This is a genomic window from Pandoraea pneumonica, from assembly GCF_902459645.1.
GTDB classification, from domain to species: Bacteria; Pseudomonadota; Gammaproteobacteria; order Burkholderiales; family Burkholderiaceae; genus Pandoraea; species Pandoraea pneumonica.
The window spans coordinates 114,001-171,173 of the sequence record NZ_CABPSK010000004.1 but is presented as its reverse complement, the minus strand read 5'-3'; the positions used below and the strand labels follow the sequence as shown (position 1 = coordinate 171,173).

The window sequence follows — 57,173 nt, the reverse complement described above, 5'->3', positions numbered from 1 at the left end:
GCGACAAGGCGTTGAAGGTCGTCGAAACCCCGGCGTTCATGACGGCATTCGTCGCGATCAATACGCAGCACAAGCCGCTCGACGACAAGCGCGTGCGTCAGGCGCTGAACATGGCGTTCGACAAGCCGAGCTACGTCAAGCAAGTTTTCGAAGGCACGGCGACACCGGCGGTGAATGTCTATCCGCCGAATACGTGGAGCTACGCCAAGAACGTCGCGGACTATCCGCACAACATCGAGAAGGCGAAGCAGTTGTTGGCCGAAGCGGGTTTCCCGAACGGCTTCGACACGACGATTTGGACGCGTCCGGCTGGCAGTTTGCTCAATCCGAACCCGAAGGTCGGCGCTGAGATGTTGCAGGCCGATCTGGCGAAGATCGGTGTGCGTGCGCAGATTCGTACGGTGGAGTGGGGCGAGCTGATTCGCCGTGGCAAGGCGGGCGAACACGACTTGCTGTTCATGGGCTGGTCGGGCGACAACGGCGACCCGGACAACTTCCTGACGCCGCAATTTAGCTGTGCCGCAGTGACGTCGGGCACGAACTTCGCGCGCTTCTGCGACAGCAATCTCGATAAGTTGATCGCCGACGGCAAGCGCACGCCCGACATTGCCGCGCGTACGACCAAGTATCAGGCCGCACAGAAGGTGATCAAGGACGATGCGCTGTGGATTCCGCTGGCGCATCCGAACGCCGCCGTCATCACGCGCGCGGGCGTCACGGGCTATCAAGTCAGCCCGTTCGGCCGCCAGTACTTCGCCACAGTCGAGGCGAAGTAAGTCGAAGAAAGCTGTCAGCGCCGTCTGCGCTGATTGACGCTTGCGCCGCGCCGATTCGAATTCCCTCGAATCGGCGCGGCGCAAGTCATTTCAGGCAGCGATCACATCAACGCGCACATTACTTGGCGGCCTGACTCTCTTCTTCACCGATCCGGAAGATTTGCGACAGATCGGCGTCGGCCATGCCGCGATCCGCAGCGTCTTGCAGCAGGCGGCGAACTTCGGGCAGTACCCGCTGCACCGTCGCACTCGTCTCGGCCAACTCGGCAATCGCATTCAAATCTTTGAGCATCACCCGCACTGTGCCTGTCGCATGTTCGGGCGGCGTGACCATGCGCGGCCACAGCGTTTGCATCAGAACCGAGTCGGCCCAGCCGCCGAACAATGCCGAAGGCACCGCGCCGGTATCGATGCCGCTGCGCTTGGCGAGGACAAATGCTTCGGCCAGCCCCGCCAGTGTCGTCGCAACGATGGCCTGATTGGCGAGCTTGGTGGTTTGCCCCGCGCCCACATCACCCATGCGCGTGACGCGCGCTGAGAACGCACGCAGCACCGGTGTCACGGCGTCGATGGCAGCGGCTTCACCGCCCGCCATGATCGCCAACGTGCCCGCTTCGGCGCCACCTGTGCCACCGGAGACGGGGGCATCGATCCAGACGTTCCCCGTGGCTTCCGTCCAGCGCGCTGCCAGCGAGCGTGTGAGCGCGGGCGACAGCGTCGAGTGATCGACGAGATAGCGCGGCGGGTTTGCGGCATGCACGAGGCCATGCTCGCCAAACACCACGTCTTCCACGGCATACCCGTCGCCGAGACACAGCAGCGCAATGTCAACGCGCTCGCCGAGCGCCTGCGGCGTGTCGCTGGCGTGCGCGCCTGCCGTGGTGAGGGCCGCTAGCTTCGATGCGGAGCGATTCCAGATCGCGACGTCGTGCCCGGCGGCGAGCAGCCGCTGCACCATCGGTTCGCCCATGCGGCCGATGCCGCAAAACCCGACTCGGAGGGGAGATTTCGATTCCATGCGTTATTCCTTGGCGTGGGTTGGCGTCTCCCCGATCGACGCTTCGTAAGGCCAGTCCACCGCGCCCGAGTGCGTCACCGCACCGAGCTTTGCCGGACGCACGAGGGCTTCGTACTTTTCGAGCACACCGCCTAGGCGGCCGCGCACGAACGGCTTGGTGGTGGCCGCCCGTGCGGCCAACTCGTCGTCGGAGAGTTCGACGTCGAGCTTACCCTTGATCGCGTCGATGTGGATGCGGTCGCCATCGCGCAGCAAACGGATCGGTCCACCCGCCGCCGCTTCCGGGCCGACATAGCCGATACACATGCCGCGCGTCGCGCCCGAGAAGCGTCCGTCGGTGAGCAGCGCCACCTTCTCGCCCATGCCTTGACCGTAAATGGCCGCCGTCACGCTCAACATCTCGCGCATGCCGGGGCCACCCTTCGGCCCTTCGTTGCGAATCACCAGCACGTCGCCTTCGCGGTACGTGCCCGCCGCCACGACGGCCATGCAGTCTTCTTCCGTTTCGAAGACGCGCGCGGTGCCCGAGAACACCAACTGTTTGAGCCCGGCGGTCTTCAGTGCAGCGCCATCGGGGGCGAGATTGCCGCGCAGCACGACCAGCCCGGCGTTCGGCGAGAGCGGTTCGGTATGCGGTTTGACCACGCGGCCATCCGGGCCGGGGAACGCGCGCAAGGCGTCTGCCAACGTCTCGCCGCTTTGCGTGAGCGTATCGCCATGAATGTGGCCGCCCGCGAGCAGCGCATTAAGCACCGCAGGCACGCCGCCGACGTGATGCAAATCCACGGCCAGATAACGGCCACCGGGTTGCATATCGCCGATGAGCGGCGTGCGGGCCAGCACTTCGGAAACATCGTCGAGCGTGAATTCAATACCGGCTTCATGCGCAATCGCCGGAATATGCAGCATTGCGTTGGTCGAGCCACCCGTCGCCGCGACCGCGGCACAGGCATTCTCGAGGCTCTTGCGCGTGACCAGATCGCGCGGCAGCGGACCGCCGTTGCGCAGAGCGCGCATCACGTTTTCGCCCGCGCGGCGTGCAATGGCAATGCGTTCGCTGTAGACGGCAGGCACCATGGCCGAGCCGAGCGGGGCGAGCCCCAGCACTTCGGCCACCATCGCCATGGTGTTCGCCGTGAACTGCCCCGGACACGAACCCGCCGTGGGCGTGCAGCGCTTCTCGATGCCCTGCAAAGTGTCGAGCGACATATCGCCGCGTTGGGCTGCGCCGACCGCTTCGATGGCGGTGAGAATCGTGGCCTGCGACCCGTCGGGTGCCACGCCCGGCAGCATCGCGCCGCCGAACAGGAACACGCCGGGCACGTTCACGCGCACCATGCCCATCAGAATGCCGGGCAGTGTCTTGTCGCAACCCGCCACACCGACGAGCGCGTCGTAGCAATGCGCACGCACGAACAATTCCACGCTGTCGGCAATGGTCTCGCGCGAGACCAGCGAGAAGCGCATGCCGGAATGGTTCATCGACGTGCCGTCCGAGACCGAGATCGCGGAGCCGCGAATGGGCACGCCGCCGCCTGCGGCGACGCCTAGACGCACGTTGTCGGAAATCTGGCCGAGCGACATCGAGCAGGGGGTGTTCTCGCCGAAAGTGTCGACGATGGCGACGAACGGTTTGGCGATGGCTTCGTCGTCGAGGCCGGTGGCGCGCAGGAAGGCACGGTGCGGGGTGCGCGTAATACCTTCGGTGACCGTGCGCGAGCGGTGTTTGTGCAGATCAGTCATGGGAATCCTGTAGTTCTGTGGGGGCGGCGCTCGTGTGGCGTTATGTGTTGAGCAGTAGCCCGTTCTCGATCGCCAGTACCTGCCCGGTCATCGCAGGCGCGTGTGCCGCGAGGAACCACGCCAGTTCGGCAATTTCGGCCGGTTGCGACACACGTTTGAGCGGCGCGTTCTCGCGCATGCTCTCGACCACGCGCCCGTAGGCCTCGTCGCCAAGCACGCGGCGCAGCAGGCCATCGTCGACCATGCCCGGGGCAATCGCGTTCACCCGCACCAGCGGTGCGAGGTTGCGTGCGAGCGACAACGTTAGCGAATTGACCGCGCCTTTCGACGCCGCGTAAGCAATCGAAGACCCGGTGCCGTTGAGCGACGCGAGCGACGAAATGTTGATGACGGATGCCGATTGGCCCGGACGCGAACTCTCACGCAGCAGCGGCGTTGCCGCGCGGGTCATCTGAAACATGCCGATGAGATTCACGCGATAGATCCGCTCGAACTCGTCGGCGTCGATGGCCTCTAGATCGCTATGCGGAATGACGCGCGTCGTCCCTGCGCTGTTGACCAGCGCATCGAGTCGGCCCCACTGCGCGGCCACCTGCTCCACCATGCCGCGGCACGCGCCGTCGTCGCCGACATCGGCGTCGATGACGAGCGTTTGCGCGCCCGCCTCACGGCATTGGGCAGCCACGCGCTCGGCATCGGCGCGTGTGCCGTCGTCGAAGTTGTTGATCGCCACGCCCCAGCCATCGCGCGCAAAGCGCAGGGCGGTAGCGGCACCGATGCCGGTGGCGGCACCGGTGACGAGACAAACCGGAAAACTCATGCGTGACTCCGTTGCGGCTTGAGCGTCAGCACAAGGATGGCGCCTGCCACCAATGCACACGCCAGCACGATCATGCCCGGCAGCAACTGGCCGGTACTGTCTTTGAGAAAGCCGATGACATACGGGCTCGCGAAGCCCGCAAGGTTGCCGGTCGAATTGATGAGCGCGATGGCCGCCGCAGCGCCTGCGCCGCCCATCATCGCCGTGGGAATGCCCCAGAACACCGGCGCAATCGAGTTGATGCCGATAGCGGCGACCACCAGCGCGGCCATCGACCACCACAGGTGTTGTGCCAGCAGCACCGAGGCGAGCATGCCTGCCGCGCCCAGCAAGCAGCACACGGCCACGTGAATGCGACGCTCGTTGCGGCGGTCGGCATGGCGGGCGATCAGAATCATGGCGACCGCGCTGATGAGCGACGGCACGGCCGAGAGCAGGCCGATATTGCCCACGTTAGCCACCCCGGCGGCGCGAATCATCGTCGGCAGCCAGAACACCAGCCCGTAGTTGCCCATGGCGATGCAGAAGTACAGCAAGCCGAGCATCCACACCTTGCCGCTGCCGAACACTTGCCGCACGCTGTGATGCGCGCGCGTGCGGTCATCGGCGGCCAGGTCGGCCGCGAGCAGACGCTTCTCGTCGGCAGACAGCCACTTCACGGTTTCGATGCGGTCTTGCAGTACGAAGAAGGCCGCGATGCCGACTACGAGCGAGGCGAGGCCTTCGATCAGAAACAGCCACTGCCAGCCGGCCAGACCGTGCATGCCGCCGAACTGCTGCATGATCCAGCCCGACAGCGGGCCGCCAATGGCCCCCGACACCGGAATGGCAACCATGAACAGCGCGATGATCTGCGAGCGCTTGCTCGACGGGAACCACTTCGACAGGTAGAGCACGATGCCCGGGAAGAACCCCGCTTCGGCCACGCCGAGCAAAAAGCGCAGCACATAGAACGACACCGGCCCCTGCGTGAACATCGTCAGGCACGAGATGATCGACCACGTGACCATGATGCGGGCGATCCACATGCGCGCGCCGACCCGATGCATGATCAGGTTGCTCGGCACTTCAAAAATGAAATATCCGAGGAAGAAGACCCCCGCGCCTGCGCCGTAGACCGTCTCCGAGAGCGACAAGTCGGCGAGCATTTGCAGCTTCGCGAAGCTCACGTTCACGCGGTCGATATAGGCCACGATGAACGAGAGAAAGAGGAACGGGATGATGTGTAACGTCAGCTTGCGGTACAACGCGTCGCGTTGCAGCGGGTCGACGGCTGCGCTCGCGCCGCCGGTCAGGGACGTGCTCATGGATGTTGTCTCCGTGGATGCGTGCCGTAGGGCACGTCGAGTTATTCGGCAGCGCGGCGTGAGGGTGTTCGGTTATGCGGGGTAAGGCGGCATTGGTGTGCTGGGCAGCACCCAAGATTTGTTTTTCTTGCTTTGATCCCACCGAACGCTTGCTACGGCAACGTTGCTCGGTCAAAGGGTAATGTCAGGGGCGGCGTTGCCGCAAATCACACTTTCACCCTGCGGCATTACCGTTTGGTTATGATGTCGGCGCTCACCCATCTTATGAGGCCTGTGGCATGGCAACGACCGACAACACCATCGAGCGCTTTTTTCGCAGCGGCCTGAAGCTGGGCCATTTGCGCATTCTTGTGGCGCTGGGTGAGTTGCGGCAGGTCACACGGGTGGCGGCGGCGTTTCATGTCACGCAACCGGCCATCTCCAAGCAGATTGCGGAAGTGGAAGAGGCGCTGGGCGCGCCGGTCGTGCAGCGGGTCGGGAATGCCGTGGAGCTTACGGGGATCGGGCGCGTGCTCGTGGAGCGGGGCACGGAAATCTTGCGGCAGATCGAACTCGCACGGCGCGATGTGAGTGCGCTGACGGCAGGCACCGCCGGGCACGTGCGTTTCGGCGCGGTAGTGACGATTCCGCAGCCGCTCATCGCTCACGCGGTGGAGTTGTTCACGCGCCGCGCGCCCACGGCATCGTTTTCCTTTGTCGAAGCCACCCTCGACCGCTTGCTCAAGATGATGGACGAGGGCAATCTCGATCTGGCGCTGGGGCGTAATCGCGTGACGGGGCATTTGCCGGTGATGCGCCATGAGGCACTGCATCACGAGCCGTTTGTGTTCGTCGTCGGCGCGCGTCACGCGTTGGGCGGCCCCGATACGCCGGTGAGTTGGGAGGATCTGCACGACGTGCGCTGGATTACGCCGATGCGCGGTTCACCGGCGTTCGCGACGATGGTGGAGATTCTGGGCGAACACGGCGTGACGTTGCAGCATCCGGCCATCGAGTCGAGTTCGCTGGCGTTGAATCTGTCGTTGCTACGCGGCGGCGATTTCGTGTCGATTCTGCCGCTCTCGCTCGCCCGGCGTTATGTGCAACGGGGCAGCATGCGGGTATTGCTGCTGCCGCCGTTGGCGCCCTTAGGTGAGGCCATTCTTTACTGGCGCGAAGACACCACGACGCCCGCCGCGCAACTCTTTGCCGCCTGCCTGCGCGAGTCGTCGGCGGAGTTGATCGAGGCGGCTTAGGTCGCCCGAGCCGCCTTAGACGATTAGGCCGCCTTAGCGGACTTCACGCCGTAACGCGCCCCCGGTGTGCCGTTCCCCAACTGTTGTGACAGCTTTTGGCGCGACGCTTCGTGCGCGTTCCATTGCTCACCGTCTTGCAGTGGCGGAATGGTGACGATTTCGCCTTGGTCCAGCCCGGCGAGCGCCGCATCGACCATGTCTTGCGACGACATCAGCCATTCCTGCGGCAACTCCCCGTGCGGCTTGCCCGCCACATCCCAGAACTCGGTGACCGTTGCCCCCGGCAGCACGGCCTGCACGCGCACGCCCTTATCGGCGAGTTCGTGGTGCAGCGACTGCGATAGCGTGAGCACGAACGCCTTGCTCGCGCCGTAGACGCCGTTGAGCAATTCCGGCGCAATGGCCACGATCGACGAAATGTTGATGATCGTGCCGTGCCCGCGAGCGACAAAGCCCGGCACCGCCGCATAGGTCAGGCGGGTGAGGGCGGTGACGTTGAGGTCGATCATGGCATTCATCTGTTCGACGTCGGCTTGGAGCAGCGGCGCCACGGCGCCGAACCCGGCGTTGTTGACGAGCGTGTCGATGCGGGCGTCTTCACGCAGGCGGGCTTCGACTTGTGCCTGTCCTTCGCGAGTGCCGAGGTCGGCGGTGACGATGTCGACGCGGCGGCCGGTCTCGGCCTGAATGCGTTGCGCGACGGCCTGCAAGCGGTCGGTGCTGCGGGCGACGAGAATCAGATCGTGACCGCGACGCGCGAGCCGGTCGGCGTAGATCGCCCCGATACCCGACGACGCGCCGGTAATCAGCGCGGTGCCCGGGGTGTGTGAGGTCGTTTGCACGTGAGCGTGAGTCGAAGTGGAAGACATGGCGAATTTCCTGTTTACGTGAGCAATAAGTGAGCAATACGGTGAATGCGTTGATTCGGTGAGTTGCGGGTCCGGATCAATGGCTTCAGTGTGGACGCGATCGCCGTTGTCTCAAATGACAGGAGAACCACTTTTCAGGACATTCTTGTCCGACGCCCATTCGCGGTGCCGACTAGAATCGAAAGCATCGCAATCTCCGTCGCCGGCGTGTGTCCGGCACCTTTTCAGCCATGGCGTTACGTATCGGGTTGGTGGTGTATCCGGGTTTCCAGATGATTTCGCTCGCCGCGATGTCGGTCTTCGAAATTGCGAGCTTCGGGCGTGACGAACCGCTCTACGACGTGAGCATCGTGTCGGTGGCGGGCGGACTGGTACGCGATTCGGCAGGGATTTCTGTGGCGACGGAGGCCATCGGGCGGCGGCGCTTCGACACGCTGTTGGTTGCGGGCGCGACCGTGGTGATGCCGACCGAGCCAGCATTGGTGACGGCGTTGCGGCGTGTCGCGCCGCGCATGCGCCGCATGGCGAGCATTTGCTCCGGGGCGTTCGTGCTGGCCGAAACGGGGCTGCTCGACGGTCGCCGCGCCACCACGCATTGGGGGCAAGCCCACGCGTTGCAGCAAACCTACCCTGACGTGATCGTCGAAGAAGACCGTATTTTCATCAACGATGGCGAGGTGTGGACGTCGGCGGGCATGACGGCAGGTGTCGATCTGGCACTGGCCTTGGTCGAAGCCGATTATGGCGGCGACGTTGCACGCGAGGCGTCGCGTCAATTGGTGGTGCACTACCGGCGCACGGGCGGGCAGTCGCAGTTCTCCACGCTGTCGACACTGGAGCCGAATTCCGATCGGGTGCGTACCGCGCTCGCTTATGCCCGAGAGCATTTGAGAGAACCGTTATCGGTGGAGCAACTCGCGGCGCATGTGCATTGGAGTGCGCGCCATTTCAGTCGTGAATTCACGTTGCAGACCGGGCTCACCCCGGCGAAGGCCATCGAGAAGCTCAGGCTCGAAGCGGCGCAGGCGTTGCTGGAACACGGCGAAGCCTCGATCGCGCGGGTGGCGGACATTACCGGCTTCGGTGACGAGGAGCGTATGCGCCGTGCCTTCGTGCGCACGCTGGGCAAGCCGCCGCAGGCGCTGTTACGCGAGGCCCGCGAGCGCGTGCGGGCTTGAGCGCGACGTATCGCTTGCTGCGAAGCGGCGCCATCTGGCCGTCATGCGGCGCTAATGCAGTATTCATGCGGATCTCATGCGAAAACATGGCCGCAAAACCCGCCAAATCGGATGGGGTGTCCGTTGTAAGCGTTTCATGAACGATACATTTTCGACACCCCGACCCCCGATGTCTCGCAAATCGAATTATTAGTTCCTTATAAATCAATGGGTTGAGTTCGCTGGCACGGAATTCGCGTACACAAATCGTGTATGGCGAAGCGCCAACCCGGATTTCCGCAGACAGTTGGCAAGGGGTTCCTGTGCATACGTGCCCGGGGCGGCCCACTATTGCCCGCGTTTTTCGACGATGCGCTCACGCCGTAATGCCGGACCTTTTGGCGGGGTCCGGTGTGTTCCGAAGTGAGTCGTGCGCGTGCGCGGGGAGGGGACCATGAACCGGTTCAAGGCGACATTCATAGGTGCGGCAGCGGCATTAATGCTCTGCGGCGTAGCGATCAATGCAACCCAGGCTGCCGGTGGCGGTGGCGGTGGGCGCGGCGGAGGCGGCGGCATCGGTTTCGGCGGCGGCGTCGGCGGCATCGGGAGCGGTGGCTTTGCCGGTCTCGGCGGATTCGGCGGCTCGGGGACTGGCAATGGCGCAGGCACGGGCGTCGGCATTGGCATCGGTGCCGGTTGCGGATGCGGCAGTCATGGCAGTAGCTCCGGCAGTAGTAGCTCTGGGAGCAGTTCCGGTAGCAGTAGCTCCGGAAGTAGCTCGGGCAGCAGCAGTTCTGGGAGCAGTTCCGGCAGTAGCAGTTCGGGCAGTAGCTCGGGAAGCAGCAGTTCGGGAAGTAGCTCCGGCAGCAGTAGCTCAGGCAGCAGTTCCGGTAGCAGCGGTTCGGGCAGCAGCTCGGGCAGTAGTGGATCCGGCAGCAGTTCGGGCAGCAGCGGCTCGGGCAGTAGCTCGGGCAGCAGCGGTTCAGGCAGCAGTTCCGGCTTGGGTGGCAGTAGCTCGGGCGGCAGCAGCTCCGGTTTGGGCGGTAGCAGTTCCGGTGGCAGCAGCTCCGGTCTGGGCGGCTCTAGCGGTGGCAGTTCGAGCGGCGGCAGCTCCAGTGGCGGCATTGGTGCGGCTAGCTCAAGTGGCGGCGGCGGGGTTTCCGGTCCTGGCGGGCGCGGCTTGGGCGGTGCAGCGGGCGGCGGCGGGCTTTCCGCGTTCGGCGGCCCGGGCAATGTCGGCGCAGGCGGTGGATGTTCGATGAATGGCCAGAACGGCGAAGAGCCGTGTCCTTGAGCCAGTGGCGGTGGCTGGCCCGCACGCGCTCGGCACAGCGCGTGCGGGATCTGGCCCCGCATCGGATGGTGCAAATCGATAGCGTGAACGAGTCTCGCAGGTTGTTCGTCGGTTCCTGACGCGACCGGCTGGCGGCGCTGCCGTCAGCCGTGCCACCCCCCCGGCCCGTGATCAGGCTGTTCTCCCGGCGAAGCGCCCCTTCGGTGATCCGAAGGGGCGTTTTTTTATGGGCGAGCGCTGGGCTAATGCCATTTGCGTGGACTATCGAAACTGTCTGGGGGATATCGAAATGCCGATAATGTATTTCGCGTTAACCCCTATCTATGGCAGCATCCGGGGTCTGGGTCGCTGCGGGCTGGCCGCGAACCGCGTGCTGGCAATGGACGGCATCTCGCAGCCGTCATACCGCGCAGACGACCCTTGCGACCCAACAGGTTCCAATAAGTCAAACAAGCATTGAAGGAGAAATCGAACATGCTGTCCCGTCAACTGATCAACGCATTCATCGGCGCAACGTTTGCGCTGGCCTCGCTCGGCGCTTCGGCGCAAACCGCTGACAAGCCGCTCAAAGTCGGCACGATGGCCGGTTCGGATGCGCAGATCTTCGAAGTCGTGAAGAAGGTGGCCCATCAACGCGGCCTCGAAATCAAGATCATCGAATTCAGCGACTACGCTCAGCCGAACGCCGCACTCGACGCCGGTGACCTCGACGCGAACGGCTTCCAACACAAGCCGTTCCTGGACAGCCAGATCAAGGACCGCGGTTACAAGATTGCGAGCGCCGGTCTCACGTACGTCTCGCCGCTGGGCTTCTACTCGAAGAAGTTCAAGTCGTTGAAGGACCTGCCGAACGGCGCGAAGGTCGGGATTCAGAACGACCCGTCGAACGGTAACCGCGCGTTGCTGCTGCTCCAGAAGGAAGGTCTGATCAAGCTGCGCGCCGGTCTGGAAGGCAAGAACGCCACGCCGCTGGACATCGCCGAAAACCCGAAGAAGTTGAAGATCGTCGAACTCGAAGCTGCCCAACTGCCGCGCGCCCTGCCGGATCTGGACGCTGCGTCGATCAACACGAACTTCGCCGCGCAAGCCGGTCTGGTGCCGCAACGTGACGCGATTGCGATCGAAGACCTGAAGGGCCCGTACGCCAACCTGATCGCCGTGCGCACGCAAGACCTGAACAAGCCGTGGGTCAAGCAACTGATCGACGCCTACCACTCGGACGAAGTGAAGGAATTCATCAAGACCCAATTCAAGGGCGCGCTGATCGCGACTTGGTAAATCTTGATGGGGTAGCGGGGGCGTGAAGCGTGAAATACGCCCCCGTGGCTAGGAATGAAAAGCGGGCTCAGTGCTGAACTGAGCCCGTTTTTTTTATGGGCGGACGTCGAATAAATGAGATCGCGGGGGTGCTTAGCCTTGACTAGAATGGAATCGACATTCCGATCGACAGGAGGTTGCCATGTCCATGATCAATGTCTCGATGATGCTGGTAGCGCTGCTGGTGGGCTTCGCGATCGGCATGCTCGTGGATCATTTCTGGGTGACGCATCACGACGAGGCCGGGCCTGAGCATAAGCGCCTCGATTGGCACGACATGTGGGAGCGGATCCGTCACCAGCACTAAGTCAATTGTCGATGTCGCCCGCGTCGCGCAGTTTGCGCCATAGCGTCGAGCGGCTGATGCCAAGGGCTTCGCACGCCGCCATGCGGTCACCGCCGCAGGCGGCGAGCGTCGTGCGAATGCGTGCGAGTTCGGCGGCAGCCCGGCGAGCGCGGCCGTTTAGCGGTGCCCCGGCGCTTTCCTCCCTCTGAGTCTCCCCAATCCCCGTTTCCCGGCCATCGTTCGTTTTTGCAACATCTGGCGCGACCACGCCCGGTGCGCCACCCAATTCGGGAGCGATTTCGATCAGTCTCGCCCGGCTGATTTCACGCGCATTCACGACGTCGGCGCATACCACCGCGATGCGCTCCAGCAGATTCTCCAATTCACGCACATTGCCCGGCCAGCGATACATCGCGAGCAGCGGCAGTAACGAGGCTTGCAGCGCATCCACGCTCATGCGCGCCCCCGCTCTCGCAAGCGCCCGCTCCAGAAACAGCGGCGTAAGACGCGGCAAATCTTCCATGCGCTCGCGCAGCGGCGGCAACACCATGCGCAGGATGTTGAGGCGGTAGTACAAATCTTCTCGAAACACCCCGGCGGCCACTTGCTGACGCAAATCCCGGTGCGTGGCGGCAATCACCCGAACGTCGCAAGGAATCGGTTCGTTTGCGCCCAAACGCAACACTTCCCGTTCTTGCAATACGCGCAGCAAACGTGTCTGCAACGGCATCGGCATTTCGCCAATTTCATCGAGAAAGATCGTGCCGTTATGGGCTGTTTCGAACAAACCGGCTTTGCCGCCGCGTCGCGCTCCAGAAAACGCGCCATCTTCATAGCCGAACAACTCGCTCTCAAGCAGGGTTTCGGGAAACGCCGCGCAGTTGATGGCGACGAACGGATAGTCGCGCCGACGGCTGGCGTTATGAATGCCTTGAGCCAGAAGCTCCTTGCCGGTGCCGCTCTCGCCGTGCACGAGCACCGTCGAGTCGGTTTGCGCATAGCGTCGTGCGAGCGCGCGCACTTGCGTCATCGCGGCCGAGTCGCCAATCAGATCGTCTAGGCGGTAGCGTGCGACCAGATGGCGAGGGCGATGCCGCGAGCGCAGCGAACGGTCGACCCGTGCGAACGCCTGCGAGTCCTGACACGTGAGCAACGCGCCCGTGAGCGTGCCCTGATCGAGCAACGGGATGCGGTTGACCACCCAAGTCTTGCCCGCCATGGTGACGATGGCTTCCAATTCGGCGCTCGCGCTTTCCAGTGTTCGGGAGATGTCGAGCCCCGGTGCGATCGAATCGAGCGGGCGGCCCACGACGTCGGCCACCGTCACGCCGAGCATTCCTGCCATCGAGGCATTCATGGCTTCGACGCGGCCATTCAGATCGACTGCCGCCACGCCTTCGCGCAGATGACGCAACACGGTATCGAGACGCTCACGGCGCTGCGCTTCAATGCGGCCGAAGCGCGCGACTTCCAGCGCCGTATCGAACGCAGCGCGTACCGAGTCCTGCGAGTAGAGAAACACGCCGGTCATACCGGCGCGTTCGGCCAATTCGGTGACAAGTCCCGGGCCGACGATGACTTCCGTGCCTTCGTCGCGCAGGCGATGGACCAGATCGTCGGCATCGTGCGCGTCGAAGTAGGCGTGCTGCGCAATGTCGAGACCGAATGCGCTCTTGAAGCGCTCGAATTCTGGCGCGGGCCGCGCATACGACACCAGCGCGATGCGCGAGGCGGGAGACGTCGACGGCAGCGCGCGGCGTGCGCGCGCCAGTGCATGCATCACGTCGAAACCGGTGACCTTGACGAGTACCACGGGCAACGCCACACGCTCGCGCAGAAAGGCGCCGTTCGAGCCAGCGGCGACGATGCCGTCGACACTCCCGGCAGGTAACCGCTCAAGCGCGTCGATCACCGCCTCGTAACCCTTGTCGATGATTTCGAGATCGGCCTGCGCTGCGTAGTCGGGCACGATGTCGCGGTACAACTCCCCGAGCTTGCTGATGCCGACGGCCCAGATCACCGGCTTGCGAACCGCCGTGGCGGGTAGCGCAATACCCGAGCGGGACAGGGCGATAGGTAGGGTGGTATTGGACGATGAGGCGGGCATGATCGGACTCGATGTGGCGTGGCGGTATCGTAGCACGACGTGTCATGTGTTTCGTTTTGCGTTTCAAAATGAAACGTTGTGCGACATCCAAGGCATTCCCAAGTGAAACGGTAACTCGTGGCACTTGACGTAAACGTCACAAGCGCGCCAAATTTCCGCTGATAAATGAACGCGTTAGCCGGTTCACGGTGTTTGTTGAGCCAACGCGAACGACGCACCGCGCCAGCCTGGCACGGCCATTGCTATCTCTACACCCGCACACCAACCTGCGCCTGCCTTGCGGATCACCGATACCGGTGTCCAAAGCGATCAGGCGCGACACGACCGAGGGATTCAAGTGACGCATACCATTCGTTCGGCCGGCGCCGCCTTCCGCGAGGCCGTCAAGACCGAGCAACCGTTGCAGGTTGTCGGCGCGATCAACGCCAATCACGCTTTGCTGGCGAAAGCCGCAGGCTTCAAAGCGATTTATCTGTCAGGTGGCGGCGTGGCTGCCGGCTCGCTCGGCTTGCCCGATCTGGGCATCTCCACCCTCGATGACGTACTCACCGATGTGCGCCGTATCACCGACGTGTGCGACCTGCCGCTGCTCGTCGACGTCGATACCGGCTTCGGCCCGTCGGCGTTCAACATCGCGCGCACCGTACAGTCGCTGATCAAGTTCGGCGCCGGTGCGATGCACATCGAAGATCAAGTGGGTGCCAAGCGTTGCGGCCATCGTCCGGGCAAAGCCATCGTGACCCAGCAGGAAATGGTCGACCGCATCAAGGCAGCCGTCGACGCCCGCACCGATGAAAACTTCGTCATCATGGCGCGCACCGATGCGCTCGCCGTCGAAGGTCTGCAAGCCGCTATCGACCGCGCTTGCGCCTGCGTCGAAGCCGGTGCCGACATGATCTTCCCCGAAGCCATGACCGAACTGCCGATGTACCGCCAGTTTTCCGATGCCGTGAAGGTGCCGGTGCTCGCCAACATCACCGAGTTCGGCTCGACGCCGCTCTTCACCGTGGAAGAACTCAAGAGCGCACAGGTCGGCCTCGTGCTGTATCCGCTTTCGGCCTTCCGTGCGATGAACAAAGCGGCGGAGAACGTCTATCACACGATTCGTCGCGACGGCACGCAAAAGGCCGTGCTCGACACGATGCAAACGCGCGCCGAGCTCTATGAGAGCATCGGCTACCACGCTTACGAACAGAAGCTCGACGCCCTGTTCGCACAACAGAAATAACTGAATCCCTGATCTGGAGGAAAGCATGAGCGAGACGACTGCAACCGGTTTCAAGCCCAAGAAGTCCGTCGCCCTGTCGGGCGTGACCGCTGGCAACACTGCCCTGTGTACGGTGGGCCGTTCGGGTAACGACCTGCACTACCGCGGCTACGACATTCTGGATCTGGCCCAGACCTCGGAATTCGAAGAAATCGCGTATCTGCTGGTCTACGGCAAGCTGCCGACGGTGGCAGAACTCAAGGGCTACAAGGCCAAGCTGAAGTCGCTGCGCGGGCTGCCCGCTGCGGTGAAAGATGCGCTGGAAACCGTGCCTGCTGCCGCTCACCCGATGGACGTGATGCGCACCGGCGTGTCGGTGCTCGGCACCGTGCTGCCGGAGAAAGACGATCACAACATTCCGGGCGCGCGCGATATCGCCGACCGCCTGATGGCCAGCTTCGGCTCGATGCTGCTGTACTGGTATCACTTCAGCCACAACGGCGTGCGCATCGATGTGGAGACGGACGACGACAGCATCGGCGGCCACTTCCTGCATCTGCTGCACGGCGAGAAGCCGTCGGATCTGTGGGTGCGTGCCATGCACACGTCGCTGATTCTGTACGCGGAGCACGAGTTCAACGCGTCGACGTTCACCGCGCGCGTGATCGCCGGTACGGGCTCGGACATGCACTCGGCCATCACCGGTGCCATCGGCGCGCTGCGCGGCCCGAAGCATGGCGGCGCGAACGAAGTGGCGTTCGAGATTCAAAAGCGCTACGACTCGCCGGATGAAGCCGAAGCCGACATTCGTGCCCGCGTCGAAAACAAGGAAGTGATCATCGGTTTCGGCCACCCGGTCTACACCGTGAGCGACCCGCGTAACAAGGTCATCAAGGAAGTGGCGCACGAGCTGTCGAAAGACCAGCAGAACACGAAGATGTACGACATTGCCGAGCGTCTCGAGACGGTGATGTGGGACGTCAAGAAGATGTTCCCGAATCTCGACTGGTTCAGCGCCGTGAGCTATCACATGATGGGCGTGCCGACCGCGATGTTCACGCCGCTCTTCGTGATTGCCCGCACGTCGGGCTGGAGCGCGCACATCATCGAGCAGCGCATCGATAACAAGATCATCCGTCCGAGCGCCAACTACACGGGTCCGGAAGATCAGAAGTTCGTGCCGATCGAGAAGCGCTAAGCGCGATTACGATTGAGCATCGCAAGCGCAACGCGGGGCGGCCGTGGCAGGATCGCCGCAGCTGCCCCGCGACATTGGCTGCTTTCATTGCCTGCATGGTCATACGGTCATACGCCGGGCCGATAACGTCCTCACATGATGAACACCGAATACCGTAAATCCCTGCCTGGGACGTCGCTCGACTACTTCGACGCCCGCGCTGCCGTCGAGGCTATCGCCCCGGGGGCGTACGACACGCTGCCTTACACCTCGCGCGTGCTCGCCGAGAATCTGGTGCGCCGCTGCGACCCGGCGGCACTCACCGATTCGCTCAAACAATTGATCGAACGCCGCCGCGATCTCGATTTCCCGTGGTTCCCGGCGCGCGTGGTGTGTCACGACATTCTCGGGCAGACGGCGCTCGTCGATCTCGCCGGCCTGCGCGACGCCATTGCGGCGCAAGGCGGCGACCCCGCGCTGGTCAACCCGGTCGTGCCGACGCAACTCGTGGTCGATCACTCGCTGGCCGTGGAATGCGGCGGTTTCGATCCGGATGCCTTCGCGAAGAATCGCGCCATCGAAGACCGTCGCAACGAAGACCGTTTCGACTTCATCAACTGGACGAAGAAAGCGTTCAAGAACGTCGACGTGATTCCGCCGGGCAACGGCATCCTGCACCAGATCAATCTGGAACGCATGAGCCCCGTGGTGCAGGTGACGAATGGCATCGCGTATCCCGACACGCTCGTCGGCACCGACTCGCATACCCCGATGGTCGATGCGCTGGGCGTGATCGCCATCGGCGTGGGCGGTCTCGAAGCCGAGAGCGTGATGCTGGGCCGCGCGTCGTGGATGCGCCTGCCGGATATCGTCGGCGTCGAACTGACGGGCAAGCCGCAGCCGGGCATTACCGCCACCGACATCGTGCTGGCACTGACCGAATTCCTGCGCAAGTCGAAGGTGGTGTCGGCGTATCTGGAGTTCTACGGCGAAGGTGCCGCCAACCTGACGCTGGGCGACCGCGCCACGATCTCGAACATGGCCCCCGAGTTTGGTGCGACGGCGGCGATGTTCTACATCGATGCGCAAACCATCAAGTATCTGAAGCTCACCGGCCGCGACGACGCGCTCGTCGATCTGGTCGAGACATATGCCAAGCAAACCGGCCTGTGGGCCGACACGCTGGCGGGCGCGCAATACGAGCGCGTGCTCACGTTCGATTTGTCGAGCGTAGTGCGCAACATCGCTGGCCCGTCGAACCCGCATAAGCGCGTGCCGACGAGCGAACTGGCCGAGCGCGGCATCAGCGGCAAGGTGGAGAACGAGCCGGGCTTGATGCCCGACGGCGCCGTCATCATTGCCGCCATCACCAGCTGCACGAACACCAACAACCCGCGCAACATGATTGCGGCGGGCTTGTTCGCACGGAACGCCAACCGCGTGGGCCTCGCGCGCAAGCCGTGGGTCAAGAGTTCGCTCGCGCCCGGTTCGAAGGCGGTCACGCTGTATCTGGAAGCGGCAGGCCTGCTGCCCGAGTTGGAGCAACTCGGCTTCGGCGTGGTGGCTTACGCATGCACGTCGTGCAACGGTATGTCGGGCGCGCTCGATCCGGTGATTCAGCAAGAGATCATCGATCGCGATCTGTATGCCACGGCAGTGCTCTCGGGCAACCGCAACTTCGACGGCCGCATTCACCCGTATGCGAAGCAGGCGTTCCTGGCTTCGCCGCCGCTGGTGGTGGCTTACGCCATTGCAGGCACGATTCGCTTCGATATCGAGAAGGACGTGCTCGGTGTCGACGCGAACGGCAAGTCGGTGAAGCTGGCCGACTTGTGGCCGAGCGACGAAGAAATCGACGCGATCATCGCGCAGAGCGTGAAGCCGGAGCAATTCCGCCGTGTGTACGAGCCGATGTTTGCCGCGTCGGTGGACACCGGCGAGCGCGCCGATCCGCTGTACGACTGGCGCGAGATGAGCACGTACATCCGCCGTCCGCCGTATTGGGAAGGCGCGCTCGCGGGCGAGCGCTCGCTCCAGGGCATGCGCGCGCTGGCCGTGCTGGGCGACAACATCACCACCGACCACCTCTCGCCGTCGAACGCCATCATGGCCGATAGCGCGGCGGGCGAGTATCTGGCGAAGATGGGCTTGCCGGAAGAAGACTTCAACTCGTACGCAACGCACCGTGGCGATCACTTGACCGCGCAGCGTGCGACGTTTGCCAACCCGACGTTGAAGAACGAAATGGTCGTGGTCGACGGGCAGGTGAAGGCGGGCTCACTGGCGCGCATCGAACCCGAAGGCAAGATCACGCGTATGTGGGAAGCCATCGAGACGTACATGGCGCGCAAACAGCCGCTGATCGTGATTGCCGGGGCCGACTACGGTCAGGGCTCGTCGCGCGACTGGGCGGCCAAGGGCGTGCGTCTGGCGGGCACCGAGGCGATCGTGGCCGAAGGCTTCGAGCGCATTCACCGCACGAATCTGGTCGGCATGGGCGTGTTGCCGCTGGAGTTCAAGCCGGGCACCGATCGCAAAACGCTGAGCATCGACGGCACCGAAACATTCGACGTGATTGGCGAGCGCACGCCGCGCGCCGACCTGACGTTGGTGATTCATCGTCACAAGAATGGTCGCGACGAGCGTATCGAAGTGCCGGTGACGTGCCGTCTGGACACTGCGGAAGAAGTCTCGATCTACGAGGCGGGCGGCGTGCTGCAACGTTTCGCGCAAGACTTTCTGGAATCGTCGCAAGCAGGCGCTTCGGCCTGAATCAAGCGAAGCACCGAGGAGAAGCGTAATGGCGCATCAGCCGCAAATTCGCATTCCCGCCACGTATATGCGTGGCGGTACCAGCAAGGGCGTGTTCTTTCGCCTGCAAGACCTGCCCGCCGCCGCACAGGTGCCGGGTGCCGCGCGCGACGCATTGCTCATGCGTGTGATCGGCAGCCCCGATCCCTATGGCAAGCAGATCGACGGCATGGGCGGCGCCACGTCGAGCACCAGCAAGACGGTGATTATCGCGAAGAGCGAGCGGCCCGGTCACGATGTGGACTATCTGTTCGGGCAGGTGTCGATCGATCAGCAGTTTGTCGACTGGAGCGGCAACTGCGGCAATTTGTCGGCCGCCGTCGGCCCGTTCGCGATCAGCGCCGGGCTGATCGATGCGGCGCGCGTGCCGCACGATGGCGTAGCAGTCGTGCGCATCTGGCAGGCGAACATCGGCAAGACGATCGTGGCGCACGTGCCGATGACGGCCGGTGCGGTGCAGGAGACGGGCGACTTCGAACTCGACGGCGTGACGTTCCCAGCCGCCGAAGTACAACTCGAATTTCTCGACCCGGCCGCGGAAGAAGAGGGTGACGGCGGCGGCGCGATGTTCCCGACCGGCAATCTCATCGACGACCTCGAAGTGCCGGGTGTCGGCACGTTCAAGGCGACGATGATCAACGCGGGCATTCCGACGATCTTCCTCAATGCCGAGGACATCGGTTACCGGGGCACCGAGTTGCAAGACGCCATCAACAGCGACCCGAAGGCGCTGGCCATGTTCGAGACGATTCGGGCACATGGGGCGATTCGCATGGGGCTGATCAAAGACGTGTCGGAAGCCGCCAAGCGCCAGCACACGCCGAAGGTGGCGTTCGTGGCAAAGCCAGCCGACTACACGGCGTCGAGCGGCAAAGCGGTGAAGGCCGCCGATGTCGATCTGCTCGTGCGTGCGTTGTCGATGGGCAAGCTGCACCACGCGATGATGGGCACGGCGGCCGTGTGTATCGGCGCGGCCGCGTCGATTCCGGGCACGCTGGTGAATCTTGCCGCGGGTGGCGGAGAGCGCAACGCGGTGCGGTTCGGGCATCCCTCCGGCACGCTGCGTGTGGGGGCCGAAGCCGGGCAGGTCGACGGCGAATGGACGGTGACCAAGGCGATCATGAGCCGCAGCGCACGTGTGCTGATGGAAGGCTGGGTCCGGATTCCGGGCGACGCGTTCTAACGCTCACAGCGTTTTTGTCGCGGGCAGGGCCGAAGCGGCTGGCAAGCATTGCGCTTGCCAGCCGCTTATCATTGGGGCTCACAGAAAAGCGTCGCGGACGTTTCAATGCCGGGCGGTTTTCGTCAAACGTCACAGGAGGCAAGCGATGTCCGCTGGCATTTCGAATGTGCGTCCCGCGCCCGACAAGGTACTCACCGACATTGTCGATTACGTCCTCACCTACGAGATCCGCAGCGATCTTGCCTTCGACACTGCGCGCAACTGCCTGATCGACACGCTCGGTTGCGGCTTCGAAGCGCTGTTGTACCCCGCATGTACCAAGCTGCTCGGCCCGATCGTGCCCGGCACCGTGGTGCCGAACGGCGCGAAGGTGCCCGGCACGCCTTATCAACTCGACCCCGTGCAGGCGGCGTTCAGTCTGGGCGCGATGATTCGTTGGCTCGACTTCAACGACACATGGCTCGCGGCCGAATGGGGCCATCCGTCGGACAATCTCGGCGGCATTCTCATGACCGCCGATTGGCTCTCGCGCTCGGCCGTGGCGCAAGGCGGCAACCCGCTGACCATGCGTCATGTGTTGGCGGCGATGATCAAAGCGCATGAGATTCAGGGCTGCCTTGCCCTCGAGAATTCATTTAATCAAGTCGGGCTTGATCACGTGGTGCTGGTGAAGGTCGCGTCGACGGCGGTCGTCGGCGAGATGCTCGGGCTCACGCGGGACGAGTTGATCAATGCGGTGTCGCTGGCGTTTGTCGATGGGCAGAGTCTGCGCACGTATCGGCATGCGCCGAACACGGGCAGCCGCAAATCGTGGGCGGCGGGCGATGCCACCAGCCGCGCGGTGCGGCTCGCATTGATGGCGCGCACGGGCGAGATGGGGTATCCGTCGGTGCTGACGGCGAAGACGTGGGGCTTTTACGACGTCTTGTTCAAAGGCAAGCCGTTCGCGTTTCAACGGCCCTATGGTTCGTACGTGATGGAGAACGTGCTGTTCAAAATCTCGTTCCCGGCGGAGTTTCACGCGCAGACGGCGGCGGAAGCCGCGATCACGTTGCACCATCAATTGCAGAGCGCAGGGGGCGGCGCGCAAGACATCAAGTCGGTGAAGATTCGCACGCACGCGGCGGCGATTCGCATCATCGACAAGCAGGGGCCGCTGGCGAACCCCGCCGATCGCGATCACTGCATTCAATACATGGTGGCGGTGCCGCTGCTCTTCGGGCGTCTGACGGCAAACGATTATGAAGATGCGGTGGCCGCCGACCCGCGTATCGACGCCTTGCGCGCGAAGATCGTGTGCGAAGAAGATCCACAATTCACGCGCGATTATCACGATCCGGACAAGCGCTCGATTGCCAATGGGCTCACGGTGACGCTGAACGACGGCACGGTGCTCGACGAAGTGCTCGTCGAATATCCCATTGGCCACAAGCGGCGCCGCGACGAAGGCATTCCGTTGCTGGTGGAGAAATTCAAAACCAATCTCGCGCGCCGATTCGCTGCGCGCGCACAGGCATCCATTCTCGACGTCGCACTCGATCAACAGCGACTCGAAGCGATGCCCGTGCATCAGTTTGTGGATTTGATGGTGTGAAGCGACGCGCCGCCCTTGCCGCACTTGGAGCTAACGGATGATCGATCACATGGAAGTGATGGTTTCGGATTTCGCGAAGAGCCGAGCGTTCTATCGCGAGGCACTAGCGGCCATTGGCTATTCGCTGATTGCCGAGAAGTCGGCGGAGGTGACGGGGAACACTGACATCGCTGGCTTCGGCGAAAACGGTCATCCCGATTTTTGGATCAGTCGTGGCACGCCGAATCGCCCCATCTTGCACGTGGCGTTTCGTGTGCCCGAGCGGCGCTTCGTCGAGGCGTTCCACCGTGCGGCGGTCGCTGCCGGTGGCACCGACAACGGCGGGCCCGGCTTGCGTGAGCGCTATGGCCCGAACTATTACGCCGCCTTTGTGCTCGACCCGGATGGTCACAACATCGAGGCGGTTTGCTACGCGCCGGACTGATCCCCGGCGCGAGCCAAATCGATAGCGCCGGACTCAGCCTTTATGCGTATAGCGCAGGCGGGCCATCTGTTCGGCGCTGTCCGTGAGCAGACCCGCCGCATCGGCAATGGCCTTCTCCAGCGTGGTCGGACCGAACGTTAGCGAGAAGCAGCCGGAGAACACGCGCGAGAGACTTTCCAAGGCGCTGCGATCGATCGCACCCGACAGCAACGATGCCGTCGCCCCTGCCTTGATCGCGACTTGCGCGGCAATCATCGGCGTCTTGCCCGAAAGCGTTTGGCCATCGCTGCGGCCTTCGCCGGTAATCAGCCAGTCGGCACCTTCCACCGCTTGCGGCAGTCCGACGCGCTCAGCGACCACTTCAGCCCCCGAGCGGAATTGCGCACCCAGCAGATGCAGCGCGAAGCCCAGACCGCCTGCGGCACCCGCGCCTGCACGGCTTGCTGCCTCGTTGGCATTGAACGCGCGGTGCGCATGACCGGCGAAATGGGCAATCGCGCGATCGAGCGGTTCGACTTGCGATTCGCTCACGCCTTTTTGCGGTCCGAAAATGGCCGTCGCACCCTGCGAGCCATTGAGCGGGTTGTTCACATCGGACATTGCGATCAGTTCGCAGTCCTTCAGGCGGCCATCGAGCCCGTTCAGATCGATGGACGCGACACGATGCAGTGCGGCGGGTACGGGCGGTACCACTTCACCGGCCTCATCGAGCAAGCGCGCACCCAGCCCCACCAGCAAACCGGCGCCGCCGTCGTTCGTGCTGCTGCCGCCCAGACCGATCAGCACACGGCGTGCGCCCGTGTCGAGCAGCGCCCGCAACACTTCACCCAAACCAACCGTCGTGCGCTCCGCCACCGGCGTTTGCATGCCGACCGGGTCGGTAATGCTCACCACGTTCGCACTTTCGAGCACGCCCGTGCCGTCGGGCATCACGCCGTACTCGGCCGTGACCGATGCCTGACCGGCACCCCGCACCGACAGCGGCACCCGACGCCCGCCCGCAGAGAGCAGCGCTTCGAGCGTGCCTTCGCCGCCATCGGCCATCGGGCGCAACCGGATCTCGGCCTGCGGTAGCACACGGGCAATACCGGCGGCAATCGCGTGCGCAACTTCGGGCGCGCTCAGCGAACCTTTGAACGAATCGGGGGCGATGACGATGATCGGGGCTTGCGCATTGCTGGACATGGCAATCGAAATGGTGGGAATAGGTTGGACGGAGTCACTTTGTGACAGAAACCAGCAATATACGCGATTCGGGTCACCGCGCATTGCGCGAATTGCCATGCTATGAATAACACGAGTAAGATGAGCGCCAACTGGCGGTGCGCCGTACGATGCGTCACATCGCCAAAGAATCCGGACGTGCACGCACACGTTCCGGGTAGTCCAGAGAAAGACCAGCAAACATAAACGGCGCGAGCCACGGCCCGGCACGGATGCGAAGCTTCCCGTGAGCGTGGGCCCTCGGCGCCGAGACCAGATACGAAGCTGTCGCCACGCCCGCCTGCGGCCATGCCAGTTGCGCATTGCCGACGCTACGTGTGCGACGGCACGGCCAGCGTGGAGCGGGGCATGAAGTGGGGCACTGAAACCAAATCCGGCGTGACGTCCGTCGCGCCTTGTCGCGAAGCGCGCGTGGCAGAACGGGGCGTCTCGTCACCCTTGACGGCATGCACCCTGCTGCTCGCGTCAGCACTGCTCGCCGCCTGCGCGCAGACGGCGCCGGTGTCGTCACCGAACGATCCGCCCATCGGCAGCGTCGCCGACGTTGCACCGGAAAATGTAAAAGTCGAGACGTTGCCCGCCTATCGCGACACCGTCGCCGACGCCAGAAACAACGGTGCCGTCTGGCAAGGTTCGTCGAAAAAGACGCTCACACGCGTGAGTGCCTGCACCGCCAAGCTCTGGAAGAAGCAACTGCCGTACGCGCGCCTCGACCGGGCGAAGGCGGGCACGGGCCAGACGCTGCAACTCTCGTCGAAGGACGACGGCGTGCTCGCCATCCTCGATCTTGCACCGCACAAACCGGGCAGCGAAGGCTCGCTCTATCTCGGCTCGACCGCCTCGCAGTCGCTCGCCGACGCCGTGCGGCAGTGCCTCTGATCCGCTCGTGACCGCGCATTTGACCGTACCGCTGACGGCGCATTTGCCCACGCCCCTGACCAACTAGTCAGTTCCACCGCAGTGCCTAGATGTCATGCGTCTGTCACTGTGGTGTCACAGTACGGCGCGGTATGATGGCGGCGAATGTGCGTCCGCCCCGGGCGCACGAGCGATTTTTCTTCGTGCGTGCCGATGTCTCCTACCGAATCCGTCGATGTTCCCGATGTTGCTGCCGTGGCGCAGGACGCTGGACAAGCGTCGCTGAACCCGCGTCAGCAGGCGCTCTTCGATGCTGTGCGCCGTGACGGCTTTCTGACCGTCGACGAGTTGGCCGTGCGCTTCGACGTCACGCCGCAGACCATTCGGCGCGACATTAACTTCCTCGCCGAACTGAAATGGGTGCGCCGCTACCACGGCGGTGTGGGCCTGCCGGGCGGTGCCGAAAACGACGCCTACGACGCACGCCAGACCCAACTCGCCGACGAAAAACACCGCATCGCCGCGCGACTTGCCGAGCAGATTCCCGACCACGCGTCGCTTTTCATCAATCTGGGGACGACCACCGAAGCCGTGGCGCGCGCGTTATCGCGCCATCGCGGCCTGCGTGTGATTACGAACAACCTGCACGTAGCAGCCATGATGAGCGGCTATCCCGACGCCGAAGTCATCATTGCCGGTGGCGTGGTGCGCGCACGCGATCAGGGCGTGACTGGCGAAGCGACGCTCGACTTCATTCGCCAATTCAAAGTCGACTTCGGCATCATCGGCATCTCTGCCATCGATGCCGACGGCACCCTGCGCGACTTCGACTACCGGGAAGTGCGCGTGGCCGAGGCCATCATTGCGCATTCACGCACCGTGTTTCTCGCGGCAGACCACAGCAAGTTCGGGCGGCCCGCGCTGGTGCGGCTCGGCCATCTGTCGCAAATCGATGCGCTGTTCACCGATCGCGCCGTGCCGCCAGCGATGGCGCAGGTCATCGCCGATGCCGGTACGCAAATCCATATCGCCGATTGAGCGTCATGGGCAGCGCGTGGCGGACACGATGCGCGAAATCCAACAATTTCCCGTTGCAATGCGCGATTTCGAACAACCAACACCGTCATATGTTAAAATTCGAAAATTGATGTTCGAAAACGAACATTTTGTGCCCAATTTGTCGATTTGACACCAATCACCCGGGAGTGACGACGTGCAACCATCCGCCCAAACGCCAACGGACCCAACGCTAGCCCCGTACGACCTGCTGGTCGTGGGTGGCGGCATCAACGGCGCGGGTATCGCACGCGACGCTGCCGGACGTGGCTTGCGCGTGATGCTCGTCGAGCAGGACGATCTGGCTTCGCACACCTCGTCGGCCAGCACCAAGCTCATTCACGGCGGGCTGCGCTATCTCGAATACTACGAGTTCGGGTTGGTGCGCAAAGCGTTGCAAGAGCGCGAAGTGCTGCTGCGCGCCGCGCCGCACATCATGTGGCCGCTGCGTTTCGTCATGCCGCACATGCCGAACCTGCGCCCGGCATGGCTGATTCGCGCGGGGCTGTTCCTCTACGATCACTTGGCACGGCGCGAGATTTTGCCCGGCTCGCGCGGCATCGATCTGCTCCAACATGCGGCCGGTGCGCCGCTGCGCCGCGATATTCAACGCGGTTTCGTCTACTCGGACGGCTGGGTGCAAGACGCACGGCTGGTGGTGCTCAACGCGCAAGATGCCGCCGAGCGCGGTGCCACGATTCTCACGCGCACGCGCCTCGTCGGGGCCGAGCGTGGCGAGCATATGTGGACGGCGGAATTGCTCTCGACCGAGTCTGGCCAGACGCAGCAGGTGCGTGCACGCGCCATCGTCAACGCAGCGGGGCCGTGGGTCGGTCATCTGCTGGGCGATGTACTGCGTCAGCCCGCGACGCATTCCGTGCGCATGGTCAAGGGCAGTCACATCGTGACGCGTAAGCTGTTCGATCACGATCACGCCTATATCTTCCAGAACCCCGACAAGCGCATCATTTTCGCAATTCCGTACGAGCGCGATTTCACGCTGATTGGGACGACCGATATCGAATATCACGGCGACCCGGCCAAGGTGGCGATCAACGACGACGAGATCGCGTATCTGTGCAAATCGGCCAGCGACTATTTCACGAAGCCCATCGTGCCCACAGATGTCGTGTGGACTTACGCCGGGGTGCGTCCGCTGCTGGAAGAAGAAGTGGCGAACCCGTCGGCGGTCACGCGCGACTACACGCTCGAACTCGACGCCCCGGCCACGCGTGCGCCGCTGTTGTCGGTGTTCGGCGGCAAGATCACGACGTATCGCCGTCTCGCGGAAGAAGCCCTTGCGCGGCTGCATGGGCCACTCGGTTTCAAGCAGGGCGATTGGACGGCAGGCGCAGCACTGCCGGGCGGCGACATGCCTCAGCCGGACGCGGGCGCCTTCGAGGCGTCGCTGCGTGCGCAGGTGCCGTGGCTGCCTGAGGCACTGGCTTATCGCTACGCCCGCACTTACGGCACGCGCACGCACGTGCTGCTGGCCGATGCGCACTCGCTCGACGATCTGGGCGAGCGCATTTGCGGCGATCTTTTCGAAGCCGAGTTGCGCTACCTTGTGCAGTACGAATGGGCGCGCACCGCGCAGGACGTGCTTTGGCGCCGTACCAAGCTGGGTCTGCACGTTGGACGCGACGGCGAAGCGAGCGTCTCGCGCTGGTTCGAGCGGCAGTCGGAACAAGCGCCTGCTTTGGCAACACGCTGAGTTTGACGATAACGACAGGCTTGCCCCTGCGGCGCACGTCAGGCGTGTGAGTGCGCAGGCGGCAAGCCAGCCGACCGCCGCCCGGCGGACAGTATTCAGGAGACGACCTACATGTCAGGACCCTATATCCTCGCGTTCGATCAGGGCACGACGAGTTCGCGTGCATTGTTGTTCGATCGCGATGGGCATGTCGTGGCAACCGCGCAGAAAGAATTCCGCCAGATTTACCCGCATCCGGGCTGGGTCGAACATGACCCGCGCGAAATCTGGTCGACACAGGCGGGCGTGGTCGCGGAAGCGCTCACGCATGCCGGCGTTGGCGGCGTGGACATCGAGGCGATCGGCATCACCAACCAACGCGAGACCACCATCGTTTGGGATCGCCGCACGGGCGAGCCGGTGTACAACGCGATCGTGTGGCAAGACCGCCGCACGGCCGACTTCTGCGAACGGCTGCGTGCCGACGGTGCGCAAGACCTCGTGGCCAGCCGCACCGGGTTGCGCATCGACGCCTACTTCTCCGGCAGCAAAATCCGCTGGATTCTCGATAACGTAGCGGGCGCACGCGAAGCCGCTGAGGCGGGCCATCTCGCGTTCGGCACCGTCGATAGCTGGCTGGTCTGGCACCTGACCGGCGGCAAGCTGCACGTGACCGACGTGTCGAATGCGTCGCGCACCATGCTCTTCAACATTCATCGCCTTGAATGGGACGACGAGTTGCTGGCACTGCTTGGCGTGCCGCGTCAGATGCTGCCCGAGGTGCGCTCGTCGAGTGAGGTGTACGGCCACACCACGACGTCGCTGCTCTCGAAGCCGGTGGCGATTGCGGGTATCGCGGGCGATCAGCAGGCGGCGCTCTTCGGGCAGATGTGCTTGCGCCCGGGCATGGTGAAGAACACCTACGGCACCGGCTGCTTCATGGTGATGAACACCGGCGACAAGCCGCAGGCGTCGAGCCACAACTTGCTCACGACGGTGGCGTGGAAGATTGGCGATCGCGTCGACTACGCGCTCGAAGGCAGCATCTTCATCGGCGGTGCCGTGGTGCAATGGCTGCGCGATGGGCTGGGCATCATTCGCCACTCGCGCGATGTCGAGGCGCTCGCGACGAGCGTGCCCGACGCCGATGGCGTCGTACTCGTCCCCGCGTTCGCAGGCCTCGGTGCCCCGCACTGGCAGCCGCATGCCCGAGGCACGTTGTTCGGGGCGACACGTGGGACGACCGCGGCGCACGTCGCGCGTGCTGCGCTCGACAGCATTGCGTTTCAGACGCTCGACGTGTTGCGCGCCATGGAAGCCGATGCCGGGCTGCATGTGTCGGAATTGCGAGTGGACGGCGGCGCGGCGGCCAACGATCTGCTAATGCAGTGGCAGGCCGATTTGCTGGGGGCCGATGTCGTGCGCCCGCACGTCATCGAGACGACGGCCGCCGGTGCGGCCTATCTCGCGGGCCTTGCCGTCGGTTTCTGGCCGGACATCGACACGCTGCAACGTCAATGGCAGTTGCAGCAGCGCTTCTCGCGCAAGCTGTCGGAAGACGACGTGAATCGTGCGGTGAAGGGCTGGCAACGCGCGGTTCGCGCCGCGAAGGTGTGGGCCGAAGAAGGCTAAATCGATACATTGGCCAACGAGGGCTGAACGCCATCAGCCCTCGACCGGCCCAGCGCTAGCTAGCGCATCGCCCGTCCGGGCGCGACTTGGCGGCGATCGCCCGCCGCCGCGTGACGGCGATGCCGCCAACTGGCGCAGCGCTCACGCGGGTGATGACGTGCCGACTTTGCCGGGCTCGCTGGCGCGAGCGACCGAGTGCAGGGACTTAGGGCGCAAGGCCCGGTGCGGCGCATTTGCATGATCCCCTCCCTGATAGTTGCCGTCGCATGACGCGACCCATCGCTTTCTAACGCTTCTTACTGCTTCCCCCTGTTTCGACACCAGAGGTGCAATCCGCCCGCCTCCGGGGCGCTCCCGGCGAGAGCTCGGCGTCGGGCGTGCCGGGGCCATGTGGCGTGCATGGCGATGTTCCCGAAGCGTGATGCCCAAGCGAAGAGACTTCTCCAGAGGCGGACGGCTTGCCCCCTTCCTGATGCGAGAAGCGTGCCATCCGTTGCAACTCATTGAATTTGATGGGGAATTCAATGAGTGAAACAGGGCGTTTCGGAATGGATGGTGAAAAACGTTTCAGGAATGAAAGCAGGGGACGCGCGTCACGGCGAAGGGATGGGTGACGGCAAATTAGGCAATGCACTTGACACCTAATGCTGGCGGGCGTCTGCGCCGTCACATAGGTAGTTATGCAAAGGGTTATCAACAGTTGCTGTGGATATCCTCGCGCGACGATTCACGCGCCGGACAACGACACAGGGACGCTGACGAGTGCCAGCGTCCCTGCGTGTATCAAAGCGATCTCAGTCGATCTCAGTCGAGCTTAGGCCGCCGGTTTCTTGCCGACCGTGAAGGCGATCTCGCCTACACCTGCCACGCCTGCCGTGACCTTGTCGCCGGGTTCGAGCGGACCGACGCCTGCCGGCGTGCCGGTGAAGATCAGGTCGCCTGCGGCGAGCTTCACGCTGCGCGAGATTTCGGCGATGAGATCGGGCACCGACCAGATCAACTCATTCAGATCGCCGACCTGACGGTTCTCGCCGTTCACGTCGAGCCACACGCGGCCGTCTTTCGGATGACCGACTTCCGCCACGGCATGCAGCGGGCCGCAGGGGGCCGATGCATCGAACGCCTTGCCCCAGTCCCACGGACGGCGCGTGTCTTTCGCCTGCTGTTGCAGATCGCGGCGCGTCAGGTCGACGCCCACGCCATAGCCCCAGACGAGCGAGAGGGCCGAAGCGGCGTCCACATTCTCACCGTCGGCGCCAATGGCGACGACCAGTTCGATTTCATGGTGCAGTTCGCTGGTGAGCGGCGGGTAGGGCAGCGTGCCCTCGGCAGCCACGACCGCGTCGGCGGGCTTCATGAAGAAAAACGGCGGCTCGCGATCCGGATTGCTGCCCATCTCGCGCGCATGCGCGGCGTAGTTACGGCCCACGCAGAACACGCGGCGCACGGGAAAGCGGGCATCGCTGCCGGCAACTGCGACCGACGCCTGCGGCGCCGGCGAAATGACGAATTGGCTCATGAGAAAACTCGTGGCGTTAGTGAAGCTCAGAAAACTCTGGAAACGGTACCCGGCAATCTTACTTGGCAAACACCTGCGACATGTCGGCAAACGCTTTGAACTCCAGCGCGTTGCCAGCCGGGTCGTAGAAGAACAGCGTGGCTTGCTCGCCCACTTGCCCGGCAAAGCGCACATGCGGCTCGATTACGAAGCGGGTGCCGGCGGCGCGCAGGCGCTCGGCAAGCGCGTGCCATGCGGGCATGTCAAGGATAACGCCGAAATGCGGGACCGGAACTTCGTCGCCATCGACCGGGTTCGTGATGCGCTTGCCGGCTTCTTCGGGCGAGAGGTGAGCGACCAGTTGATGACCGAAGAAATCGAAGTCGATCCAGTGGTCCGAACTGCGGCCTTCGGGGCAGCCCATCACGCCGCCGTAGAAGCGGCGGGCGGCTTCGAGGTTATCGACGGGGAAAGCAAGGTGGAACAGGGGCGTGGCCATGAGAGTCTCCAATGCAATGTGGGGTTGAACGGCGCTTCGTGGGCGCGAGACAGAAAATGCCGCGCCAGGCGTCGAAATTGGGTGGCCAAACGTTGCCGCCCGATTTGCGCTAAATTCTATCCATCGATAAAAATAATAAGAAACGAATAATTCGACGACTCAGCACAAATAATTTCGATAGATGATCCGATACCTCAAAACCTTTGTCACGGCAGCCGAAACCGCGTCGTTCTCGGCCGCCGGGGCGCGTCTCGGTTTGACGCAGTCTGCCGTCAGCGCGCAGATCCAGCGCTTGGAGGACGACCTTGGGGTGCAGCTTTTCGAGCGCACCGGGCGAGCGGTGTCGCTCTCCGACGACGGACGCCGTTTGCTCGCTCAGGCGCAGGGGGTGGTGTCGGCCTATCAGTCGATGCGGGGCGAGGCGGGCGCGCATGGCGCGCAGGCGGCGCTGGCGCCGATCCATATCGGGGCGATTCTCACCGTGCAACTGGGTTTGCTGCCCGGGGCGATCCAGCGCTGGTCGGCGGCACCGGCCTCGTTGCCGCATCTGAACATCGTGCCGGGGATGTCGGTCCAGTTGCTCGCGCAGATCGACGCCCGCGAACTCGATCTGGCCGTGATGATTCGCCCGCGTATCGGCGTTCCGGCCGATATGAAGTGGGTCACGCTGATGCACGAGCCTTACGTCGCCATCGCGCCCAAAGGCACGCGCGGGACCGTGGCCGACTGGGCGGCGGCGCTGCCGTTCGTGCGCTACAACCGGCGCTCGTATGGCGGCGATCTGGTCGAGCGCTACCTGCGCCGTCACCGGCTGTGGGTGCGCGAAGGGGTGGAGTTGGATGAGCCGGAAGTCATCTTGCGCATGGTGCGCGCGCGGCTCGGCTGGGCGATGGTACCCGCGACGTTGATCGGGCTGCCGGTGGATGGCATCGCGCCCGCGAAGGCTGGGGCGGCGGGCGTGCAGGTCTTGCCGCTTAGCGGCGTGCCGCTCACGCGCGAACTGGGGGTGTTGGCGCGACAGTCGGCGCTCAAACGCGAGCCGGTGGCCTCGCTCATGAAGTGTTTGACCGACGAGGCGAAATCGCGCGGCTAGCTGTGGCTACTGGGCGTCCGGTTCGGGCGCGCTGCCGCCGAGCGCCTGCCAGAGTGCCGCCGTGTCGACGAGCCGCGCGCCTTGCGTTTCCAACTGTGCCCGCGTGGCATCGAGCGCCTGCCGTTGGGCATCGAGCAGCGACAGATGGCTGATACCGCCCACGCGATATCGGTCGCTGGCGATGCGGTAGGCCGCCTCGGTGCGCGCAGCGGCGTTAGCCCTTGCCGAGAGCGTGGTCGCGTCGGCTTCCAGCGCACGCATGGCATCGGCGACTTGCGCCAGGCCGAGCAACACGGTGTCTTGATACGACGCCAATGCCGCATCGTAGGCGGCCACGGCAGAGCGCCGTTGTGCTCTCAATTCGCCGCCCCGAAAAATCGGCTGCAACAGGTTCATGCCGATATTCCAGATGTTGATGCCATTGCCAAGGTCGGCGGTGCGCATGCGTTGCGTGCCGAAGCTGCCCGAGAGCGTGAACTGCGGATACAAGTTCGCGGTGGCGACGCCGACATCTGCGCTCGCCTTGTGCAACATCGCTTCAGACGCGCGAATGTCGGGGCGGCGCTGTGCCAGCGTCGAGGGCAGCGACACCGGCACGCGCTGCGGCAGTTGCAGTGAAGCCAGATCGATCGCTGGCGACGTGAACGCCCCCGGTGGTTTGCCCAGCCAACGCGCCAACTGATGATCGTACTGAGCGATTTGCAAACTTAACGGCGGCAACTGGGCTTCTGTCTGCGCGACTAGCGCAGCCTGATTCTCCACATCGAGCGTCGCGACGCCACCGGCGCGCTGGCGTGCCCGTGTGATGTCGAGTTGTGCCCGCTGTGCGCTGACCATGCCTTCGAGCGCCGAGCGTTGTGCACGGAGCGTGGCTTGCCGTAGCGCGGCGGTCACTACATTGCCCGCTAGCGTCAGCCGTGCGGCTTCGAGTTCGAAGCGCTGGTAATCGACTTGTGCGGCAAGGCTTTCGAGCGCGCGGCGATTGCCGCCGAACACATCAAGCGTGTAAGAGATGTCGATGCTCGCGTTGTACAGCGTGAACGGTCCCGGATTGGGCACGCTGGTGATGCCGAACGATTGCAGATCGACTTGTTCACGCGTGCCCGAGAGCTTGAGGTCTGCCGATGGCAGCAAACGCGCACCCTCCTGCGCCCGATAGTCCTCTTGCGCCTGGCGCAGCTTCGCTTGGGCTTGCTTCAACGTCGGGCTGTCGGCAAACGCCTGTGCCACCAGCGCATCGAGCGTCGGCGAGCCGAAGCGGGTCCACCAGTCGAGCGGCGGAGTGTCGCCAGGCGCGAAGGTCTGGGCTTCACCCTGCAAGGCCGGCGCACCGGCCGTGGCCAATGGGGTATCGCCAGTGGTGTACTGCGCGACATCGGGGGGCGCTGGCGTCTTGAAGTCCGGGCCGACTGCGCAGGCGCTGAGCAAGACAGCGCTTGCCGCCATCACGATGGCGTTCAACGTCAGGCTCGGTCCGGCACAAAGCGCGCGCATAGGGGCCTCAGTCGAGCGTTCGTTTGTAGAACTTCACCGCAACCGTCATGAGCACGGCGGAGAAGACCAGCAGCGGCCACAGGTCGTGCCACGCATCGCCCCATCCGTTGCCCTTGAGGAGAATGCCGCGGATGAGCCGGTTGAAATACGTGAGCGGCAGCACGTTGCCGATGGCCTGCGCCCACTCGGGCATGCCGCGAAACGGAAACATAAAGCCCGAGAGCAGCATATTGGGCAGGAAGTAGAACACGGTGAGTTGCATCGCCTGCAACTGGTTCTGCGCGAACGACGAGACGGTGATGCCGACGGTCAGATTCGCCGCGATGAACACGAGCGCGGAGAGATAGATCGCGATCACGCTGCCCACGAACGGCACGTGAAACACGAACCGCGCCGCGACCAGAATGATGGTGGCTTGAATCAACCCAATGGCGATATAGGGGACGATCTTGCCCAGCATCACTTCGATGGGCAGCACCGGTGTCGCGAGCAGGTTCTCCATGGTGCCGCGCTCGCGTTCGCGCACGATGGCAAGGCCGGTCATCATGGCGAGCGTCATCGTCAGAATCACGCCCATCAGCCCGGGGATGATGTTGTATTGCGTGATGCCTTCGGCGTTGTACAGCCGATGCACCTGCACGTCGAATGCGCTTTGATTGCCCGCGAGCGGCGCGAGCGCACCGGTCAGATCCTTCTGCGCGACCGACTGTGCGATGGCAGGTAATGCCCCCAGCGCCGAGGCCATGGCCATCGGGTCGGTGGCATCGGCTTCGACGAGCAGCGCCGGGCGTTCGCCGCGCAGCAAACGCTTCGTAAAGTCGGTCGGAATGTTCAGCACGAACTGCACGCGGCCTTGTGCGAGGGCGGTGCGCCCGGCGTCTTCGCTGTCGAGCGTTTCGGTGAAGCGGAAGTATTCGGAGTGCTCCATCGCCGCCACGAAACTGCGCGTGAATTCACTGTTGTCGTGAATCAACGCGGCAGTGGGCATGTGTTTCGGATCGGTATTGATCGCGAAGCCGAAGAGCGTGAGTTGCACGAGCGGCACGCCGACGATCATCGCAAACGTCACCCGGTCGCGGCGCAGTTGCAGAAACTCCTTGCACACGATGCTCCACCAGCGCGACAGAGAGAACCCGAACCGCGCGTTCATGCGTCGTCTCCGAAGTTGTCTTTCGCGTGGCCCATCAGATAGATGAACACGTCTTCGAGGCTGGTATCGATGGGCGTGACGGTAAGCCCCTTGGCTTCGGCCTGCGCCCGCAGCGTTTTCTCCAAGGCGGCGGCGTCTTGCCCGCTCACGTGCAGCGCACTGCCGAACGCGACCGTTTGGGCCACGCTGGGCTGTTCGCGCAGTTCGCGCGCCAAGTCGACCAGGTTGTCGCCGTGCACGGTCCACGTGGACAAATGCTGGCTCTCGATCACCTCGGCCGCGGTGCCTTGCGCAAGCAACTCGCCGTAGGAGATATAGGCGAGCTTGTGGCACCGCTCGGCTTCGTCCATGTAATGCGTGCTCACGAGAACGGAGATGCCCTTTGCCGCCAACTCGTGCAGTTCTTCCCAGAAGTCGCGCCGGGCGGTCGGGTCGACACCCGCCGTGGGCTCGTCGAGCAGCAGCACGCGCGGTTCGTGCAGCATGCAGGCGGCGAGCGCAAGCCGTTGTTTCCAGCCGCCGGAGAGCGAGCCGGTCAATTGATTCGCACGGCCTTTGAGCCCCAGACTTTCGATGGATCGGTCGACGGCTTCGCGCCGGTTCGGCATGCCATACACGCGCGCGACGAAATCGAGATTCTCGCGAATCGTGAGGTCTTCCCAGTACGAAAAACGCTGCGTCATGTAGCCGACTTCGCGCTTGATCTGCGCGCTTTCTTTCACGATGTCGTAGCCCAGACACGTGCCGCTGCCCGAGTCGGGCGTGAGCAGCCCGCACATCATGCGAATGCAGGTGGTTTTGCCGCTGCCGTTAGGGCCCAGAAAGCCAAAGATTTCGCCGTGCCGCACTTGCAGCGAGACGTCCTTGACGACGTGCTTATCGCCGAAATGCTTGTTAAGGCCCTTCACGTCGATGGCGAGCGTGTCGTCTCTCGCGGGGGCTGGCGTTGCCGACGTGGCGCTCATGGGCGGCTCACTTGCACCGGCTGCCCCGGATTGAGTTTGACCGCGTCTGCGGGGGCGGGATGGGCCTCGATCATGTACACCAGCTTGTCGCGCGTATCGTTGCTGTAGATCACGGGCGGGGTGTATTCGGCTTCGCTCGCCACATAGGTGATGCGGGCATCGACGCCGGTGCCGCAGCCGTCGCAGGCAATGTGCACGGTTTGTCCGGCCTGCAAACTGCCCAGCGCCGATTCCGGCACGAAGAAGCGCACTTTGATGTTTTGCGGAGGCAGCAGCCGCACGACGGGGCTGCCCGCGTTCACCCATTCGCCCACGCGATACATGGTGTCGTACACCCGCCCGGCGGAGACGGCTGCGGGGTGCTTTTGCGCGAGTTGCCAATCGGCCTGCGCGAGCGAGGCACGGGCGACGTCGACCTGTGCGGCCTGAGCCTGCCGTTGTGCTTCGCGCCCCGGCAAGCGTGCGACGGCCAAACTGCTCTGCAATTCCTGCACGTGGGCCACGCTGCTGCGCGCATCGGCGCGGCTTGCGTCGAGTTGTTCGCGCGAGATACCCCCGGCGGCGTACTGCGCCTGATCGCGGTCGAACTGCGCGACGGCTTTGTCGCGCGTGGCAATGGCTTGGGTGAGTTGGGCCTGCGAGACCGCAATTTCGGGTGGACGCTTGCCGGTGTCGAGATCACGCAACTGGGCTTCGGCGCTGGCGAGCGTTTCGCGCGCGTGGGCCTGTGCGGCTAATTCGTAAGTGGATTCGAGATCGAAGAGGGCGTCACCGGGTTTGACCTGCTGACCGCGCGAGACCGAGAGCTTCTGCAAGGTGCCCGCTTGCGAAGATGCGACATTGACGAACTCGCCTTCGGCATAGCCTTGCCACGGCTTGTTGCCGTTGTCGCCGCATCCGGCCATCGTCAGCAGGACAGCCAGTGCGGCAACGGTCATCACGTTGGTGCTCATGGGGGTATCTCCCGGCATGACGCGTCTCGTGCGTGGGGTCGGCTGTCACCTTAGCGCAAAAGCGCCTGTGGCGGCAATTCGGGCAAGCGGGGCTGCCGATGCGCGGGAGGGGAGTCTCTGCTATTGTGCGCACATATCCGGTAGCGCACGGGGCGCGTGCCGTGACGGCGCAGCGCACCGGACCTCATGCAAGGAGCTTGATTTTATGTCTCACGACACGTTCGACGAAAACGACTGGAAGCGATTCCTCAAACATCTCGGCGAAGATCCGGACCGCCCCGGTCTGCACGAAACGCCTGCTCGCGTGAGCAAGGCGTGGAAGCAGTGGACGGCTGGCTACGGGCAAGACCCGGCCGAAGTGCTCAAGGTGTTCGAAGACGGCGCAGAGCAATACAACGAACTGATCGTGGTGCGCGGCATTCCCGTCTACAGCCATTGTGAACATCACCTCGCGCCGTTCTTTGGCAAGGCGACGATCGGCTATCTGCCGAACGGCAAGATCGTCGGTCTCTCGAAGCTCACGCGTCTGGTCGATTGCTTCGCGCGCCGCCTGCAAGTGCAGGAGCGTTTGACGGTGCAGATTGCCGACGCCCTGATGACGCACCTGCAACCGAAAGCCGTGGGCGTGGTGGTGTCGTGCCGTCACATGTGTATGGAAAGCCGAGGCATTCGCACGGCGGGCGAAGAGACGGTGACGTCGTCGATGCTGGGCGAGTTGCAGCCGAATCTTGCGCTGCGCACGGAATTTCTCGCCCTCGCACGCGAAAAGTAAATCGCCACCAAGCCAACGGACGCCTACACAAAAAGCGCCGGCCGGGTTACCCGGGCCGGCGCTTTTTTCATGCGGGGTCGACGTGTTTAGTGCACTCGGCGCGCTGGCCTATCGCGCATAGCGCGCAACGATGGTCGAGCCGTTGAGCGTGTGTCCTGCGAGCGCAGCCGTCAGGCCATTGGCGTCGAGCCCTGGCGGCAGGCGGCCCGGTTCGAGATCGGTGGCCGTCACGCTGATGATGTAGTGATGCGGCGCGTCGCCCACGGGCGGGCAGGCACCGCGATACGCTTGCGCGCCGCTGATGTTCTTGCCCACGGTGACCTGTGCGCTCGTTTCGTTGCCCGCACCGGCGGCGAGTCCGTTCATCGTTGCGGGGATGTTGTAGGCCAGCCAGTGCACCACGCCGCCGCCCTTGGCACCGTCGGGGTCTTTCATCGTGACGACGACGCTGTGCGTGCCTTGCGGCAGGTTCTTCCACTCGACGGGCGGGCTGATGTTCTGGCCACCGCATTCGCCCAGCCCGGCATGAGCTGCGGGCAGCATGGCGTTATCGGCAAAGGCGCTCGACGAGACGCTCATCCCTTCAGCGGCCTGCGCGAGACTCGCGCTACCGACCGCCATGCCCACCAGGCCCAGCGTGACGGCCAATGCCGCAGCGGTGGAGCGGCGGCGCGATGGCGCGGTGCGTTTGGCCGTGCGCATGGTCAGTCGGGAGACTTCGAACTTCGAATTCATGGGCTTTCCCTCCTCATTTGGCGGAAGCAATGATGAGCTTGAATGGTAGTGCAAGCAATGCCGTGCCTGCTACACCCGCGCACCAAAGCGCGATGAACCAGCCCCAGCGTACGAGTGCTTGCCGCCACACCGGGCGGGTCGTCACCACGACTTGCGAGCCTTGCACGGCGTGCTCGCGCGCGTGGCGCACGGCGGGCCGCGTGAGATCAGTGATAGTGCGCATCGTGTGCCACCTTGCCGCGAAAGACCCAGTAAGCCAGCATCGTGTAGGCGAGGATGACCGGGATGATGAACGCCGCGCCCCACAGCGTGAACGACAGGCTCGACGCCGGTGCTGCGGCGTCCCACAGCGTGACGCCCGGCAGAATCGCATACGGATACGCGCTGATGAGCAGCCCGCTGTAGCCAAGGAACACGAGCCCGATCGCGAGCCAGAACGGCGTGGCGTCGTGTGCGCGCTTGAGGACACGGCGCATCACAACCGTGGCCGCAGCCACCAGGAACGGCACCGGCAGTAAGCGCCAGAACAGTTCGCCGTCGAACCAGCGTTCGGCGACCAGCGGCAGGCGCAGCGGCGTCCAGAGCGTGACGATCACCATGGTGGCGACCAAGGCGAGCGTGAGCGGCCAGGCGAGCGTGCGCAAGCGGCGCTGCAAATCGTCTTGCGTCTTACCGATGAGCCAGCAGGCGCCCAGCAACGCATACGTGATGAGCAGCCCCAGGCCGGTGAACAGATTGAACGCGGTCAGCCAGGCGAAAGCGTCACCCGAGAACTGACCGTTCTCGACAGGGATGCCCGACAAATAAGCACCCAGTGCCACGCCTTGAAAGAACGTTGCGCCTGCCGAACCACCGATAAAAGCGAGGTCCCACCATTGCCGCGTGCGACGCGACTTGCCGCGAATCTCGAATGCCACGCCGCGAAAAATCAGGCACACGAGCATGAAGACGAGCGGCAAATACAGCGCAGACAGCAGCACCGAATACACCATCGGGAACGCGGCGAGCAGTCCCGCGCCACCCAGCACGAGCCATGTCTCGTTGCCGTCCCACACCGGGGCGACAGAGTTCATCATGACGTCGCGCTCGCGAGCGTCGGGGAAGAACGGAAAGAGAATGCCGATGCCGAGGTCGAAGCCGTCGAGCACGACGTAGAGAAACAGGCCGAGCGCAATGATGGCGGCCCAGGCTAAGGTCAGATCCATGAGAGTTCTCGATGTGACGAGGAAGCGTTCAGAAAATGCGCGTCATCAAGCGATGGCGAGCGGGGCCTTGGGCGGTGCGCTGTGCGGGCTATCGGCGCCCGTTGACTCCGGTCCGCCACGCAGAATCTTCAGCAGGTAGTAAATGCCCGTGCCGAACACGAGGAAGTAGGCGATCACCAAGATCAGCAGCGACACCTGCACCTGTTGCGCGCTGACCGGCGACAAGGCGTTAGCGGTGCGCATCACGCCGTAGACGACCCACGGCTGGCGTCCTGCTTCGGTGGTGACCCATCCGGCGAGCAGCGCTACGAAACCCGTCGGCGAGAGCCACAGCATCGCTCGGGCAAAGCCTCGCGACGTGAAGAGCGTGCCACGGCGGCGCAGCCACACAGCGGCGAGGGCGGCAGCGATCATCGCGAGGCCGAGGCCGACCATCACGCGAAAACTCCAGAACACCAATGGCACGTTGGGACGTTCGTCCTTCGGAAATTCCTTCAGTCCGCGCACCTCGCCGTCCCAGCTATGCGTGAGGATGAGGCTGCCCAGATGCGGGACTTCGAGCGCATAGCGCGTGGTCTCGGCTTCCATGTCGGGCCAGCCGAAGAGATTGAGCGGCGTGCCACCGGTCTTCGTTTCCCAGAGGCCCTCCATCGCGGCGAGCTTCGCGGGCTGATGTTCACGCGTGTTCAGACCGTGCAGATCGCCCACGAACGCTTGCAACGGCGCGAAGATCAGCAGCAGCCACATGGCCATCGAAAACATGGTCTTGACGGCCGGATCGCGACGCCCGCGCAGCAGATGCCACGCACCGGTGCCTGCGACAACAAGGGCTGCCACCACGAAAGCAGCAATGCTCATGTGCGCCAGACGATACGGAAAAGACGGATTGAAAATCACGTCCCACCACGACAGCACCACTACGCGCCCGTCGACAATCTCGTAGCCTTGCGGCGTTTGCATCCAACTGTTCGACGCGAGAATCCAGAACGTGGAAATGAGCGTGCCGATGGCGACACACAGCGTCGCGCCGAAGTGCGCACGCGGGCTCACCCGGTTCCAGCCGAACAGCATGATGCCGAGAAAGCCCGCTTCGAGGAAAAAGGCGGTCATGACTTCATACGTCAGCAGCGGCCCGGTGACGGCACCGGCGAAGCTGGAGAAGCCCGACCAGTTCGTGCCGAACTGATACGCCATGACCACACCGGAGACCACGCCCATGCCGAAACACACGGCGAAGGCTTTCGACCAGAACTTGCACAGATCGAGATAGTGCTGTTGGCGTGTCTTGAGCCAGAGCCCTTCGAGTACGGCGATGAAACTGGCCAGCCCGATGGAGACGGCGGGAAACACGATGTGAAACGAGACCGTGAACGCGAATTGAATGCGCGCGAGGTCGAGAGCTTCGGGAACGGCTGTCATGATGCGCTCTATGTAGGTAGATAACCCTGTCTTGTACGTATTTATTGACGGTTTTTCACCATCTGTTTGCGTACATAGTAGGACTTGCTGCGTTGCAGCACGCGTGACAAGTCGTCGCATGTGGCGCAATGACGCGCCATAGCGACCCATCAAGTGAATCGCTATTTGTATGTTTTATAAGGGATTTATGTCGGCACCCCGTGCGACGCCATGTCACACGGGGGCGGGGTGGGGGCAGGTGGCGATGTTAGCTCAGCAGGCTCGCGCCGATATTGATCGACAGGCCCAGCACAGCCAAATTGAAGAAGAACGAGAGGATGGCTTGGGCGAGCGTGGCACGGCGCATGCGGCGCGACGAGAGGCCGACGTCGGCCGTTTGCGAGGCCACGGCGATGGTGAACGAGAAATACAGGAAGTCCCAATAGTCGGGGTCGCAGTCCCGGTCGGGCCACACCAGCGCGTAGGGCGATTCGGTATCGGTGAAATACAGACGCGCGTAGTGCAGCGTGTAGATGGTCGGCACGAGAAACCACCCCCCGATTAGCGTGGTGGCGGCAAAGATCACGTGTTCGGACGCGTGATGCGAGGCCCCGGCTTTGGCACTCGCAAGGATGTGGATGATGGCGGCCACGCTTGCAATGGCCGACAGACTCACCACCGTGAGCACGACGGCGGCGCTCTGATCTTCCTGCTCGGCAAAGCGCTCGATGCTGCGCTTCGGCGCGGTGACCATCATCCACCAGATCATCGCCAGATACGACCATGCACCGGCGTTCCAGCCGATGAGGATTCGGGTGATGGTGCTGAATTCACCCTTCACGAAGATTTGCACGAACAACCCGGCAAGCACGCCGATGACGATGGCGATGAGCAACCGTGGATGGAAGCGGACCAGATGCGGGAAAAGCTTGGCGTTCATGAGCGATATCCGGACGGCGGCCCGGGCGGGCGGCAAGTGCCCAGATTATCGCCCACGCTGCCGCCCGCGGTGCGTTCACGACACTCGCGAGAGCGTCAGCATGACGAATATCGTGTTGTTGATGGCGTGCATCGCAATGGACGCGCCCAGGCCGTGCGTTTTCTTCGCGAGCCACCCGGTTGTGAGGCCGAACAGGACAAAGAAAGCGAAATGCGTGGCGTCGAAGTGCACGGACGCGAAAATCAACGCTTGCCAAATGTTGGCCGCAGCAAAGCTCATGTGGCGGCTTAGGCCGCCGAGCAGGCATCCGCGAAAGACGAACTCTTCGACGATGGGCACGGCCACCGCGATGAGCAGCAACGCCAGCCCGATGCCGCCCAACTGGTGAGCGCCGCGCACGACGACCTCAGTCAATAGCGGCGAGGGTGCCGTCGGTAGCGTGTGGCGTGCCCTGATCCACGCGCTAAGCAGGGCGAGCGTGAGCAACACGGCTGGCCAAATGAACCACCGGACCTTCCATGGCCCCGTGCCCAGCCACTGCCGCCAACCGAAGCGCCATACGGTGCGAGCCAGCGCGAGCATGACGATGCCAAGCGTGAAGAAGTGGGCGATGGCGAGATTCGGCTGCACGCGCGGCACGTCGACACCCGTGCGCGTTTGCATGAACTGCCCGGCAACAAGCGAGGTCACCGCCCATGAGACTAGGCAGAACACCGCCAGTGCGTACCAGGCATGACGCAGGCCGATGCCCTCGAAGATTGCAGCGAGCGGACGGCCTTTGCGCGCCCGCACGGTGCCGACATAGTGGGCGGGGAACATCAGCACGCCTGGTATCAACACGATGGCGAGCGCGATGGTAATCAGCGTGAGCAGCAGCGGCGCGAAGGCCGGATTCAGCCCGGCCACCGGATCGATCGACAGCAGCACGGCATACGACTGCGCGAGCGGCCAGCGGTTATTGGTATCGCGTTGGAGCGAGGACTGCATGGCCGATGCGGCCGCTTTGCCGTCGCGGGCTGCGAGGCCTACCGAGATGCGCAGCGCACGAAGTTGCGCCGTCTCGGGGGCACCGGGTTTGGGTTCGGACAGTGCACGCTGGGCGCTGGCGACGTCACCGGCCTGGAGGTAGGCGCGCGCGCTCGTGTAGGGATCGACGCTGATGCCCGCTTGCTGCATGCGAACCAGCAGATCGCGGGCGGTCGTGCCCGGCAGCACGTCGTGGGCCGTGTTGATACGTCCGCTAGCGGCCCACGCCACCTTCGGTACTGGCGCGTCCATCAGCAGACGCTTGGCCTGCGCCTTGTCGCCTGTCGAGGCGAGGTGCCGCACGGCGGTCAGCAACACAGGGGTGTCCGGCGACAGCTTGGCGGCTTCGACGGCCTGCATGCCTGCGCTGTACTTGTCCTGAATGCCTTCGTAGGCGTTAGCGAGCGCCGCGTGCAGTTGCGCACGATCTTGTGGCGGCCACTGCTCGGCCTTAGGCAGCAGTGCCGTGCCCTGCTCGACAGCCACTTTGCCGTACACGCCTTGCAGCAGATAAAGCGCGACCTTCGGCGCGTCGCCGAATTTGTCTTTCAAGTCCTGGCGACAGGCCTTCAGGTCGGCCTGCGCTTGCTCGGTCCAATGCGAGTCCTCCGACCATGCGTAGTTCTGGATGAACTGGCAGCGCGCCACCGCAAGGGCCGAGTCTCTAGGGCGCGCGCGTGCCGATGCGCCGAGCGAGGCGACGATCTCGCGATACTTGGCGAGCGAGGCGTCGTCGACCTGCCGGGTCATGGCTTCCTGATTCGGCAATGCGCTGCCCGGAGTCGCCAAGGCGGGTGCCGCGAAAGCGGAACTGACGGGCGTGATGGGAGTGAGCGATAGGAGGCCGAGTGTGGCCAACGTCAGGCAAATGAAGAGGCGAGACAAGCGATACACGCGAGATTCCCCTGTGTGGTGCTGAGTTTTGCTGATTGTTGTAATGGCCGATCGTATTTTTCAAACTGTCGGCCTGATTGGCATAACGGCCAAGCTACGCCGAACTGTTGTTTCCAGCCAACCGCACCTGTATCAATTCCAGCAGCGCCCGGACACGCGCAGTCACGGAATGGCGATGGCTGTACGCCCCCAGCAGTTGCAGTGGTGCAGGACACAGGTCCAGTGGCACCTCCTGCAATCGGCCCGCAGCAAGATCTTCCTGGCAGGGATAGGCCGCCACAATCGCGAAGCCGATGCCTTGCCGTGCGCCGGCCACCGCCAGTTCCCCACTGTTGACGCGGTAGCGGCTGCGGACTGGCACCTTGATGATGTCGCCCGCAGCGTCCTGAAACTGCCACGGCTGGCCCTTCAGCGCACTGAGGGTGGTGATGCAGGGCAGCGACTTCAGTTCGCGCACATGGCGTGGCATGCCGGTCCTGGCCAGCAAGGAGGGCGCGGCAACCACGATGCTGCGCAGTGTGGCGAGTTCGCGGGTGATGAAACCACTGTCCTCCTGATGGCCCCGGTGGAAGACGATGCAAAGATCGACGTCCTCTCGAAGTACCTCCAGCCCGGTCATCCGGGTATCGCATTCGAGCTCGATGCCTGGGTGGAGGCTACAGAATTCGGCAAGGATGGGCGCCAGCAGTCTTGGTGCCTCACCAGGCATGCAGATTCTCAGGGGACCACGCAGTTCGCGCTGTACGGCACCCAGCTCTTCCTGCGTGGCGAGCAAGGTGTCGAGCAAGGGCTTGGCGCGTTCGTAGAGCAGTCGACCGGCTTCCGTCATGCGCAGGTGACGCGTGCTTCGCTCCAGGAGGCGTGTGCCGAGTTTTCGCTCCAGTGCGGCAACGTGGCGGCTGACGTTGGAGGCGGGCTTGGCCAATAGACGCGATGCACCAGCAAAGCTCTGCTCATCAACCACTGCCGCATAGACACGGACAGCATTCAGATCGAGGGCATCGCGCATTGATTGTCCCGTTTGAGGTATGAAAGCATCCTATTTTTGCATGCTAGTTCTCTGTAATGGCGAAATCTAAGATGCCCATTTGCCCGATGTGTTGCGGTGGACCGTGCATCGGGCGCGGTGGGAACAAGGAGAGCATTAGCGTGGAAATTGGAATACTTGGCGGCGGTATTGCGGGACTGAGCGTGGCACTGGCATTGCGCCAGCAGGGTTTTAACCCTCGGGTCTACGAGCGCCGTGCGGGGCCGGCGACCATGGGGGCCGGTGTGACGCTTTGGCCCAATGCCAGCTTTGTGCTGGACGAACTTGGACTGCTGCAAGACATCGAGGCCATTGGCGGTCGACCGCTGACAATGCGTCGCCAGGACGCCGAGGGAAATGCACTGGGGGGCCTCGATATCGGTTTGCTGGACCGGACGATGGGATACCCAACGTACACGGTGCTGCGCAGGCACTTGCAGGCGGTGTTGCTGGCGCATGCGGCACGGGTGGGAATTCCGGTGGCGTTCGGGCACCGGGCGGTGAGCATCGAGCTGGATGCGCATGGCAGGGCCGTGGCCCATTTCGAAAATGGCGCGAGCATCCGCCCGGATCTGCTCATTGGCGCCGACGGCCGCATGGCGTCAGTGGCGCGCAAGTTTGTCTCGGGTGACAACACCCCGGTCTATCAAGGCTTTGTGAACTGGATCGGCGTGGCACAGGGGCCGCATGCGCTGGTGGACGATATGTCGATTCAGGACTTCTGGGGCGCGGGCGAGCGCTTTGGTTGCGTGCCAGTTCGCCCCGAGCTGGTGTATTGGGCAGCAGCGCAGGCACGGCCCCTGAATAAGGCCACGCCCACCGCTGATATGCGCAAGGAGGTCGCGGATCTGTTCGCACAATGGCCTGCGCCGGTCTCGAGCATCATCCGTGCGACGCCCGAGAATGCCATCCGGCTGATTGCGGTGCATGACCTGGAGCCGCTGCCTACATGGAGTCGGGCGAATGTCCTGCTGGTCGGGGATGCCGCACATGCGCCGTTGCCGACATCAGGGCAAGGCGCCTGCCAGGCGCTGGAGGATGCGTGGCATTTGGCCCGGTGTCTGGCGGGGGCAAGTGGAGGCTTGGACGAGATCTTTCAGGCGTTTGCGAAAATTCGCGCCCCCAAAACCGCAAGGCTCGCGGAACAGGGCCGGGTCTTCGCACGCGGGTTGTTCGCCACAGATCCTGACACCTGCCGCATCCGCAACGAGCGGGCCAAGGCGTCCGATCCTGTGCGTGACGTGCAGGTCTTGGCCGCCGGATGGGGAGAGGGTCTTCCGATGTCTGTCTGCGCCGACAGCACGTCAGTAGAGGGAAGCGGCGTTGGCAGCCTGTACCGCATTGAGTGAAATCACTGTAATGGTGCGCCGCCGCATCACGATGCGGCATTGTGCCCGTTACGGCGTCATGCAGGGCGCAACGCCTCGCGGCCATTCATGGCATCCGTCGATCTCTTCTCGTCCCCTTAGCTGACTCGAAAGCCAACGCCCACGGGCTTCTCCCGCGAATGTGCGGGGTGTCTCCGAGGGGCTTGGCACGCCACTTGCTAATGCTTGCATAAGGCCAATGGCGGCCGAGTCGTGACAAGCGAATTTTCTGCACCGCATGAACGGTCTCGCGAGAGCGAGGCTTTCGGGGCAACGGCGTCCCGAGGCAATAGGCCTGCTCGCACAGGCATATGGCTTCGGGACGCCATTTTTTTTGGCAAACGAACACGAGGGTTCCCATGAGCACGCTCACGCAATCGTTGAAAAGTGGCAACTGGCGCGCGCTGGTCGCGTGTTTTCTCTACTTCGATACCGGCTTCACCGTTTGGGTGATGCTCGGCCCGCTGGCTCCGTTCATCGGCAAAGACATTGCGATGACCCCGGCGCAGACCGGCTTTCTCGTGGCCGTGCCAGTGCTCGGCGCGGCGATTCTTCGTGTGACGCTGGGCAATCTCTATCAGGCCTTCGACGGCCGCAAGATCGCGCTCATGGGCCTCACGCTCTCTGCCATTCCGTCGATCGTGCTGTTGCTCATGCCGAGCACGCCGTCGTACACACTGCTGCTCGTGTTGGGCGTGTTTCTCGGCATTGGCGGCGCTAGCTTCGCCGTGGCGCTGCCGATGGCTGGCAGCAACTATCCGCCGAAAGTGCAGGGTCTCGTGCTGGGACTGGCCGCAGCAGGCAACATCGGCGCGGTGCTCGATGGCTTTATGTTTCCTGGGCTTGCCGAGCACTTCGGCTGGGCGCGTGCCGCCGGTGCCGCGTTGCCGCTGTTGGCACTCGCCGCGCTTGCGCTCGTGTTCTGGGCGAAGGATCAGGGCGTGAAGTCGGGTAGCGCGCCGCGCGCGTTCACGAGCTTCTTCATTACGGTGTTCGGCCTCGTCGCCCTCGTGCTGTGCGTGCATGCCGGTGCGTTCGGAGAAGGCAAGGCGGGCGTGTTGCTGCTGCCGGTGCTCGGTGCGTTGCTCGCGATCGCCGTGCTGCCGCGTCACTATCGTGGCGTGCTGGGCGAGCGTGATACGTGGGTCATCATGCTGGTCTACAGCATCACGTTCGGTGGGTTCGTTGGCATGTCGTCGTATGTGAGTACGCTGCTCATCTCGCTGTATGGCATGCAACGCATCGAGGCCGGGCTGTTCATGGCGATGCTCGCGTTCCTCGGGGCGCTGGTGCGTCCGATCGGCGGGCTAGTGGCCGACAAGATTTCCGGCGTGCGCGCGCTCGTCATGCTGCTGGCAGCGATCTCGATCTGCGACTTTGTCTTCGCGGCGTGGATGCCGCCGCAAGGGGCAGGTATCGCGCTGCTCGTGATCATGTACCTGTGCTTCGGTCTGGGTAACGGCGCGACGTTTCAACTGGTGCCGCAACGCTGGCAGGGCAAGACTGGCCTGATGTCGGGCATCATCGGCGCGGCTGGGGGTATCGGCGGCTTCTATCTGCCGGTGATCATGGGCATGGCGAAGGAATCTACCGGCAGCTATCAGATGGGCTTTGCGACGTTTGGCGCGCTGGCAGGGCTGGCCTTCGTGCTGGTCGTGGTGCTGCGCACGCACTGGATGTCGTGGGCGCTGCCCAAGGAAGTGGCGAGCGGTGCAGTGTTAGCGGGTGGCGTCGCGCACGTCGAATAAGCGCAGCGAAACACCTGTCGTCATCGACGCAGAAACCACGTAGAAGCGGCCCGCTGGCGCATTAGCGCTGCGGGCCGGTTTGTTTTTTGCCGTACAGGGCGCGGGGCGCATCGAATAGACTGTCGGGCACGAATGGAAACCCGCAGGAGACATCATGCGTCTGGGTGTGCCCAGCCTCTCGGCGTTGCAGGCTTTCGAGGCCAGCGCCCGCCATCAGAACTTTGCGCAGGCCGCGCAAGAACTTGCGCTCACGCATGGCGCTGTGTGCAAGCGCGTGAACGAATTGGAAGGCCACTTGGGCGTAGCGTTATTCGAGCGCGTGAAGCAACGGCTCGTGCTCACCCCTGCCGGGGCCGAGTATGCCAAACGCATTCGCGTGCATCTCGATCAGATTCGCCGCGACACGCTCGACGTGGTGCAGCAGGGGCGCGAAACCGAATTGGAAATCGCCGTGGGCGTCACGTTCGCGGCGCAGTGGCTAATTCCCCGGCTTGACGACTTTTATGCGAACACGCGCGACGTGCGTCTGCACATCATCGGGCGCGATCAGCCGGTGTTCTTCGACGACTCTGCATTCGACGCCACGATCTACTTCAGCACCCGGTTATGGCCGGGCATGCCCGGCACGGCCCTCATTACGGACGACACGCTAGTGCTGGTCGCCGCGCCTCGATTGCTCGAAGGGCAACCGTCGCTTTCGCTGGCACAGTTGTCCGAACTGTCGTGGATTTGCGTGCGCGATTTGCCGCGCGCGTGGGACGACTGGCTGGCCTCGCAAGACGCCGCGCAGCTAAAGCCCCAACGCAGTGCACAGCGTTACGACATGTTCATCATGGCAATCAACGCGGCGGTGGCGGGGCTGGGCGTGGCGTTGTTGCCGCGTGTGTTGATCGAGCGCGAACTGGCCAGCGGCACGCTGGTGCAAGCGCATGCCCATACGCTCGCCAATCCGCAGACCATCTATTTCTCGTACCCGGCACAACGGCGCGATTGGGCGCCGTTGCAGCAGTTCGATGCGTGGTTGCGCCGCGCGGTCGACGACTATCGCGCAGCCAGATCGGGGCTTTCGCGCAGCACCTGTTCGTAGAGCCCCTGAAAGCCGAGCCATGCAACGTAGTCCGAGCCGAGCAGACGATGCACTTCGCGCGCTTCGGCGTCGGGCAGCACTTCGAGCGGCCCGGCCGCTTCCGCGATCAATTGCACTTGCGCGCAGCGCTCCATCGCGAGAAAGCGATAGGCGGCAGCATCCACCGACGAGCCGACTGTGAGCAGCCCATGGTTGAGCAACACGGCGGCGCGCTTATGCCCCATCGACTGCGCGATACGGCGTCCTTCGTCGGTGCCAAGCACGAGCACGTCGCCGCGAAAGAGCACGTGGTCGTCGTAGAACAAACAGGCTTCCTGATTGATCGGTGCCAGCGGGCGAGTGCGCGCGGAGAACGCCCGTCCATGCGTGGTGTGCGTGTGCGCTGCGGCCTCGACGTGAGGCAGCGTCGCATGAATGCCCGCATGAATCGCCATGGCAGCGGCGTTCACCGGACCGTCGCCTTCGTGAAGGCGGCCCGCTTCGTCGACGAGAACGAGATCGTCGGGATGAATCGAAGAGAAGTGCTGCGCGTAGCGATTGACCCAGAAGCGGTCGTGAAATTCAGGGTCGCGCACGGTGATATGCCCGGCAATACCTTCGGCAAGCCCGAAGCGCGCAAAGATGCGAAACGCTACGGCCAAGCGCAACTTGCGATCGGCACGCGCGTCAGCGAAGTTATCGAACACGCGAGGCTTGGGGAGCGGGGCGCCCAGCGGCGTGGGGATGGCAAAGGCGTCGGTGGCCTGGGGTTGTGAAGGCTGCGGCAAACTCATTCGGCACTCCGTGGGGTAGAGATGCCGGTCGTGCCGTGAGAAGCGAACGGTACGCCGGCTTGCCGAGCATTGTCCGAAGGGGCTTGCCGCGTGTCTATCGACGAAAAGTCATGGGGTATGCACGGCCAGATTGGCTTATTGACCGAACAGACCGTTGAGCGTCGCGCCGCTTGCGGCACCGTTAAAGCCGTCGAACCGGCCTTCAGCGAGGGCGGTGGCGGCGCTCATGAAACCGCCCCACGCGGTGCGGGCCAGCGCGCCGCCGACGCTCACGCGGCGCACGCCGAGGTTACGCATGTCTTCCAGCGTGAACGGCGAATTGTTGCCGATCAGCACGTTGACGGGCTTCGGGGCGACCGCGGTGACGACGGCACGAATTTGCTCCGGCGTCTGAATTCCCGGCGCGTAGAGGCAATCGGCACCGGCTTCGGCATAGGCCTTGAGCCGGGCAATGGCGTCGTCCAGATCGGGCACGCCTGCGAAGAAGTTCTCTGCACGGCCGACGAGCAGCGTGTCGCCGCCCGTCTCGTCGATGGCGCGGCGCGCGGCTTTCATGCGCTTGAAAGCTTCTTCGATGGGGAACAGCGGCGTATTGATGTCGCCGGTCGAGTCTTCGATCGACAACCCTGCGACGCCGGTCGCAACGGCGAGTTTGACGCTTTCAGCGACGTCTTCAGGCGTGCGTCCGAAGCCGCTTTCGAAGTCGGCGTTGACCGGCAGGTCGGTGGCGGCGACAAGCGCTTTCAGATGGGCGAGTACGGTCTCGCGGGTCACGGCGTTATCAGGGCGGCCTGTCGACCACGCGAAGCCGGAGCTCGTGGAGGCAATGGCTTGAAAGCCTGCATGTTCGAGATAGCGTGCGCTACCCACATCCCACGGGTTGGGGATCACAAAGCAACCGGCTAAGTGCAGTTCACGAAAGGCGGCGCGTTTTTCGGCGGTGCTGCGTGGCATGGCAGTCTCCTCGGGCGGATAGCGGCGGCACTTGAGGCCTCGCGCCAGTGGCCGGTAGCGCCTTGGCGGTCAGTCTCGTGCGCACGTCTGGATGCACGATCATCGCGGTTTTGCCGCACGCTCGCAAGCGGCGGGCGACGGTCTCCACAATCGGCGGCGATAAGGTATTTCGGCATGCTGGTTTTATCTGCCGATGCGCATTCGCGGCTAGCAGTCGGTTTTTTCCAGAAATCGCTCATTTTCCGCCCTGCCCAGCGCGATATTTCTGTCCGGGCGAAACTTCGTCAGGTCGGTGGAATCTCTGGCTACAGAGGGCGGCAAGGCAGCATTGGTGGCCGCTAACGTGTTCGGCTCGCGGTAATTCACGGTAAGGCGCGAGGAAACAAGTTTTTTGTGGCAACGCGGGAATAAGCGCGCTTCAACGGGCGTTATGCAATCATCTTCCCCAGTTTTTCAGGATGCCTGTCGTGAATTCACTGCCCCCATCGTCTGCTTCTTCGTCGCCTCGTCAAACGCGCGGTATTGCGCTCTATGAGGACGCCAAATACACGCGCGTTGCCATGCTCTTGCATTGGGCCGTTGCGCTCTTGATGCTCGGCAATGTCGCCATCGGACAAACCATCGCGCTGCTCTCCGACGCCACGCTCGAAAAGATCGATGTGCGCTTTTGGATCGATCTTCATAAATCCATCGGTATTACCGTGCTCGGGTTGGCCATCTTGCGCATTTTGTGGCGCGCAACGCACCGGCCGCCCGCGCTCTCGCATGTCTTCGCGTCGTGGGAGCGGGCCAGCGCGCATTTGGTGCACTGGCTGCTCTACGTGCTGATCTTCGCGCTGCCGCTCTCTGGCTGGGCGCACGATTCGGCATGGGTGGCGGCGTCGACGCATCCGCTGGTGCTCTTCGGCGTGATTCCGTTCCCGCGCATGGGGTTTTTGATGGCCATGAGCGATGCGAGCAAAGACTATTGGCACGACGTGCTCGGCAACGTGCACACCTACTGCGCTTATGCGTTGTACGCGTTGCTCGCGCTGCACATCGGCGGGGCGCTCAAGCATCAATGGATCGACCGCCACTCGGTGCTGAACCGGATGCTGCCATGAGCATGGAAGTCACGGAAATCACGAAAGCGAGTCGGCTCGAAGCGGCCCGCGAACGGCATTCGCCGCGCTTCACGTTGCCTGCGACGCCGTTAGCGAGTTGGCTGGTGCATGGCGCAGTGGCGGTGCTTTGGTGCCTGCTGTTCGCGCAAGCGTTTTTTCTCAAGGGCGTATTCGCGTGGGGCACTGGCGTGGCGTACGTGGTGTACGACACGGTGCTGCTGGCGTTCGTGTTCTGGAAGGCGCGGAGGCTCATGCGGCCCGACCCGGATGATGCCGAGCCCGCCGCCGCAAACATGGCGGCAGCGCACGCCGAAACTCTCACGATGGGCGTCGTCGTCGCCGCCCACAATGAGGCGGCAGCATTGCCGGTGACGTTGCAAGCGCTGATGGCGCAGCAACGTGTGCCCGACCTGATCGTCATTGCCGACGATGGCTCACGCGATGGCACGGTGGCGTTGCTGACCGAGCGCTATGGCCTGACGGATCCGGGCGAGGGGGCACTCAGCGCGCCGAGCCGCACGCATCCGAACCTGCGCTGGTTGCGCGTGCCGCATGGCGGCAAGGCGCGTGCGCTCAATGCAGCGCTGGTAGGCGTCGACACGGACATTGTGATGACGGTCGACGCCGACACATTGCTCGATGCCGGTGCGTGTGCCGCCATGCACGACGCCTTCGTGCGCCGTCCAAATCTTGTGGCAGCGACGGGCGTGCTCACGCCCGTGTGCGGTCAGACGATGAGCGCGCGCGTGTTGCAGTTCTTTCAAACCTACGAATACATCCGCAACTTCATTTCGCGCTTTGCATGGATGCGGGCCGATGGACTGTTGCTGATCTCCGGCGCGTTTGCTTGCTTTCGCCGCGACGCGGTCGTTGCCGTGGGCGGCTTCGATCCCGCGTGTCTGGTCGAGGACTACGAGCTCATTCACCGCCTGCGCCGCTATTCCGTGAACCATGCGCTGGGCTGGGACGTGCGTGTGATCGGTGGGGCGCAGGCGCTGACCGATGCGCCCGGCACGCTCACGAGCTTCTTGCGCCAGCGGCGTCGCTGGTTCGCGGGCTTTCTGCAAACGCAGTATTGGTATCGCGACATGGTGGGTAATGGCCGCTACGGGAATCTCGGCCGGTTGATGCTGCCGGTGAAAGCGTTCGATACGCTGCAACCGATCTACGGCCTCACAGCATTCGCGTTGCTCGTCACGTTCGTTTGCGAAGGACATTACGGCGTGGTGCTGCCGGTGTCGGGCATCATCTTGGGCAAGATCGTCATCGATCTGGGCTTTCATCTTTGGTCGGTGCACGCATACCGCCGCTGGACCGGGCACCGCACCGGCACGAGCCTCGGTCTGGCGTTTGTCGCTGCGGTGCTCGAGCCGTTCTCGTTTCAACTGATGCGGCACGTTGGGGCGGCGCTAGGCTGGGGGCATTTCCTGACGGGACGGCAGCATTGGGGGATTCAGGTGCGACGGGGTATTCTCTCGGGAGAGCGCGGCACGTCGGTCCCCCGCGACGGTTGACGCTCCCTCCTGTTCCCTGACCCCTGACGTTTTTCTGACGGCGACCCCGACCCGATGATGCGATCTCTGACGTGGCTGGCGATGGCGGGTGCCCTTGGCGGCGTGCTGAGCCTTGCTGGGTGCAGCACACCGGTGGCGAAACCCGCTGGCCCCGATTACGCGGCACTCGGCGGCGCAGCCGAAGTGCGCGGCGATTGGGACGATGCACGCCGCAACTTCGGGCAAGCGGTGTTGGTGGCCGACCAGACCGGCTGGCCCGCGTCGCAGCGCGCTGCCATGCATTACGACTACGGCCGGGCGCTGGGCGTGACGTGCTACTACACCGAAGCCGAGCGCGAACTGAGCCTGGCCTACGACCTCGATATTCTCACCGGGCAATACCGGTATCCGGCCCTTGTCGAGCTGGGCCGCCTGGCCCTTGCTCAGCGTCAGTTTGCGCAATCGGCGAACAACTTTTCGCGGGCGCTTGGCTCGCTCGACCGGACGCAGGCGGTGCGACATGCGCCGTTTGCTTATGCGGAACTGCTCGACGATTACGCGCTGGCGCTGGGCGGTATGGGTGATGCCGAAGCGGCCACGCGTGTTATCGACCGTGCTGCCAAGGTGCGCGCGGGGTTGACGAGCCAGTACACGCAAGCGACTTCGCGCACACCTTACGGCACCCAATGCGGGAAGTTCGCCGCCGGGGCTGCCGAGCCAAGCCGGGCGGAATAGGTGAAATAGGGGGAATAAGGCAGGCACGGCGAAGCGGGACGGCGCGCGTGCCATAATTCGCCCAATTCCTCTTTTTTACTGCATTGCGGCCGGGTTCCGCTTCCTTGATCAATCTTCTCGTTCCCCTCGAAAAAGCCGGTGATTTCGACGAAATCATCGATGTGCGCACGCCATTGGAGTTTGCGGAAGACCATATGCCGGGGGCGATCAACGCGCCGGTGCTGAGCAACGAGGAGCGCGCCATCGTCGGCACGATGTACAAGCAGGTGTCGCCGTTCGAAGCCACCCGCGTTGGGGCCGCCATGGTCGCGCGCAACATCGCCGCCCATCTCGAAACCACCTTTGCCGACCGGCCCCGCAACTGGCGCCCGCTGGTGTACTGCTGGCGTGGCGGCAAGCGCTCGGGGTCGATGACTGTCTGGATGAACCTGATCGGCTGGCGCGCGCGACAACTCGATGGCGGCTACAAGGCTTACCGCCGCGATGTCGTGGCCTCGCTCGACACCTTGCCGCCGACGTTGAAGTACGTGGTGCTGGCAGGGCATACGGGCACCGGCAAGACGCGCTTGCTGCATGCGCTCGCGGACATCGGAGCGCAAACGCTTGATCTTGAGCGCTTGGCAATGCATCGCGGGTCGTTGCTTGGGGCGATGCCAGATGCCCCGCAGCCGTCGCAAAAATCGTTCGACACCGCGCTGGTTGGCACATTGCGTGCGTTCGATGCGCAGCGTCCCGTGTTCGTCGAAGCGGAGAGCCGTCGCATCGGGCTGATTTCGTTGCCTGAGTCGCTGATGACGTCATTGCGCGGCACGACATGTGTCGAAGTCCGTACGCCGCACGAGATGCGTGTCGATCTGCTGCTGGAGGATTACGGACACCTCTTCGCGCAACCGGCTTATTTCCGCGCGCAGTTGCTCAAGCTGGTGCCGTTGCACGGGCATGCGGTGGTGGGGGAGTGGCTCGACTTACTCGATGCGCAACGTCGGCGCGAGTTGTTCGAAGTGCTTGTAACGAAGCACTATGATCCGGCCTATTCACGCAGTTCGCGCAAGATGCTGAATGGCCCGCCGCGCGCGATGCCTTTTGCCTTCGAGCCGTTGGTGCCCGACTTGCGGGCGCAGGCGCAGGCCCTGCTGGCCTGCGTGGGGACCGGTGAGGCGAGCGACGAGGCAACCGGTGCACAGGGCACCGATCACCTCACGTCAGCCGACACGCATCACTGACCTGTCGGCTAACGTCATTCCTTGCGGCCGACTTCGACCGCTTACTTCGACTGAGCGACGGTACCCGTGTAGCTCGCCGATTCCAGCGCGGCTTCACCTTGCTCCGGCTGTTCGAGTTCCAACACCACGTGGCCGACCATCAGGCCCCACGTCACCGAGCTGCGCACGTACTTCGTTTCACCCGAGTCGAGCGCAAAGCTGAGCGTCTTTTCCGTTTCGGTCGACGCGGAGGCCTTGTACTGACCTGCCGGACGATCGACGAAGAAGAAGCCGCCCGGCTTCGACGTGCCGACCACTTCATCATTCAAGCGAATGTCGGGTTGCACTGCCGCGCCGATCGGCGTGGACGAGCGATAGAAATAGACGCGGCCTTCGCCGGTCTTGATCGTCGGGATGGCAGCGGCCATTTCGGCGCGCTTCGGGCCGGAGGCACAGCCCGCGAGGAAAAACGTGGCGGCCATGCCGGCGAGAACGATGCGCGAGACTTGCTTGATGTTCATTGTGATTTTTCTTTGAGGTTAAGAGAAACAACGGTGGAAAGCGGTGAGTAGGTGGTTTCGCCCGGCAGATAGAAGCCCACGAGCTTCTCATCCTTCACGACGAGCCACGCCTCGTGAACCTGACTGCCTTCGACCGTCAGAATGCGGCCGACCGGACGATAGACGCTGCCCTGCGTGACGCTGCCGGCCTCTTTCCAGACCGAGTCCTTGGGCAGGACGCGCTCGTAACCTGTGTCGAGCTTGAACGTGACCGGCGCTTGCAGCGCGAATAAGCGGGCGTTATCGAGTGAGATGCGGGTGAGCGTCGCGGGCGTTGTCGCAACGCTTGCACACCCGCCCAATGTGAGGCCCATCGCTACCGTGAATGCTGTGATTGCGGTGCGTGCGCGCAGGCGCGACGAAGCCGCAGGCGGCGCGCTGGCGCGCGAGCCTGATGAAATGTGTGCCATGTTTTTTGTGAAGCCGTTATCTGACGCTGTTGTTATCGTTTTACCCAGCATCGCGCCGGGCGACTGCAAGGACTACTTACGGCATCGGTATTGGACGTGTCGGCCTAAGGTTGCCTGAACATCACTTTTGATTTCTTGGCAGGCAGCGCATCGTCCCCGAATTGACTTGATGCGTGGACCTGTCGGCGTGACGTCGAATCCCGAACGCGATATTACGTCCGGATTCGATTCTCGTGAAGTGGGAGAGGCGTAGTTGCTTCGGGTTGCGATGTATTTTCGAGACAGACTTGACGAAAATAGCCGCCGAATGCCAGCGATCACCGGCATTCGGCGCCATGGTCGGCTGATGGCCTCACTTCACCGGCAGGCAGATGCGCGTCTGCAATTCGGCCGCCGGGGTGGTACGCGGGTCGTTGAGATACTGCTCGAACATCGGAAAGTCCGCCGGTTCCAGGCCACTGTTCGGCAGCCATTCGGAGAAAAGCCAGCTGTAGGGCTTGCTCATCTCGTTGTAGGGCCCGGTATAGGTCAGAATCGCGCAGCGTCCGGCAGGAATGTCGAAGCGCTCGAGGTCGCGGCCGACGTCGGCATCGGGAGCCACCGACATGCCCGCCAGCGAGCGCAACTGGTCGGTGGGCACTTGTTCCGGGTCGTCGAAATACACACCGAAACCGGTCGCTTCCGGGCGGGCCAGTCCGAGTGCCCCGGCGAGCATGAAAGCGCGCACGAAGACCGGGCCAATCTCTTGATAGTCGCCTGCGTGCTTGAGCACGGCGAGCGTCGTGGCGGGAAACGATTCGATGCTGATGGGATACATGCTTAGCTCCTTAGGGTCGAGGGGTCCGGAGCGAGCATCGCGGTAGCGTCCCGGCGGCATGCCGAAGAACGCCCCGAAGGCCCGGTTGAAGGCGGCGTCCGACGCATAGCCGGCACGCGATGCCACAACACGCACGGAATCCTCCGACCCTGCCAGCGCGACGGCTGCGCGGTGCATCCGAATGCGTTGCACGGTGCCGTTCACCGTCTCGCCCATCAAGGCGCGATAGATGCGGTGAAAGTGGTACGGCGACAAGCAGGCCAAATCCGCCAATTGGTAAAGATCGGGGGCGGTGTCGGGATGACTGGCCAGCCATTGCAGCACGGGCTCCATGCGTTCGGCGTATCGAATGCGGGTCTCGGGTTTCTTCATATGCGCTCCTTGATGAGCAATGTATCCACGGGCGGTTTGCCGATTTTGCTGTTTTGGGATCAGGCTTCGCGCTTGTAGGATTTTTCACGGTTTTTTGGCTTTTATGCAATGACGT

Annotated in this window: 51 protein-coding genes (1 of these 51 running past the window's edge); 24 read left to right on the top strand and 27 right to left on the bottom strand. The window is 63.6% G+C overall.

Going from position 1 to position 57,173, the window contains the following annotated elements:
• A protein-coding gene (locus tag PPN31114_RS20045; protein ID WP_150681731.1) for an ABC transporter substrate-binding protein crosses the window boundary here: on the top strand, window positions 1-776 show its final stretch. Its footprint begins 829 nt before the window's first position; only the last 776 of its 1,605 coding nucleotides appear in the window; its start codon lies off the left edge, out of view; it ends in the stop codon at window positions 774-776.
• Window positions 777-894: 118 nt separating this feature from the next.
• Here PPN31114_RS20045 and PPN31114_RS20040 read toward each other — a convergent pair whose 3' ends face one another.
• Genes PPN31114_RS20040 through PPN31114_RS20025 form a run of 4 tightly spaced genes read right to left on the bottom strand, consistent with a single transcriptional unit; the run spans window position 895 to window position 5,664 of the window.
• Complete coding sequence (locus PPN31114_RS20040) at window positions 895-1,794, bottom strand: NAD(P)-dependent oxidoreductase (protein ID WP_150681287.1); 900 nt, start codon at window positions 1,792-1,794, stop codon at window positions 895-897.
• Window positions 1,795-1,797: 3 nt separating this feature from the next.
• A complete protein-coding gene (gene ilvD / locus PPN31114_RS20035; RefSeq protein ID WP_150681286.1) occupies window positions 1,798-3,537 on the bottom strand; it encodes a dihydroxy-acid dehydratase in 1,740 nt (579 codons plus the stop codon).
• A 40-nt stretch (window positions 3,538-3,577) separates the two neighbouring features.
• Window positions 3,578-4,357 (bottom strand): SDR family NAD(P)-dependent oxidoreductase, encoded by a 780-nt coding sequence (locus PPN31114_RS20030; protein WP_150681285.1) that lies wholly within the window; start codon window positions 4,355-4,357, stop codon window positions 3,578-3,580.
• On the bottom strand, window positions 4,354-5,664 hold the full coding sequence (locus PPN31114_RS20025; protein ID WP_150681284.1) for an MFS transporter: 1,311 nt from the start codon (window positions 5,662-5,664) through the stop codon (window positions 4,354-4,356). Before PPN31114_RS20025 ends, PPN31114_RS20030 begins: the two co-directional genes overlap by 4 nt.
• Window positions 5,665-5,942: 278 nt before the next feature.
• Here PPN31114_RS20025 and PPN31114_RS20020 point away from each other — a divergent pair, with 278 nt between their 5' ends.
• Window positions 5,943-6,899: a LysR family transcriptional regulator gene (locus tag PPN31114_RS20020; RefSeq protein WP_150681283.1), complete on the top strand. Its 957-nt coding sequence runs from the start codon at window positions 5,943-5,945 to the stop codon at window positions 6,897-6,899.
• Between the two features lie 23 nt (window positions 6,900-6,922).
• On the opposite strand, the gene PPN31114_RS20015 is transcribed toward PPN31114_RS20020, so the two are convergent.
• Entirely contained in the window at window positions 6,923-7,768 is an 846-nt protein-coding gene (locus PPN31114_RS20015; RefSeq protein WP_150681282.1) for an SDR family NAD(P)-dependent oxidoreductase, read from the bottom strand.
• 230 nt (window positions 7,769-7,998) lie between these two features.
• Between PPN31114_RS20015 and PPN31114_RS20010 the strand changes: the two genes are divergently transcribed.
• Window positions 7,999-8,946 (top strand): GlxA family transcriptional regulator, encoded by a 948-nt coding sequence (locus tag PPN31114_RS20010; RefSeq protein ID WP_150681281.1) that lies wholly within the window; start codon window positions 7,999-8,001, stop codon window positions 8,944-8,946.
• 475 nt (window positions 8,947-9,421) lie between these two features.
• Here the strand turns inward: PPN31114_RS20010 and PPN31114_RS20005 are convergent, their stop codons facing one another.
• Both PPN31114_RS20005 and PPN31114_RS20000 read right to left on the bottom strand, forming a co-directional pair.
• Entirely contained in the window at window positions 9,422-9,640 is a 219-nt protein-coding gene (locus PPN31114_RS20005; protein ID WP_150681280.1) for a hypothetical protein, read from the bottom strand.
• The gene (locus PPN31114_RS20000; protein WP_150681279.1) at window positions 9,637-10,050 is read right to left on the bottom strand and encodes a hypothetical protein; all 414 of its coding nucleotides are present in this window, start codon (window positions 10,048-10,050) and stop codon (window positions 9,637-9,639) included. Before PPN31114_RS20000 ends, PPN31114_RS20005 begins: the two co-directional genes overlap by 4 nt.
• Window positions 10,051-10,693: 643 nt before the next feature.
• On the opposite strand from PPN31114_RS20000, the gene PPN31114_RS19995 reads away from it, so the two are divergent.
• Window positions 10,694-11,497 (top strand): MetQ/NlpA family ABC transporter substrate-binding protein, encoded by an 804-nt coding sequence (locus tag PPN31114_RS19995; protein ID WP_150681278.1) that lies wholly within the window; start codon window positions 10,694-10,696, stop codon window positions 11,495-11,497.
• 181 nt (window positions 11,498-11,678) lie between these two features.
• Window positions 11,679-11,843: a hypothetical protein gene (locus tag PPN31114_RS26215; RefSeq protein ID WP_174988272.1), complete on the top strand. Its 165-nt coding sequence runs from the start codon at window positions 11,679-11,681 to the stop codon at window positions 11,841-11,843.
• A gap of 1 nt (window position 11,844) precedes the next feature.
• On the opposite strand, the gene prpR is transcribed toward PPN31114_RS26215, so the two are convergent.
• Window positions 11,845-13,929: a propionate catabolism operon regulatory protein PrpR gene (gene prpR, locus PPN31114_RS19990; protein ID WP_246182661.1), complete on the bottom strand. Its 2,085-nt coding sequence runs from the start codon at window positions 13,927-13,929 to the stop codon at window positions 11,845-11,847.
• A gap of 337 nt (window positions 13,930-14,266) precedes the next feature.
• Between prpR and prpB the strand changes: the two genes are divergently transcribed.
• The 6 genes from prpB (at window position 14,267) to PPN31114_RS19960 (ending at window position 22,325) form a co-directional block, all read left to right on the top strand.
• Entirely contained in the window at window positions 14,267-15,157 is an 891-nt protein-coding gene (prpB, locus tag PPN31114_RS19985; RefSeq protein WP_150681277.1) for a methylisocitrate lyase, read from the top strand.
• Window positions 15,158-15,182: 25 nt separating this feature from the next.
• A complete protein-coding gene (prpC, locus tag PPN31114_RS19980; protein WP_150681276.1) occupies window positions 15,183-16,334 on the top strand; it encodes a bifunctional 2-methylcitrate synthase/citrate synthase in 1,152 nt (383 codons plus the stop codon).
• A 138-nt stretch (window positions 16,335-16,472) separates the two neighbouring features.
• On the top strand, window positions 16,473-19,085 hold the full coding sequence (acnD, locus tag PPN31114_RS19975; protein ID WP_174988363.1) for a Fe/S-dependent 2-methylisocitrate dehydratase AcnD: 2,613 nt from the start codon (window positions 16,473-16,475) through the stop codon (window positions 19,083-19,085).
• 28 nt (window positions 19,086-19,113) lie between these two features.
• Window positions 19,114-20,307 carry a 2-methylaconitate cis-trans isomerase PrpF gene (gene prpF, locus PPN31114_RS19970; RefSeq protein ID WP_150681274.1) on the top strand — a complete coding sequence of 398 codons (1,194 nt, stop codon included), beginning with the start codon at window positions 19,114-19,116 and terminating at the stop codon, window positions 20,305-20,307.
• A gap of 145 nt (window positions 20,308-20,452) precedes the next feature.
• Window positions 20,453-21,901: a bifunctional 2-methylcitrate dehydratase/aconitate hydratase gene (locus PPN31114_RS19965; protein WP_150681273.1), complete on the top strand. Its 1,449-nt coding sequence runs from the start codon at window positions 20,453-20,455 to the stop codon at window positions 21,899-21,901.
• 37 nt (window positions 21,902-21,938) lie between these two features.
• Window positions 21,939-22,325 carry a VOC family protein gene (locus tag PPN31114_RS19960; RefSeq protein ID WP_150681272.1) on the top strand — a complete coding sequence of 129 codons (387 nt, stop codon included), beginning with the start codon at window positions 21,939-21,941 and terminating at the stop codon, window positions 22,323-22,325.
• Between the two features lie 33 nt (window positions 22,326-22,358).
• On the opposite strand, the gene PPN31114_RS19955 is transcribed toward PPN31114_RS19960, so the two are convergent.
• Window positions 22,359-23,510 (bottom strand): glycerate kinase, encoded by a 1,152-nt coding sequence (locus PPN31114_RS19955; RefSeq protein WP_150681271.1) that lies wholly within the window; start codon window positions 23,508-23,510, stop codon window positions 22,359-22,361.
• 387 nt (window positions 23,511-23,897) lie between these two features.
• Between PPN31114_RS19955 and PPN31114_RS19950 the strand changes: the two genes are divergently transcribed.
• The 4 genes from PPN31114_RS19950 to glpK all read left to right on the top strand — a co-directional run bounded on the left by PPN31114_RS19950 (window position 23,898) and on the right by glpK (window position 28,788).
• Window positions 23,898-24,428 carry a hypothetical protein gene (locus PPN31114_RS19950; protein ID WP_150681270.1) on the top strand — a complete coding sequence of 177 codons (531 nt, stop codon included), beginning with the start codon at window positions 23,898-23,900 and terminating at the stop codon, window positions 24,426-24,428.
• Window positions 24,429-24,620: 192 nt separating this feature from the next.
• Complete coding sequence (locus PPN31114_RS19945; protein ID WP_150681269.1) at window positions 24,621-25,445, top strand: DeoR/GlpR family DNA-binding transcription regulator; 825 nt, start codon at window positions 24,621-24,623, stop codon at window positions 25,443-25,445.
• Between the two features lie 175 nt (window positions 25,446-25,620).
• Window positions 25,621-27,177: a glycerol-3-phosphate dehydrogenase gene (gene glpD / locus PPN31114_RS19940; protein ID WP_150681268.1), complete on the top strand. Its 1,557-nt coding sequence runs from the start codon at window positions 25,621-25,623 to the stop codon at window positions 27,175-27,177.
• Between the two features lie 111 nt (window positions 27,178-27,288).
• Entirely contained in the window at window positions 27,289-28,788 is a 1,500-nt protein-coding gene (gene glpK / locus PPN31114_RS19935) for a glycerol kinase GlpK (protein WP_150681267.1), read from the top strand.
• 814 nt (window positions 28,789-29,602) lie between these two features.
• Here the strand turns inward: glpK and PPN31114_RS19930 are convergent.
• A complete protein-coding gene (locus PPN31114_RS19930; protein ID WP_150681266.1) occupies window positions 29,603-30,307 on the bottom strand; it encodes a fumarylacetoacetate hydrolase family protein in 705 nt (234 codons plus the stop codon).
• 58 nt (window positions 30,308-30,365) lie between these two features.
• Window positions 30,366-30,785 (bottom strand): VOC family protein, encoded by a 420-nt coding sequence (locus PPN31114_RS19925; protein ID WP_150681265.1) that lies wholly within the window; start codon window positions 30,783-30,785, stop codon window positions 30,366-30,368.
• A 181-nt stretch (window positions 30,786-30,966) separates the two neighbouring features.
• Here PPN31114_RS19925 and PPN31114_RS19920 point away from each other — a divergent pair, with 181 nt between their 5' ends.
• Window positions 30,967-31,878, top strand: a complete 912-nt coding sequence (locus PPN31114_RS19920) for a LysR family transcriptional regulator (RefSeq protein WP_150681264.1) — start codon at window positions 30,967-30,969, stop codon at window positions 31,876-31,878.
• A 6-nt stretch (window positions 31,879-31,884) separates the two neighbouring features.
• Here the strand turns inward: PPN31114_RS19920 and PPN31114_RS19915 are convergent, their stop codons facing one another.
• The 4 genes from PPN31114_RS19915 to PPN31114_RS19900 are packed head-to-tail and all read right to left on the bottom strand — an operon-like array spanning window position 31,885 to window position 36,440.
• On the bottom strand, window positions 31,885-33,372 hold the full coding sequence (locus PPN31114_RS19915) for an efflux transporter outer membrane subunit (RefSeq protein WP_150681263.1): 1,488 nt from the start codon (window positions 33,370-33,372) through the stop codon (window positions 31,885-31,887).
• 7 nt (window positions 33,373-33,379) lie between these two features.
• Window positions 33,380-34,522: an ABC transporter permease gene (locus tag PPN31114_RS19910; RefSeq protein ID WP_150681262.1), complete on the bottom strand. Its 1,143-nt coding sequence runs from the start codon at window positions 34,520-34,522 to the stop codon at window positions 33,380-33,382.
• Window positions 34,519-35,487, bottom strand: coding sequence for an ABC transporter ATP-binding protein (locus PPN31114_RS19905; RefSeq protein ID WP_150681261.1), 969 nt, complete (start codon window positions 35,485-35,487; stop codon window positions 34,519-34,521). The genes PPN31114_RS19910 and PPN31114_RS19905 overlap by 4 nt, the downstream gene beginning before the upstream one ends.
• The gene (locus tag PPN31114_RS19900) at window positions 35,484-36,440 is read right to left on the bottom strand and encodes an HlyD family secretion protein (RefSeq protein ID WP_150681260.1); all 957 of its coding nucleotides are present in this window, start codon (window positions 36,438-36,440) and stop codon (window positions 35,484-35,486) included. Before PPN31114_RS19900 ends, PPN31114_RS19905 begins: the two co-directional genes overlap by 4 nt.
• 205 nt (window positions 36,441-36,645) lie before the next feature.
• Between PPN31114_RS19900 and folE the strand changes: the two genes are divergently transcribed.
• Window positions 36,646-37,212: a GTP cyclohydrolase I FolE gene (gene folE, locus PPN31114_RS19895; protein ID WP_150681259.1), complete on the top strand. Its 567-nt coding sequence runs from the start codon at window positions 36,646-36,648 to the stop codon at window positions 37,210-37,212.
• A 108-nt stretch (window positions 37,213-37,320) separates the two neighbouring features.
• Here the strand turns inward: folE and PPN31114_RS19890 are convergent, their stop codons facing one another.
• From PPN31114_RS19890 to PPN31114_RS19860, 7 genes are all read right to left on the bottom strand, one after another.
• Window positions 37,321-37,947, bottom strand: coding sequence for a YbhB/YbcL family Raf kinase inhibitor-like protein (locus PPN31114_RS19890; protein ID WP_246182660.1), 627 nt, complete (start codon window positions 37,945-37,947; stop codon window positions 37,321-37,323).
• Window positions 37,948-37,960: 13 nt separating this feature from the next.
• Entirely contained in the window at window positions 37,961-38,170 is a 210-nt protein-coding gene (locus PPN31114_RS19885) for a hypothetical protein (protein ID WP_150681258.1), read from the bottom strand.
• Entirely contained in the window at window positions 38,154-39,152 is a 999-nt protein-coding gene (gene cydB / locus PPN31114_RS19880) for a cytochrome d ubiquinol oxidase subunit II (RefSeq protein WP_150681257.1), read from the bottom strand. Before cydB ends, PPN31114_RS19885 begins: the two co-directional genes overlap by 17 nt.
• Window positions 39,153-39,197: 45 nt before the next feature.
• Complete coding sequence (locus tag PPN31114_RS19875; RefSeq protein WP_150681256.1) at window positions 39,198-40,571, bottom strand: cytochrome ubiquinol oxidase subunit I; 1,374 nt, start codon at window positions 40,569-40,571, stop codon at window positions 39,198-39,200.
• A gap of 247 nt (window positions 40,572-40,818) precedes the next feature.
• Entirely contained in the window at window positions 40,819-41,490 is a 672-nt protein-coding gene (locus PPN31114_RS19870) for a DUF1345 domain-containing protein (RefSeq protein ID WP_150681255.1), read from the bottom strand.
• A gap of 75 nt (window positions 41,491-41,565) precedes the next feature.
• On the bottom strand, window positions 41,566-43,410 hold the full coding sequence (locus PPN31114_RS19865; protein ID WP_150681254.1) for a type II CAAX endopeptidase family protein: 1,845 nt from the start codon (window positions 43,408-43,410) through the stop codon (window positions 41,566-41,568).
• Window positions 43,411-43,504: 94 nt separating this feature from the next.
• Window positions 43,505-44,419 (bottom strand): LysR family transcriptional regulator, encoded by a 915-nt coding sequence (locus tag PPN31114_RS19860; RefSeq protein WP_150681253.1) that lies wholly within the window; start codon window positions 44,417-44,419, stop codon window positions 43,505-43,507.
• Window positions 44,420-44,559: 140 nt separating this feature from the next.
• Between PPN31114_RS19860 and PPN31114_RS19855 the strand changes: the two genes are divergently transcribed.
• The 3 genes from PPN31114_RS19855 (at window position 44,560) to PPN31114_RS19845 (ending at window position 48,639) form a co-directional block, all read left to right on the top strand.
• Window positions 44,560-45,786 carry an FAD-dependent monooxygenase gene (locus tag PPN31114_RS19855; RefSeq protein WP_150681252.1) on the top strand — a complete coding sequence of 409 codons (1,227 nt, stop codon included), beginning with the start codon at window positions 44,560-44,562 and terminating at the stop codon, window positions 45,784-45,786.
• A gap of 377 nt (window positions 45,787-46,163) precedes the next feature.
• Window positions 46,164-47,552: an MFS transporter gene (locus PPN31114_RS19850; protein ID WP_150681251.1), complete on the top strand. Its 1,389-nt coding sequence runs from the start codon at window positions 46,164-46,166 to the stop codon at window positions 47,550-47,552.
• Window positions 47,553-47,706: 154 nt separating this feature from the next.
• Entirely contained in the window at window positions 47,707-48,639 is a 933-nt protein-coding gene (locus PPN31114_RS19845; protein WP_150681250.1) for a LysR substrate-binding domain-containing protein, read from the top strand.
• Here PPN31114_RS19845 and PPN31114_RS19840 read toward each other — a convergent pair.
• On the bottom strand, window positions 48,594-49,412 hold the full coding sequence (locus PPN31114_RS19840) for a class II aldolase/adducin family protein (protein WP_150681249.1): 819 nt from the start codon (window positions 49,410-49,412) through the stop codon (window positions 48,594-48,596). The two genes, PPN31114_RS19845 and PPN31114_RS19840, sit on opposite strands and share 46 nt — an antisense overlap.
• Window positions 49,413-49,547: 135 nt before the next feature.
• Window positions 49,548-50,366: an isocitrate lyase/PEP mutase family protein gene (locus PPN31114_RS19835; protein ID WP_150681248.1), complete on the bottom strand. Its 819-nt coding sequence runs from the start codon at window positions 50,364-50,366 to the stop codon at window positions 49,548-49,550.
• 560 nt (window positions 50,367-50,926) lie between these two features.
• Between PPN31114_RS19835 and PPN31114_RS19830 the strand changes: the two genes are divergently transcribed.
• The 4 genes from PPN31114_RS19830 to mnmH all read left to right on the top strand — a co-directional run bounded on the left by PPN31114_RS19830 (window position 50,927) and on the right by mnmH (window position 54,920).
• Complete coding sequence (locus PPN31114_RS19830) at window positions 50,927-51,469, top strand: cytochrome b (RefSeq protein ID WP_246182697.1); 543 nt, start codon at window positions 50,927-50,929, stop codon at window positions 51,467-51,469.
• Entirely contained in the window at window positions 51,466-52,983 is a 1,518-nt protein-coding gene (locus tag PPN31114_RS19825; protein WP_150681246.1) for a glycosyltransferase family 2 protein, read from the top strand. Before PPN31114_RS19830 ends, PPN31114_RS19825 begins: the two co-directional genes overlap by 4 nt.
• A gap of 54 nt (window positions 52,984-53,037) precedes the next feature.
• Complete coding sequence (locus PPN31114_RS19820) at window positions 53,038-53,697, top strand: hypothetical protein (RefSeq protein ID WP_150681245.1); 660 nt, start codon at window positions 53,038-53,040, stop codon at window positions 53,695-53,697.
• A gap of 104 nt (window positions 53,698-53,801) precedes the next feature.
• Entirely contained in the window at window positions 53,802-54,920 is a 1,119-nt protein-coding gene (gene mnmH, locus PPN31114_RS19815; RefSeq protein ID WP_174988268.1) for a tRNA 2-selenouridine(34) synthase MnmH, read from the top strand.
• Between the two features lie 41 nt (window positions 54,921-54,961).
• Here mnmH and PPN31114_RS19810 read toward each other — a convergent pair whose 3' ends face one another.
• The 3 genes from PPN31114_RS19810 to PPN31114_RS19800 all read right to left on the bottom strand — a co-directional run bounded on the left by PPN31114_RS19810 (window position 54,962) and on the right by PPN31114_RS19800 (window position 57,058).
• The gene (locus PPN31114_RS19810) at window positions 54,962-55,414 is read right to left on the bottom strand and encodes a DUF2846 domain-containing protein (protein ID WP_370865909.1); all 453 of its coding nucleotides are present in this window, start codon (window positions 55,412-55,414) and stop codon (window positions 54,962-54,964) included.
• Between the two features lie 2 nt (window positions 55,415-55,416).
• Window positions 55,417-55,938: a hypothetical protein gene (locus PPN31114_RS19805; protein WP_246182659.1), complete on the bottom strand. Its 522-nt coding sequence runs from the start codon at window positions 55,936-55,938 to the stop codon at window positions 55,417-55,419.
• 283 nt (window positions 55,939-56,221) lie between these two features.
• Window positions 56,222-57,058 (bottom strand): AraC family transcriptional regulator, encoded by an 837-nt coding sequence (locus tag PPN31114_RS19800; protein ID WP_150681243.1) that lies wholly within the window; start codon window positions 57,056-57,058, stop codon window positions 56,222-56,224.
• Window positions 57,059-57,173: the final 115 nt, after the last annotated feature.

Bases quoted from the DNA above. Each gene is read 5' to 3' on its own strand.
- PPN31114_RS20040 (WP_150681287.1), bottom strand. From the start codon at position 1,794: ATGGAATCGAAATCTCCCCTCCGAGTCGGGTTTTGCGGCATCGGCCGC.
- ilvD (WP_150681286.1), bottom strand. From the start codon at position 3,537: ATGACTGATCTGCACAAACACCGCTCGCGCACGGTCACCGAAGGTATT.
- PPN31114_RS20030 (WP_150681285.1), bottom strand. From the start codon at position 4,357: ATGAGTTTTCCGGTTTGTCTCGTCACCGGTGCCGCCACCGGCATCGGT.
- PPN31114_RS20025 (WP_150681284.1), bottom strand. From the start codon at position 5,664: ATGAGCACGTCCCTGACCGGCGGCGCGAGCGCAGCCGTCGACCCGCTG.
- PPN31114_RS20020 (WP_150681283.1), top strand. From the start codon at position 5,943: ATGGCAACGACCGACAACACCATCGAGCGCTTTTTTCGCAGCGGCCTG.
- PPN31114_RS20015 (WP_150681282.1), bottom strand. From the start codon at position 7,768: ATGTCTTCCACTTCGACTCACGCTCACGTGCAAACGACCTCACACACC.
- PPN31114_RS20010 (WP_150681281.1), top strand. From the start codon at position 7,999: ATGGCGTTACGTATCGGGTTGGTGGTGTATCCGGGTTTCCAGATGATT.
- PPN31114_RS20005 (WP_150681280.1), bottom strand. From the start codon at position 9,640: ATGACTGCCGCATCCGCAACCGGCACCGATGCCAATGCCGACGCCCGT.
- PPN31114_RS20000 (WP_150681279.1), bottom strand. From the start codon at position 10,050: ATGCCGCCACTGGAGCTGCCGCCGCTCGAACTGCCACCGCTAGAGCCG.
- PPN31114_RS19995 (WP_150681278.1), top strand. From the start codon at position 10,694: ATGCTGTCCCGTCAACTGATCAACGCATTCATCGGCGCAACGTTTGCG.
- PPN31114_RS26215 (WP_174988272.1), top strand. From the start codon at position 11,679: ATGTCCATGATCAATGTCTCGATGATGCTGGTAGCGCTGCTGGTGGGC.
- prpR (WP_246182661.1), bottom strand. From the start codon at position 13,929: ATGCCCGCCTCATCGTCCAATACCACCCTACCTATCGCCCTGTCCCGC.
- prpC (WP_150681276.1), top strand. From the start codon at position 15,183: ATGAGCGAGACGACTGCAACCGGTTTCAAGCCCAAGAAGTCCGTCGCC.
- acnD (WP_174988363.1), top strand. From the start codon at position 16,473: ATGAACACCGAATACCGTAAATCCCTGCCTGGGACGTCGCTCGACTAC.
- prpF (WP_150681274.1), top strand. From the start codon at position 19,114: ATGGCGCATCAGCCGCAAATTCGCATTCCCGCCACGTATATGCGTGGC.
- PPN31114_RS19965 (WP_150681273.1), top strand. From the start codon at position 20,453: ATGTCCGCTGGCATTTCGAATGTGCGTCCCGCGCCCGACAAGGTACTC.
- PPN31114_RS19960 (WP_150681272.1), top strand. From the start codon at position 21,939: ATGATCGATCACATGGAAGTGATGGTTTCGGATTTCGCGAAGAGCCGA.
- PPN31114_RS19955 (WP_150681271.1), bottom strand. From the start codon at position 23,510: ATGTCCAGCAATGCGCAAGCCCCGATCATCGTCATCGCCCCCGATTCG.
- PPN31114_RS19950 (WP_150681270.1), top strand. From the start codon at position 23,898: ATGAAGTGGGGCACTGAAACCAAATCCGGCGTGACGTCCGTCGCGCCT.
- PPN31114_RS19945 (WP_150681269.1), top strand. From the start codon at position 24,621: ATGTCTCCTACCGAATCCGTCGATGTTCCCGATGTTGCTGCCGTGGCG.
- glpK (WP_150681267.1), top strand. From the start codon at position 27,289: ATGTCAGGACCCTATATCCTCGCGTTCGATCAGGGCACGACGAGTTCG.
- PPN31114_RS19930 (WP_150681266.1), bottom strand. From the start codon at position 30,307: ATGAGCCAATTCGTCATTTCGCCGGCGCCGCAGGCGTCGGTCGCAGTT.
- PPN31114_RS19925 (WP_150681265.1), bottom strand. From the start codon at position 30,785: ATGGCCACGCCCCTGTTCCACCTTGCTTTCCCCGTCGATAACCTCGAA.
- PPN31114_RS19920 (WP_150681264.1), top strand. From the start codon at position 30,967: ATGATCCGATACCTCAAAACCTTTGTCACGGCAGCCGAAACCGCGTCG.
- PPN31114_RS19915 (WP_150681263.1), bottom strand. From the start codon at position 33,372: ATGCGCGCGCTTTGTGCCGGACCGAGCCTGACGTTGAACGCCATCGTG.
- PPN31114_RS19910 (WP_150681262.1), bottom strand. From the start codon at position 34,522: ATGAACGCGCGGTTCGGGTTCTCTCTGTCGCGCTGGTGGAGCATCGTG.
- PPN31114_RS19905 (WP_150681261.1), bottom strand. From the start codon at position 35,487: ATGAGCGCCACGTCGGCAACGCCAGCCCCCGCGAGAGACGACACGCTC.
- PPN31114_RS19900 (WP_150681260.1), bottom strand. From the start codon at position 36,440: ATGAGCACCAACGTGATGACCGTTGCCGCACTGGCTGTCCTGCTGACG.
- folE (WP_150681259.1), top strand. From the start codon at position 36,646: ATGTCTCACGACACGTTCGACGAAAACGACTGGAAGCGATTCCTCAAA.
- PPN31114_RS19890 (WP_246182660.1), bottom strand. From the start codon at position 37,947: ATGAATTCGAAGTTCGAAGTCTCCCGACTGACCATGCGCACGGCCAAA.
- PPN31114_RS19885 (WP_150681258.1), bottom strand. From the start codon at position 38,170: ATGCGCACTATCACTGATCTCACGCGGCCCGCCGTGCGCCACGCGCGC.
- cydB (WP_150681257.1), bottom strand. From the start codon at position 39,152: ATGGATCTGACCTTAGCCTGGGCCGCCATCATTGCGCTCGGCCTGTTT.
- PPN31114_RS19875 (WP_150681256.1), bottom strand. From the start codon at position 40,571: ATGACAGCCGTTCCCGAAGCTCTCGACCTCGCGCGCATTCAATTCGCG.
- PPN31114_RS19870 (WP_150681255.1), bottom strand. From the start codon at position 41,490: ATGAACGCCAAGCTTTTCCCGCATCTGGTCCGCTTCCATCCACGGTTG.
- PPN31114_RS19860 (WP_150681253.1), bottom strand. From the start codon at position 44,419: ATGCGCGATGCCCTCGATCTGAATGCTGTCCGTGTCTATGCGGCAGTG.
- PPN31114_RS19850 (WP_150681251.1), top strand. From the start codon at position 46,164: ATGAGCACGCTCACGCAATCGTTGAAAAGTGGCAACTGGCGCGCGCTG.
- PPN31114_RS19845 (WP_150681250.1), top strand. From the start codon at position 47,707: ATGCGTCTGGGTGTGCCCAGCCTCTCGGCGTTGCAGGCTTTCGAGGCC.
- PPN31114_RS19840 (WP_150681249.1), bottom strand. From the start codon at position 49,412: ATGAGTTTGCCGCAGCCTTCACAACCCCAGGCCACCGACGCCTTTGCC.
- PPN31114_RS19835 (WP_150681248.1), bottom strand. From the start codon at position 50,366: ATGCCACGCAGCACCGCCGAAAAACGCGCCGCCTTTCGTGAACTGCAC.
- PPN31114_RS19830 (WP_246182697.1), top strand. From the start codon at position 50,927: ATGCTCTTGCATTGGGCCGTTGCGCTCTTGATGCTCGGCAATGTCGCC.
- PPN31114_RS19825 (WP_150681246.1), top strand. From the start codon at position 51,466: ATGAGCATGGAAGTCACGGAAATCACGAAAGCGAGTCGGCTCGAAGCG.
- PPN31114_RS19820 (WP_150681245.1), top strand. From the start codon at position 53,038: ATGATGCGATCTCTGACGTGGCTGGCGATGGCGGGTGCCCTTGGCGGC.
- PPN31114_RS19800 (WP_150681243.1), bottom strand. From the start codon at position 57,058: ATGAAGAAACCCGAGACCCGCATTCGATACGCCGAACGCATGGAGCCC.